Here is a 57493-nt window from a genome sequence, read left to right as displayed (position 1 = left end):
TGGCCCTCCGCAAACGATTATCGAGGTGATTTACAAGAAGAAAGGGATGTCGATTCCTTTTTTTATCCTAGTATGGTTCTTGCTATTTTTCGGTGCAGCGTTGACCATCATGAACTTCCATGAAGATGTCAGCATGCAGACAGTACATCAGCGGCTTTATTTTATCATGACGGGAAAAGAAGTCGCAAAGCCGCTGTTATTCCAGATTCCCTACTCAATCGGCATTGGCCTCGGCATGATCCTGTTTTTTAACCATGTATTTAAAAAGAGGCTGAATGAAGAGCCGAGCCCGCTTGAGGTAGAAATGTTCAACTACCAGCAATCTCTTGACCAATATGTCATCCTTCATGAAAACAAGGAAAGCGTGAAACATCTTAATGACGATTAATGTCCTGTTCATTGTACTCATTGGGCTGGCGAGCGGGCTTGCAGTAGGATCTGGATTTGTAGCTTTCTTAGCGGTACTCGGAGTGATACCCAGACTCACACAACTGACAAAAACGATGAAATTGATTTCCTGGTATGAGTGGGCAGTAGTATTAGGCGCTCTGCTTGGAACAGCCGGAAGCCTGAGAGACCCTGTGATGAGCTTCTCTCCTTACGTGACAATCCCACTTGGACTGGCGGGAGGCATATTTGTCGGTATGCTCGCTGCCGCGTTGACAGAGGTACTGAATGTATTGCCAATCCTTGCGAAAAGAGTCAGGGTCGATGATAAGCTCGAGACATTGCTGATGGCAATTGTACTGGGAAAAATATTCGGTTCATTATTCCATTGGATTTACTTTGTAGGACGATAGCATTTAAACCAGCCTTTTAAGCATGTGTCCTGCAAATTCCAGCAGCAATTTTCAAGATGGGCGAAAAATGAGTGGCAGAAAGGACGGCAGAGAATGGCCGAAAAAAGGAAGGTAATCTTAATTACAGATGGTGATGATTATGCCCGGCGTGCAATCGAGCATGTGGCTGCCGAAGTAGGCGGACGCTGTATCTCCCTTTCACATGGAAATCCTTCTGTCCTTTCAGGGCCGCACCTTGTTAAATTAATTAAAAAAGCTGCCAAGGACCCTGTATTGGTAATGTTCGATGACAGTGGCTTTCTTGGAGAAGGAGCCGGGGAGAAGGCTCTTAAATATGTGGCTGAGCACGAAGACATTGAGGTGCTTGGAGCGATTGCAGTCGCTTCGAAAACACATATGGCTGAATGGAGCCGGGTGGATTTTTGCATAGACCGGGATGGTGAACTCACGCCGTATGGAGTTGACAAGCATGGAGTTCCGGAACTGGAAATAGGAAGAATTAATGGAGATACGGTGTACTGTTTGGATACGCTTGATGTCCCGTTAATAATCGGGATCGGGGATATCGGTAAGATGGCACGCCATGACCACTATAAGATCGGTTCGCCAATAACGAAGAAAGCAGTGGAAATCATCCTTGAAAGGAGCGGATTCTATGCCAAAGAACAATGACAAGCTGCCCATCCCGCAATCATTGGATGAAGCTGAAAAGTATATGAAAGATAATGTTGGCCTGGAAGCTAGTTTTGACCTTGGAGTCAGGAAACTGAAGATCCTTAAAAAGAATGTCCATTTTTATTATGTGAACGGTTTGTGCGATACAAGCTTCATCGTACATATTGTTGAAGAACTGGTGGACATCAATGATAACGAAAGACTGTCAACACATCTGCAGGAGATTGTAGAGAATCGGATTACCCACCAGTCTGTACAGAAAATCAAGACGATGGACGAGCTTGTAGACCAGGTTCTTTCTGGACTCATTGTTATATTGGTGGAAGGGGAACAAATAGGATTAGTCGTAGATGTCAGAAGCTATCCCGGAAGACAGCCCCAGGAGCCTGATACAGAAAAGGTTGTCCGTGGATCCCGCGACGGGTTTGTTGAAAATATCATTGTCAATACAGCATTGACCAGAAGGCGTATCAGGGATGAGAATCTGCGCTTTGAGATGATGAAGGTAGGAGAGAGATCAAAATCAGATGTTGCCATTGCCTATATTAAAGATATCGCTAACCCTGACTTGATCAAAGTCATCAAAAAAGAGCTGCAGACAATTAAAATCGATGGAATCACGATGGCTGATAAAACGATTGAAGAATTTTTGGTGAAACAAGGCTATAATCCATACCCTCTCGTAAGGTACACGGAGAGAGCCGATGTGGCTGCAACACATCTGCTTGAAGGCCATGTTCTGATTTATGTCGATACATCACCGAGTGTCATCATTACACCGACGACTTATTTTCACCATCTTCAGCATGCTGAAGAGTACAGACAATCACCTGGTGTCGGAACGATGGTTCGCTGGATCCGATTCCTAGGCGTTCTTGCATCACTCATGCTTTTGCCGTTATGGTACTTATTTGTTCAAAATCCGGATTTGCTTCCTGATAAAATTTCCTTTATCGGGCCAAATGAAGATTCCAATATCCCGATCTTCTTGCAAATCATGCTTGCGGATGGCGGCATAGAGTTCCTGAGAATGGCTGCCATTCACACTCCGACCCCGTTATCGACAGCGATGGGTTTAATCGCTGCAGTCCTGATTGGGCAGATTGCCATCGATGTAGGAATGTTCGTCCCGGAGGTTATCCTATATGTGGCTGTGGCGGCAATTGGAACATATGCGACACCAAGTTATGAACTTAGTATAGCGAATAAAATAGGCAGGGTATTTCTGTTAATCTCGACGGCGATATTCCATGTCCCTGGATTTGTCGCAGGCACCACGGTTTGGCTGTTGCTGCTTGCCAGTATCAAATCCTTGAACACGCCTTATCTGTGGCCATTCATACCATTTCATCCTATTGCCTTCATGCAGATTTTGATCAGGAGGGCAGTGCCAGGATCGAAAATCAGGCCAAGTATCGTGCATGCGCGGAATCGCTATAAGCAGCCATCAAATTCCTGACCATGTTGCAATTGCACACTCCCTCAAATTATGGTAAAGTGTTTTTAATTTACTAAAGACTTAAAGCGAAAAATAAAATAGACAGTTCACCTGATGAACTGTCTATTTTATTATCTTTTTCTGATGGACTGCTTAAACAGCACGATAGGACAGTTTGGGCTGAATTGACTGGACAATGAAAAATCATGACTTTAAATGGCAAGGGATGAGGGGACAACATGGAATTTCATGGTACTGCAAAGGTTAATCGACTAGGACATTTGGAAATTGGCGGTGTTGATACAATCCAGCTGGCTGAAAAGTATGGAACCCCGCTGTATGTTTATGACGTTGCCTTGATCAGGGAACGGGCAAGAGCTTTCAAAAAAACATTTGAGAATGCAGGTATTACCGCTCAAGTAGCTTATGCAAGCAAGGCTTTTTCGACAGTGGCAATGGTGCAGTTGGCTGCTGAGGAAAATCTTTCGCTGGATGTTGTATCTGGCGGAGAGCTTTATACTGCCATTAAGGCTGGCTTCCCGACAGAAAGAATTCATTTCCATGGCAACAACAAAAGCCGAGATGAACTGCTCATGGCCATTGAACACAATATAGGCTGTATTGTTGTCGATAACTTTTATGAGCTTGAAATGCTCAAGGAAATTTGCAAAGACAAAAATACGAAAATCAAGGTTTTATTACGAGTTACACCTGGGATTGAAGCGCATACCCATGATTATATTTTAACGGGCCAGGAAGATTCCAAGTTCGGATTCGACCTTCAGAATGGACAAGCAGATAAAGCGATTGAACTTTGCCTGGAAGATCAACAAATTGAAGTTCTCGGACTGCATTGCCACATAGGCTCGCAAATCTTTGAAACTACGGGCTTCATCCTTGCTGCCCAGAAAATCTTTGAAAAACTTCATCAATGGAAACAGGCACTTACATTCGAATCCACAGTCCTTAATCTTGGCGGAGGTTTTGGGATTCGCTATACAGACGAAGATGATCCAATCCCAGCAGCTCAATATGTAGAGGAAATAATTGCTGAAGTGAAAAAGCAAGCTTCCCATTTTTCGATGGCAATGCCGGAAATCTGGATTGAGCCAGGGCGTTCTCTTGTAGGGGACGCAGGGACAACACTATATCGTGTTGGTTCGCGAAAGGATGTCCCGAATGTTCGGCAGTACGTAGCTGTCGATGGCGGGATGAGCGACAATATCCGACCAGCCTTGTACCAGGCAAAATATGAAGCAGTGCTTGCGAACAGAGTTATGGACAAACCTGAAGAAACAGTATCGATAGCCGGGAAGTGCTGTGAATCCGGTGATATGCTGATCTGGGATCTTCCGCTGCCAAAGGCTGGAGACCAGGATGTTCTGGCTGTTTTTTGCACCGGAGCCTACGGGTATTCTATGGCGAATAACTATAACCGCCTGCCTAGACCAGCGGTGGTTTTCCTGGAAGATTCAAAGGACACTCTCGTCGTCCGCCGCGAAACATTTGAAGATATGGTAAAATTAGATCTTCCTTTTAAAGAAAAGGTAAGATATTAAAGCTGCTTTTCTGCAGCTTTTTTTAAAGGAAAGAAAGTGGAATCTTCTCTTCGTTGGCGAAAAAACCGGTCTTGTTGTAGAATTACAGATTGGGAGGGATTCCGTTTGAGAAAGAACAATTGGCTTTTATTCCTGTTATTGCTTTTGATGTCTGTTGGCTGGGGAGCCTATTACTGGTTTTTCATCGTGCCGGGACAATAGGTCTCAGAAATAATTTGAAGTATCGTTTCAGATTATGTATGATATTATCAATTCAAGTAAAATAAAGAACCATCATTCGAGGAAGAACATATATTATCAAAATAGTGTTTTTACAATCGCTTCCACTATAAGGGGAGCCAGGGGTTTAAGTTAGATGGAAAATGGAAAAAATAGTCTTGTTATCATTCCATTATTATTGGCAAACCACAATGAGGGATATTTATGTTAATTCGATATAAAAAGGCATTTGAAAAGATCGCGATGGGATTATTATCTTTTATGCCAAATGAAAAGGATCTGAAAAAACTTCAGCAGACGATGAAGAATTATGAAAGTGATGATTCGTGGCAGCTGTTTTTATGGAAGGACGGGGAAGATATCATCGGGCTTTTGGGTGTTAACTTCGCTGAGGATAAACTGATGCAGCTTATGCACATCTCGGTGAATCCATCACACCGCCACCAGGGGATAGGACGGCGTATGGTCAATTCCCTGCAGGAGATGTTTCCTGAATGGACAGCAGTAGCAAACGCTGAAACAGCATCCTTTTTTGAGAAGTGCAATGAGCAAGGCAGTAGTGCAGAAGGCAGTGGATGTTAAATCCAGCTGCCTTTTATTTTTCTCTGTTTTTCCTGTCCTCCAGAGCCAGTTGCCGGTCTGAAATGACATCGGTTCGATCTCGTGTTGAGTGTCGATGGATTAAGTCAGGGTTTTCGAGATTGCTGCTTGTTCCCCAGGTGAATCCATTTTGTCTGCACTCCTCAAGGCAAAGCTTTTTTAAATCCGGATCACATAGGGGCAGATTAAAGCTGGTATATGGAATCTTATTAAGCAAGTTTTCCTTTCTTTTTCGCAATGTACCTGACAAAAGTCCAGGATCGATCCCCAAGCGGCTAATTGCTTCCGTATCTTCTGAAAAGATTTCCAAAGCTTTATCCAAAGTTCGAATGGCTCCCGGGAAATTATTGCGGCGATGATGATAATTAGATACCGCCAAAAGGATCAATGCAACCCAGATCGATTTTTTATTTCCTGCATCTGTCGCTTTCCAATACTCTTCCAGAATTTCATGGCATTCAAAATAATCTCTGTCTCCATGGAAATGAGCGAGATATTGTATATAGGATATTGGATATTTTGTCATGAAATAACCCCCAATCAAGTACTACTAGCTTAGCATATTTTCAAAAAAAAGATAAAAGGAAGAAGTACCAGAATGCCGAATATAAAAAAGCCCGGCTTGTGCCGGGCATCTTCTTCATTGGCTTTGCACAAGCTTATAACCAGGCAGCACCAACGATGATGAGCAAAATGAAAAGCACGACGATTAAAGCAAATCCTGAACCGTATCCACAACCATGACCATGACCTTTTTTATCTGACATTTAGCATTACCTCCTAATGGTGAAATAGCCTAGTATTCAATCTCAGCATATGCAGGATTATGGATAAAGGTATGGGCGCATCGCCTATTTTTGCAAAAACTTCAGTTTTAACGGTGTAAATTAGTAATGGATAACATGAAGTGAATCTACTATACTTATATAATGATGGTTCATAAAAGGAATTTTGGTGGGAAATGATGCAATATAATGTGAAAATCGAGGCCTTTGAAGGCCCATTGGATTTACTTCTGCACTTGATCAATCGTTTGGAGATTGATATTTACGATATACCAGTAGCGGAAATAACTGAACAATATTTGATGTACATCCATGCAATGAAGGAATTGCAGCTGGATGTCGCAAGTGAATATCTCGTGATGGCAGCGACGCTGTTAGCAATCAAAAGCAAGATGCTTCTCCCCAAGCACGAGGAAGAGCTGGAAGATGATTTTGAATTTGAGGATGATGGAGATCCGCGAAATGAACTTGTCGAGAGATTGATTGAGTATAAAAAGTTCAAAGAGGCAGCCAGTGACCTGAAATCACTCGAAGAGGAACGGGGACTTATGTATACCAAGCCTCCAAGTGACCTTACGGAATTTGCCCATGAAACCAAGGGTGAAAATACGGATTTGAATATCTCTTTGTATGATATGCTTGGTGCATTTCAAAAGCTTTTAAGAAGGAAAAAGCTGCAAAGGCCAATGTCAACTAAAATCGCCCGCCAGGAAATTTCCATTGAAAAAAGGATGGATGAGGTCCTAAGTTTCTTGAAAGAAAGCGGTGAAAGGAAAAAGTTCTACGACTTGTTTCCCGAATCTAACCGTGAGCATATTGTCGTTACATTCCTTGCGATTCTTGAGTTGATCAAACGGAAAGAAATCGATATAGAACAAGAGCAGAACTTTGCTGAGATATACATGACAGCCAGAAAGGAGTAAACGCGTGGGAATAGTAAAATGGAAAGGGATTTTGGAGAGCCTTCTGTTTGCAGCCGGTGATGAGGGATTGAGCCTGAAGCAAATTACAGCCGTACTCGAAGTGGATGAATTACAGGCAAATGAAATTGTTACCGAACTTCAGCAGGATTATGAAAAAGACAAAAACCGAGGAATTACAATCGTACAGCTCGCCGGAGTATTCCAGTTAGCCACGAAAAAAGAACATGCTGATTATTTAAAAAAGCTTGTTGAATCACCAGGAACCGCTCATTTGTCACAAGCTGCGCTTGAAACTTTGGCGATTGTAGCTTATAAGCAGCCAATTACAAGGGCTGAAATTGAAGAAATCCGTGGAGTGAAAACGGAGAGGCCGCTTCATACACTATCATCAAGGGCTCTGATTAAAGAAGTCGGCAGAGCAGAAGGTACTGGACGAGCGATTCTTTATGGAACAACAAAAGAATTTCTGGATTACTTCGGATTGAAAAATATTAGCGAGCTTCCTCCGCTTCCGGATCATGTCGAGGATGACGAATTGCAGGATGACGCAGATTTATTCTTTGAGAAATTCCAGGAAACAATGGAAGCAGATCAATAGCTTTTGTGCACAAAGTTTAGAATTTATGATAAAATCAAAATAATTATTTGAGAAATGCTTTGACGAGTGCCAGCCTGCTGGGATTCAAAAAGCATTTTTTCTACATAAAGATTTAAGTAAGAATGAATGTCCAACGGGAGGAATACCATGCTTATAAAGCACTGTATTGGTTATGAACTTGAAAAAGAAAAATCTAACACCTCGGAGGATTTTTTCAACCGAAGCGAAGTAACTTTTGTGGAAGATGGCAATGAGAAAACCCTGCATGTTCTTTATGTAAGGTATTTTGATGAGTTGGCTGGAAGTATCACTCCGTTTGAAAAGGATCCCATCTTCAAAGCAGGAAACAAGGATATATATATGAGGGATTTGGTGGCACTGGCTGCATTGCTGAAAAATCCGGGATATCGACACCGCAAAAGGGTATATATAAATGAACAGAGAGAGTTTGCGGATCTTTTCAAAGGCCTTGATTTCAATAAAATTCCTGGGATCTATGAAGGCATCGAGCAAAAAGGATCATTTGAAGTGCGTTCTCCTTTAGATTTTATTGTCCAGCCAGTATAGTTCCGTCAAACTTTGTAGCCTTTCTCACAGGATCTATACATTTATGGTTGCGGGTAAACAGCTAGAGACCCAATTCCAGTATGTAAATCTTTCATTAGAGCCAGTCGGACTGGCGGCAAGTCTCGCAATTAGAAATGGTTAAATTCCATTGGGGGTGTCAATTTGGGGAATACAATCGTAAAAACACAAATCGAAGAAGTTAGGGGTTTTCTGGCGGATACCGTGGTGAAGCTTGAAAACTACCTGAATGAAACAACCCTTGAAAAACTAAAACAAGGGCAGACGTCAGACGAAGAATACTTTAAAATCGTTCTTTCCAGCCTTCGAAAGCTGGCTGTATACTGTGAAGAAGGTCTGGACGCTTGCAAGGTCATCCTCCAGGCAGAAGTATTCTCGAAGCCGGCAGCTGAGAAAACTCTATACCGTATTTACTATCAATGCATTGAAGAGTTTTTCTCTCCTAAAAGTGATGCTTGGTATGAGGATAGCAGGGCCGCCTATACTGGTAAAAATGCAATCAAGTTCAGGCAAATCGTGCCTGCTCACCTCGACGAACTGATGGTCAGCCTCGAAAACGGGTTTCAAAGAATCCGTGAAGAGCTTGAATATTACGAGACAGATTATCGGACAAAGATGCTCCAATCCAGATAATGAATATCAGGGAACAGCTATTTTAAAAGCTGTTCCTTTTTTCATGGACTGAGTATAATTCAGGAAAAATAATCTGGCCACACTGTTCTCTCCCTCCGATTTATGTCATAACACACCTTGTCCTGCATAAACTTGTACAAACTGCCAAAGGAGACGAGGGTCTGTCAATGAAAAGGATTTGGATAAAATTATTGTTACTCGCCACTCTGTTAATCTGCAGCATTCCTCAAACAGCACAGGCTACTGTTTCAGTAAGTGCCCGAAGCGCTATTTTGATAGAACAGGAATCTGGCAGGGTGTTATATGAGAAAGAGGCACACAGAGTTAGCAGGATAGCCAGCATTACGAAAATCATGACGGCCATCCTTGCGATAGAATCTGGCAAATTGGATGAAAAGGTGAAAGTGAGCGAGAAGGCAGTCCGTGCCGAAGGATCTTCCATTTACTTGAAGCCGGGAGAAAAAATCAGGCTGGAGGATCTGGTATATGGTTTAATGCTGAGGTCTGGTAATGATGCTGCTGTCGCGATCGCGGAACATGTTGGTGGCAGTCTCGATGGATTTGTATACATGATGAACGAAAAAGCACAGCAAATTGGCATGGAAAATACGCATTTTGCCAACCCCCACGGATTGGACGATCATGAAGACCATGTTTCCACAGCCTATGACATGGCAATTTTGACTCGCTATGCTATGGAAAATGAAGTATACAAAGAGATTTCCGGGACGAAAATTCACAGGGCTCCCAATCCAACTGAAACATGGGACAGGGTATGGAAAAATAAAAACAGGCTTCTGACTGAAAAGTATAAATATAGTACAGGTGGAAAGACGGGCTATACAAAGCGTGCGAAAAGAACTTTAGTCTCAACGGCCCAAAAGGATGATTTTGGATTAATTGCTGTCACACTAAATGCACCTGATGATTGGAATGACCACATCCAGATGTTTGAAGCAGCCTTTTCGGAATATGATGTTGCTGAAATTCTTTCCAAAGGAAAAGTTAAAGGAATTAAGGATTCGCACTATAAGAATAAAGTTTATCTGGATCATTCATTTGTATACCCGTTGACTTCTGAAGAGGAAGATCAGGTCAGAGTGGAGTACAAGTTGAAAAAGTCAGCACTGAATCAGGAGGAAATGAGAGATTCCATCGCTGGCCGCGCGAATGTATACCTGGACGATCAGCAGATTGCGAGTTTACCTGTCTATTTCAAAGCAGAGAAAGAAGAAGAAAAGTCATTTTTTGATTTTTTTAAAAACATCTTTACCTCAATAGCAGGGGTCAATGAACATGGTTAATTATATCTGGGTGTTTATGATATTGATCAGCCTTGGCTTTGCGATGGTGAATGGCACAATGGCTGAGGTGAACGAAGCTGTTTTTACAGGAGCAAAGGAAGCCATCACACTTAGTATCGGATTGATCAGCATCCTGGTATTTTGGCTCGGCATGATGAGGATCGCTGAAGATTCTGGTCTTTTATCAAAGCTCTCTGCATTATTTAAGCCTTTAATTTCAAAGCTGTTCCCAGAAGTTCCCTCCAGCCATCCGGCGATGGGCTACATACTATCGAATATGATCGCGAATATGTTCGGGCTTGGGAATGCCGCAACACCTCTTGGGATTAAGGCAATGGAAGAACTAAAGGAATTGAATGATGGGAAAAATGAAGCAAGCCGGTCGATGATCACATTCCTTGCAATCAACACAGCAAGCATCACCTTCATTCCAACCACTGTGATTGCAATCAGAATGAATTATGATGCCTCCAACCCTACAGATATAGTTGGACCGACGCTTGTGGCAACTGCTGTCTCTGCCGTTGCAGCCATATTAATAGACCGTTTCTTTTACTATAGAAGAAGCAAGAAGGGGTGAATCAAATGGAAATTGTGTCTGCGATATCATTATGGTTCATCCCTGTTTTGATCGCTTTTATCCTGATTTATGGAACGTATAAAAAAGTCCCCACATATGAAAGTTTTGTAGAAGGCGGCAAGGAAGGGATTAAAATGGCAGTATCCATCATGCCATTCCTGGTAGGGATGATGGTCGCGATTGCGGTATTCAGGGCCTCGGGCGCACTTGATGTCATGGTGAACTGGATCCGCCCTGCACTTGAGCTGGTGGGAATTCCGGCAGAAATAGTCCCGCTCGCGTTAATCAGGCCAATCTCAGGCACAGCGGCACTCGGAATTACTAGTGACCTGATCGGGGTCCATGGACCAGACTCTTTTATAGGGACTCTGGCAGCGACCCTTCAGGGAAGCACGGATACGACCTTCTACGTCCTCACCGTTTATTTCGGGGCAGTAGGGATCAAGAAGATGGGAGATGCACTCAAAGTCGGTCTCCTTGCTGATGCAGTCGCCATCGTAACAGCAATCATCGTCGTCACATTCATGTTCTCAAAATAAAGAAGATACCTGCTCTGGGTATCTTCTTTATTTTGTTTTGGGCCTGTGATAACCGATTGTGTTTGAAAATAAACGGAAGAATTCCGCTTAAATTCAAAACGACCTGTATTTTTTGAAAAATAAGGGTTGTTTTTCCGCTTATTTAATCGAAATCGTTGGATTTTGTCTTAGTTATAGCAGATAACCGGAATATCTCCTGTTATTTCTGCTTCATAAGCACCCTTTATATACAATAGCCGGAAATCCTCCGCTTATGAACCCTCATACCTTCTCGATCTTCAACAATGAATGATAATAGAGCCTCTTCTGAAGATAGATAATCATCATTATATAAGGAAAATATCCGTTTAGCAGATGAGCGTAAAGAAACAATGTTAAAGAACAATTAACATCGCCTATTTATTTTTCGCTTTTTACGCCATTGCTTACTTTGAAAACAGCGAGAGTTATGTCATAATTCATAGGGATAGATTAGATATTAATATAAACTATAGGTAATTGATATTAAATAGGAGTGACCTTCATGGAAAGACTGCAAAAAGTGATTGCTCATGCAGGAATCGCATCGAGAAGAAAAGCCGAGGAAATGATCCTCGAAGGAAGAGTCAAGGTAAACGGCAGTGTTGTTAAAGAACTTGGCCGGAAGGTGACCCCATCTGACAGGGTCGAAGTGGATGGAGTTCAGATTGAAGGGGAGGAACCGGTTTATTTCTTGTTCTATAAACCCCGCGGTGTTATTTCGAGTGTACAGGATGACAAGGGACGCAAAGTGGTTACGGACTTTTTCCAGACAATCGAACAGCGCATCTATCCTGTGGGGCGGCTGGATTATGATACATCGGGACTGCTATTGTTGACGAACGATGGTGAATTTGCGAATTTGCTGATGCACCCAAGTAATGAGATAGATAAGGTGTATGTTGCGAAGGTGAAAGGGATCCCTTCAAAAGAGAAGCTGACAAGCCTGGCTCGCGGCGTCATGCTGGAGGATGGGAAAACGGCGCCAGCAAAGACGAAAATGCTGAGTGTCGATAAAAAGAAAGATACCGCAATCGTCGAAATTACCATCCATGAAGGCCGTAATAGACAGGTCAGGAGGATGTTTGAAGCAATTGGACACCCGGTATTAAAGCTGAAAAGAGAAAAATATGGATTCTTGACGCTGAACGGCTTAAGAACTGGGGAAATCAGGGAGCTTACACATCATGAGGTAAAGCAGCTCCGTGTCCAGGCAATGAAAAAATCCTAAACTTACCGATAAAGGTGCAGTTGTAATGTTATAATGAGGGAGAAATACGGTGGGAGGTTTAAGGGATGAAAAAGAAGCGGCTAATCACTCGAACTATTATTCTTGCGGTTATGGTTCTGGCAGTTGGCTACACTTTATACGCCAACATGAATAAGGATAAAAACCAGAAGATTGTGATTGGAAAACCTGCTCCTGATTTTGTCCTTGTTGATATGGAAGGCAATAAACACAGGCTTTCTGATTATAAAGGGCAAGGAGTTTTCCTTAATTTTTGGGCAACATGGTGCAAGCCATGCGAGAGAGAAATGCCTTATATCGAAAATCAGTACCAGCAGTTCAAGGACCAGGGAGTCCAGGTCCTGGCGATTGACTCGGGTGAATCAGAACTTGCTGTAAATAGGTTTATTGAACGAAAAGGCATGACTTTTCCTGTTCTGATCGACGAGGGACCAGTACAGGCAGCATATGGGATCAATCCTCTGCCAATTACCTTTTTGATAGATAAAGAAGGAAATGTCGTAAAAAGCCATACCGGGGAATTATCTGAAGAAACAGTCCGCGAATTTATGGAACAGATTAAACCTTAAAAGTAAGGGGAACAGGGAGTTTTTACTATGAACGAAGTAAAATGTGAGTGCGGCCATCTAAATCCGCAGGGAACGATCCTATGTGAATCTTGCGGGCGAGTGCTGGGAGAAAAAGAGAGAGAGAAGCAGCTAGTTGATATGCGCTATGAAGGCAGCGCGCGCCGATCACAAACTTATAACAAGACAATCATCGATAAAATCTGGAATTTCTTTTCATCAGTAAAGGTAGGGGTATGGCTGATCGTCATTCTCTTGATCGCATCCTCCTTAGGTACGATTTTTCCACAGGAAATGTATATTCCGCCTGTTATGCCGGCATGGGAATATTATGAAGACCAATATGGCTGGCTTGGAAAGCTTTACTATGACCTGGGATTCCATAATCTTTACAGTTCCTGGTGGTATCTGCTATTGATTGCAGCGCTAGGTATATCACTAGTAATCGCAAGCCTGGACAGGGTGGTTCCATTATATAGGTCCCTGAAAAACCAGCGAGTGTCACGACATGAAAGTTTTTTGAAGCGCCAGAGAATGTTCGGTATGTCAGATGCAGAGTTGTCAGAAGAAGCGGCAGCCAAGATTAAGGAAAATCTGACGAAAAAGCGCTATAAACTACGCGAGGAGAATGGAGATATCCTTGCGGAGAAGAATCGTTTTTCACGATGGGGTCCCTATGTAAACCACCTTGGCCTGATCATTTTTTTGATTGGTGGAATGCTCAGGTTCGTGCCTGGAATGTATGTGGATGAAATCCTCTGGTTAAGGGAAGGCGAAACAAAGGCAATCCCTGGAACGGAAGGCCAATACTATCTCAAGAACAATCAATTTATCTTTGAAGTGTACGACAAAGATAAGGATCAAGAAGTCTTCCAGGATGCCATCGACAAGGCAGGGACTGTTGTTAAGAACTATCAGACCAATGCTACTCTTTATCAAAGGCAGGGAGAAATCGTCCCGGGTGAAAAACCTGAGCTGGAAAAACTCCGCGATCAGGCAATACAGGTTAATAAACCTCTGAAGGTAGATGGCTTTGCTTTATACCAGGTTGACTATAAGCTTGATGAAATGAACAAAATGTCATTCATTCTTGAGAATAAAGAAACACAAGAACAATTCGGTAATGTAGAAGTAGATTTATATGATCCAGAAATGCATTACGATTTGGGCAATGGTTACAAAGTTGAAGTAATGAGCTATTTCCCGGATTTTGAGTTCAATGAAGATGGGGAGCCTGCGACAAAGTCACGCATCCCTAATAATCCTGCGTTCATCTTCAAGATGTTCAGCCCTGAAAAACCAGAAGGGGAAATCAGTTTCGTAGCTATCAGGCAGAATCTCGAACCTTTAGGTGAAAATGATTACAAGATGACGTTCGCAGGGATTGAAACGAAGAATGTGACAGCCCTGACTGTAAGAAAAGACCATACCCTTTGGATCATTGGGCTTGGTGGGTTAATATTCATGATCGGTGTCATCCAGGGGTCATACTGGAACCATCGACGTATATGGTTAAGACGTGTGAATGGCCGGGTTTGGACAGCCGCACATACAAATAAAAACTGGCATGGTTTGAAAAGAGAACTAGAAGATGTCTTTTCCGATTCAGGAATAGAGGCTCCAGAGGACCAGGTAGCCGAAGACAAGAAGGAGTAAGGAGGGAAAATTAATGGTTGAGTTGAGTTCTAACTTTCTGTTTACAGCGTTTATCCTCTATTTAGTTGGTATTTTATTTTTTGGGGGAGCCATCAAGGATAAAAGGCATGCAAATCAAAAAAATGCCCCAAATAAATGGGCGAAAATTGGGATCCTAGTCACGATTGCAGGTTTCCTTTCCCAATTGACATTCTTTGTTTTAAGGTGGATTGCTTCCGGACACGCACCGGTCAGCAACTTATTCGAATTTACGACATTCTTCGGGATGTCCTTGGTAGGGGCATTTATCGCTATTTATTTCATTTATAAGACGCCACTGCTCGGCTTGTTCACCTTGCCGGTAGCAGCTTTGATCATTGCCTACGGAAGTATGTTCCCTAGGGAAGTTACTCCATTGATTCCGGCATTGCAGAGTTACTGGCTCCATATCCACGTTACGACTACCGCGATTGGACAAGCAATCCTGGCAGTAAGCTTTGCTGCTGGTCTGATTTATCTTGTCAGAAGTGTTGACCAGTCGAAGAAAAGCAAAAGTACATTATGGCTTGAAGTTGTCTTATTTGGCTTGATCAGTACGCTGGGCTTCATTTTTGTATCAAGTTTCTTTGCAGCAACAGACTATTCAGCAAACTTCAACTATATCAACAAGGATGGACAGCCAGCAACAGAGGAATTCACAATTCCTGCTTTGGTTGGACCGCATCAATACGAGCTGACTGATAAAAACCGCTTCGAACCATTGTTCGAGACACCTGCCATCATCAGTGCGAAGAAGTTGAATACGGTTATTTGGTCGCTCGCAGCGGGTATAGTATTATATCTATTATTAAGAGTCATCGCACGTAAGCGCATTGCTGCTGTATTGCAGCCATGGACGAAAAACATCAATATGGATCTCGTTGATGAAATTGGTTATCGTTCAGTACTGATCGGCTTCCCGGTATTCACGCTTGGCGGCTTGATTTTTGCAATGATCTGGGCCCAGATTGCCTGGACACGCTTCTGGGGCTGGGATCCGAAGGAAGTATGGGCATTGATTACCTGGCTTTTCTATGCGGCATTCCTTCACTTACGCCTTTCAAAAGGTTGGCATGGTGAAAAATCCGCATGGCTTGCGGTCATCGGTTTCATCATTATCATGTTCAACCTGGTTGCAGTTAACCTTGTTATTGCAGGTCTTCATTCTTATGCAGGATCCTAATTTGTGTCAATTTTATGACTGCCTTCACTGTCTTTAGTGAAGGCCTTTTTTAAAAAAGCATGGAAAGAAGATTCTTATTTATGTAAAATAATCGCAGGGAGGGATATACCTTATGGAAAAAGACGTGAAGATTTTAGTAGTGGATGATGAAGAAAGAATCAGACGATTATTGAAGATGTATCTTGAAAGAGAGAACTATATAATTGATGAAGCAGAAGATGGCAATGAAGCACTGGCGAAGTCACTTGCCAATGATTATGATGTGATCCTGCTTGACTTGATGATGCCAGGTAAAGATGGCATCGAGGTCTGCCGTGACCTTCGTGAAAAGAAGTCGACTCCTGTGATCATGCTTACCGCGAAGGGTGAGGAAGTGAACAGAGTACAAGGATTCGAGGTTGGGACTGATGATTATATCGTCAAGCCGTTCAGCCCTCGCGAAGTTGTTTTGAGGGTCAAAGCTATGCTTCGCCGTTCGTCGAGCACAAGTTACTTGCAGACAGAAACGACGGCAAAAGACGTGATTGTTTTCCCTCATTTAACCATTGATAATGATGCCCATAGGGTTTTGGCAGATGGCAAAGAAGTCAGCCTTACGCCTAAGGAGTATGAATTGCTCTACTTCCTGGCGAAAGCCCCAGATAAAGTTTTTGACCGTGAGCAACTATTGAAGGAAGTTTGGCATTATGAATTTTTCGGTGATTTGCGAACGGTTGACACTCATGTTAAAAGATTGCGCGAGAAGCTGAATAAAGTATCAGAACAGGCTGCGAAGATGATTGTGACAGTCTGGGGTGTTGGCTACAAGTTCGAGGTAGTCAATGAATGATGTTTTGGCGCAGTGTAGTAGGTAAGCTTTGGATTACCATCCTTTTGCTCGTTTCATTTGTGTTATTCATCCTGACAGTCATGTTGATGGAATTCTTTGAAAATTATCACATTAATGAAACCAGGAGAGGAATGACCAATACTGCTGAAAAAATAGCCAGGGTGCTGGAAGACCACCCTGGTCAGGAGGAACAATTAGGCATAGAGATTGCATGGGAGATGGTCGATGATGACTCCAGGGTAACGATCATTAAAGATAAGAATACTTATTTTTATTCGCCTGGTGTAGAAGACACGACACATGTACCTATTTCTTTTTTTATGAATGATGACGATCTTGCTGCTGTTTTTGAGAACGACCAGACAGTGGATATGATTACTTCCATGCCGGGTGTTTCGAATGAGGTGGATGATACCCAATATTTAATGATTGGTGTTCCGCTTCATCAGTTTGAGAATGAAAATGGAGCAGTTTTCATATACCAGTCGCTTGAAGTGATGGAAGAGACGACAAGGCTGACAACCAAGTTCATCTTGCTTGCTGCTGGCGTTGCCATAGTCTTGACGACAATCTTTGCATTCTTCCTGTCTACAAGGATTACTGCCCCACTGCGAAAAATGAGGGAGGCAGCCTTCGAAGTTGCCAGAGGAAAGTTTGATACAAAGGTACCGATCCTCACCCATGACGAAATTGGGGAATTAGCAACCGCCTTCAACCAGATGGGCAGACAGCTGAAATTCAATATGAATGCATTGAGTCAGGAAAAAGAACAGCTGACAAGCATCCTTAGCAGTATGGCAGATGGAGTGATCACCTTCAATCGTGATGGAACCATCCTGATCACGAACCCGCCTGCCGAAGTATTCTTGAGATACTGGTATTATGAGCAGGGCCTTGCTTCCGAGAATACAGATGCCGTCCCATCCGAAGTCATGGAGTTATTCCAGCTTGCGGTCAATACGGAGAAAGAGCAGGTTGGGGAGATAACAGCACAGGGACGTACCTGGGTAATCATCGTCAGCCCGCTTTATAATAAAAGGTTCATCCGTGGAGCTGTAGCAGTTGTACGTGATATGACTGAGGAAAGAAAGCTCGACAAAATGAGGGAAGATTTCATCGCCAATGTTTCACATGAATTGCGTACACCGATTTCGATGATGCAAGGGTATAGTGAAGCGATCGTCGATGACATCGCCCAAACAGATGAAGAAAAGAAGGAAATGGCCAAAGTCATTTACGATGAATCGTTAAGGATGGGCCGCCTTGTTAATGAACTGCTCGATTTGGCCCGTATGGAAGCAGGCCATATTCTTCTCAACGTTGAAAGCGTTGAAATCAACCCTTATGTAAACCGGATTATCCGAAAATTTCATGGTCTGGCGAAAGAGAAGGGGATTGAGTTATCAGTCCGGTTTGATTCAGAAGAACATGATTTCCGTTTTGATCCGGACCGCATCGAACAGGTCCTTACCAATCTGATTGATAATGCAATCAGGCATGTCCCGGATTCGGCATCGATTGTACTCAGCGGCAAAACCGATGAACGTGGCTTATATTTTGAGGTTAGCGACCAGGGACCAGGGATCCCCGAGGAAGACTTGCCATTCCTGTTCGAGAGATTCTATAAAGGCGACAAGTCTAGAACTCGCGGTGTATCCGGAACCGGCCTTGGACTGGCTATCGCCAAGAATATTATCGACGCACATCGAGGGAATATCTCGGTAAAAAGCAAACTCGGACAAGGAACGACATTTTCCTTTTTCATCCCTCGAAATATTGAATAACTTGCCGACTAATCTTGATTCACAAGGAACAATTAACAAGTCCATCCCGTATTGGGGTGGGCTTGTTTGTGTTCTTGGGGAAAAAAATCTCCGTTAGACCGCCTCTATCGGACAAAAATGATGGAAATTAAGAGAAAATTGTCCGTTAGACCGCCTCTATCGTACAAACTGAAGTGCAATTAAGGGAAAAGTGTCCATTAGACCGCCTTTATCGGACAAACTGAAGTGCAATTAAGGGAAAAGTGTCCATTAGAGCACCTCTATCGGACAAACTGATGTGGCATTAAAGGAAAAGTGTCCGTTAGAGCACCTCTATCGGACAAACTGAAATGCAATTAAGGGAGAAGTGTCCGTTAGTGCACCTCTATCGGACAACCCTAAAGGAATTCAGGAGAAAAGTGTCCGTTAGAATCCCCCCCATGAGAATTAATTATTCCATGGCTTTCCTCATCTTATTAAACCTTTTAAATTTTAGTTAACTTCATCAAATTTTGTCCTCGAAAATTCCTTCCATTTCCATTCTAAAAATAATATAGTTAGAATGAAACTTTTATTAATCTTTTTCGACTAATCTAATGAATACGGAGGCGAAATGACCTATGAACTCCGTTTTTGATGAATTGTATCAAAAATATCATCATGACGTTTTTCAATTTTTATTTTATATGGTAAAAAGCAGGGAGTTAGCCGAAGACCTTGTACAGGAAGTGTACATCCGGGTATTGAAGGCATACGATCGGTTTGAGGGCAAGAGCAGTGAAAAGACATGGCTGTTTTCGATTGCGAAGAATGTCGCGATTGATCACTTCCGAAAACAGAAGGGCTGGAAGCAGCGATTGCTTGAATCCTTTGATATGTCGGCACGCCAGGTAAGGGATGATCAGCCATTGCCTGAAGAAATGGCGCTCCAAAGTGAAGAAATCCAAATGATGTACAAGTGCCTAGATCAATGCACGGTTGACCAGCGAATGGTCATCATCATGCGCTATATACATGAGCTATCCATAAGCGAAACAGCAGAAGCTTTATCCTGGACGGAAAGCAAAGTGAAGACAACGCAGCACCGCGGATTGAAGACGCTGAAAAAGCTTATGGAAGAAATGATTGAAAAGGAAGGGATGACTAGTGAAAAAGTCACAGCTAAGCGATAAGCAGCTAGAAGAAATCCTCGGCCAGATGCCAAAGATAAAAGACCATCGCGACTCTCGTGACATTTATTCGAATATCGCCCATCGTGTTGAAAAAAGAAAGAAAATGCCAGCATGGGTTGTACCAGGAGTTGCACTAGCTGCGGTACTCTTCCTCGCCTTCATCCTTTCTCCGGGATTGCTGGATGTCAACGACGCATCTCAGGAGAGTATGGATAGAAACTCCGCCTCTGAAGCCAAGTCGTCCATGGAAATGGATACAGCTGTCAGAGATGATTCGGCAAGTAATAGTGCTGCTGAAAAGGAGAACACTTTAATGGCGGATTCAGCAGATGGTGAAGAAAAGGCTAATGAATTTGCCGCCATGGATAAAGGAAATCCTTATGAGGGACTGATTTCGTTATATCCTGAGGAAATAGACACCGAGACTACGGAACTCCTCAGCTACGCCATTCCTGACCAGCAGGTTATGACGGTTGTTCCAGTTACTGTTACAACGCCAAAGCAAGAAGGAAAAAGTTGGATAGACAGCTATACAGAAATGATGCCTAAGCTTAAAGAAGAGGAATGGGGATTGACCGATTACTATCCAATGGATGCATCCTGGAACTACGATGAAGGCAGTAAGACACTGACAATGGATGTAAAGCCAAATCACCCATTTCAATATGGAAGTGCTACAAACATTATTTTTGTTGATTCCATGACACAGAATTTCTCACGAGCAGGAATCGATAAAATGGTGTTGACTACTGAGAGCAAACCCGGGATTGACCTGGGCAACTTTGGCTCCATGGAGGAGCTTCCAATCAACGCAGAGACAAAAAAGAGGCGTGCATACTTGTTTTTGACAGTTGAAGGTATACAGAATCCGTATCTTGTGCCGACCAAAGAACAGTATGAAACAGTTGGTGATGCCTTTGCGCAGATGCGGAAGGGTGATGAGGTAGGGTATCTTTCACCTTCCCTGCCGGATGGTTTTAAGTTTGCAAAAACTGAATTAAAAGATAAAGTGTTAGAAATCACTTTAACTGATGATACGACTTTGGACGAAAGTTTCCTGCCACATCTCGAGGCGATCTTAATGACGGTGAGTGAGTTTGAATACACAGGGGTCAGATTCACAAATGCGAACATTGACCAAATTGGACCTTTCAATATGAACGAAGTCCTCTCGCTGCCACTTGCTCCCAATAAGAAAAACATTGACTAAAAGAAAGGCCACCTGGTCTTTCTTTTTTTTACTTTGAGCTCTTTGCCATCACAGGCCCATAAACAAATTTTCCTTCTTTTGCATAAAAAAGCAGTTTCCCACCAATTATAACGAATGTGCTTTTTTTGCTGCTGCTTTTCCACGATTCAGTTCTATTTTTGTACAGGCTGTCATAGGGATGGAAAGGGAGTCAAAAGTTAAGGAGGAAGAAAATGCAGGATTACATAAAGCGTTTACTCATTGCCGGGATCATGGCACTCTGTATCAGCTTGCTATTTCTTGGCGGAAAGCACTCTCAGGCAGAAATGCTTGATATAACAAAATTAACATCAGATTGGGTATGGCCTGCTGATGGAGTCATAACCGACTTATATGGAACACGTCATGGCCATCATAAGGGAATTGACATTGCCGGTGAGTCCAGAACACCTATACATAGTGTTGATAAAGGGGTAGTAACAAAATCATATTTTTCGGGTTCATATGGACATGTTGTGTTCATCAAGCATGATAACAACCTGGAAACTGTATATGCACATTTGAATAAAAGGAACGTAATAGAAGGACAAGTTGTCAATCAGGGTGATGTAATCGGCCTGATGGGAAATACAGGAGATTCCTCCGGAGTTCATCTCCATTTCGAAGTCCATAAGGATAATTGGACTTATGAAAAGGAAAATGCGATCGATCCTGTATTGGCTTTTGGTGAAGCTGCAGTGGGGCAGCCTATCGTAGCTATGGAGAAAAAAGGAAATGAAGTGACGGTGGAGACAGTCGCCAAGCTTCGAATGATGGATAATATCGATATTAGGAAACAAGGTGAAAGCTTACATTCTGAACATGAAAATAAAGATGGAGAAAGTACAGATGCTGTGGAGCAGCAATCTATAGATAAGCATACCGTCCAAAAAGGTGAGACTCTTTGGTCAATCGCAGAGAAATATCATACTACAGTAGATAAAATTAAAAAAGAAAATAATATCAGCAATAACCATATCTCTGCTGGTGACATTTTAATAATCAAGAGTTCAGCTGGAAGGAGTTATGTCGTTTCATCCGGGGATACACTCATCTCCATCGCAAGAAAAACAAACACGTCTGTGGAAAAATTAAAAGCTCTGAACAATTTGGCATCTGACACCATACAGCCTCAGCAAATCTTAATTACCCGATAATCTCTCCTTGTACCAAGGTGATATCTGAAAGTATAATTGGTAAAAGAGTGCAAAAGGGGATGGATACTATGCTGACGGATTATCACAACCATCTTGAGAGAGGAACATTGACACTTGACTACATGAAGAAGTTCACTGATACAGCACGTGACAAAGGGATCCAGCATTTCGGGATATCTGAACATGCTTATCATTTCTATCAGACTGCAGACATTTTACGCAATAGCTGGGTGGATGAACGTAGATTTTATGATATGGCTGATTACGTTCATCTTTTTGAGGAAGCATGGAGAAATGAGATCGACGTAAAAATGTCAATCGAGATGGACTACACTCCTGGCAAGCATAAGGAGATGGAACAGTTCATTAAAAGCTATGACTTTGATTATGTTATTGGCTCGATCCACTGGATTGGTGATTTTGGGATCGACCTTGCAGAATATCGTAAAGAATGGGATAGAAGAGATGTTTATGAAGTCTATAGAAGTTATTTTGACCAGGTGGTAACGCTGGCTCAATCCAACATGTTTGATATCATCGGTCATATTGACCTTGTCAAAATTTTTAGGTATGTGCCTGAAGATGAAAGTTTCCTCATGGAACAGTATGACCGTGCGACCTCGGCTTTGGCACAGTCCAAGACCTGTGTGGAAATTAGCACAGCCGGACTGCGGAAGCCTACTCAGACTTTGTATCCGGACCAACGCCTATTGCAGATGTGCTTTGATAAGAAAATACCGATTGTCTTGTCCTCAGATGCCCATGTACCTGAGCATGTCGGTGCTGATTTCGATCAGGCTCTTGAACTTGCACAGGAAGTTGGCTATAAGGAAATCATGACGTTTTCCAAAGGTGAGCGAAAATCTTTTCCTCTGGGATAAAACAGGAAATTTTTTTTGATACAGGGAGCGGTTCGCAAAACAAAAAAACACAGGCCTCGCTAATTGGAGGCCTGTTTGTCGTGCTTATAGAACAATACTATTAATTGTAACGATGTCCTGCAGCGACTCAAGCTTACTTATCATTTCGATTGAAAGGGGCTTATCAAACGAGAGGACCATGATTGCTTCGCCGCCCGCTTCTTTTCTGCCAACCTGCATGGTAGCAATGTTCACGTCATGATCACCCAGGACTTTTCCTACATGCCCGATCACACCAGGTCGGTCCATATGCTGGATATACAGGAGGTTTCCTGATGGATGGAAATCGATGTTAAAGCCGTCGAGATTGACAATCCTTGGGCCGTAATGGTCAATGTAAGTTCCTCTCACGGTAAAAGATTCTCCATCCCCGCTTGCGGTTACTGTTATCGTATTTGCGTAACCATACGAATTTCCGGTCACTTTTTCACCAACCATGATTCCTCGTTCTTTTGCAATGTGGATTGCATTCACTTCGTTGACTTTCATATCGATGCGGTTTTCAAAAAATCCTGCAAGCAGGGCCTTTGTTAAAAAGGTGGTTTCCAGTTCCGCTGCAGTTCCTGAATACGTGGCTGTAAGCTCACTGATTCCTTTGTTATGGCATTCTGAAACAATTTTTCCCATTTCTTTTGCTAGCTGGTGATATGGTTGTATTTTTTCATAAATTTCTTTAGACATAGCCGGAAGATTGATTGAGTTGGCAACAGGGTTATTTTCAAAAAATGTTCTGATTTCACTTGCGACCTGGGTGGCCACATTCAGCTGTGCTTCTTTTGTAGAGGCTCCTAGGTGTGGAGTGGCAATAACGGAATCAAACTTCAGTAAAGGGTGATTCTCCGGGGGTTCAACTTCAAATACATCCAGTGCAGCACCAGCAACATGACCGTTCTCAATAAAATGGGCGAGAGCCATCTCGTCAATTATCCCTCCTCTCGCACAATTCAGGAGATAAACACCTTTTTTAGTCTGGCTCAAAGTCTTTTCGTTAAGGAGTCCTTTCGTTTCCTTTGTCAAAGGTGTGTGAACCGAAATGATATCTGTTTCGGCGAGAACCTCATCGAAAGAAGATAATTGAACGCCCAAAACTGCTGCACGCTCCTTCGTGAGAAACGGGTCATATACCTTTACTGACATCCCGAAAGCCTTGGCTCTTTTTGCAAGCTCGGAACCAATCCTCCCCAAACCGATAATGCCTAATATCTTTCCGTAAAGTTCATTTCCAATAAACTTATTTCTCTTCCATTCTCCATTTTTTACAGTAGAATGTGCCTGCGGAATGTTTCTCATTAATGCAGACATCATCGCAAAAGTATGTTCTGCCGTAGAAATGGTATTCCCATCCGGAGCATTGACGACGATAATGCCTCGTTTTGTCGCCTCGGCGATATCGATATTATCTACACCCACACCTGCACGGCCGATGATTTTTAGTGAGGGCATAAGGTCGAGCAGCTCCTGGGTGACTTTTGTGGCGCTTCTGACAAGAAGGGCGTCAATCTTTTGTAAATCGATAATACCTGAATCTACACTCCCGATATGTACCTGGACCCCATTTTGTTCTAATAAGGGCTGTAAGCCTTCTTCCTTAATTGAATCTGCCGCTAGAACGTGAAACATCCTTTACTCACTCCTTTTAGTAAAACAAAGTGTTAATTTTCTGATTATTTTACAAAACGAATATTCTTTTGTCAAACTGCGAGATTGTTCATAAATAAATGCAAGCGCTCTCAAAAATTACTGATTTAATCTAAATGTATTCCTTTATTCCGAATTTAGCAGAAGTTAATTATAAATTATGTGGACCATACAAGGCAGGGGGCATCTTTACATTCATCTGTCAAAAAATCTTCACAAGCATACATCTTCACAAATGATTTTTTTTTCAGTATAATAAACCTGTTAAATAAATATGGTCTATCTTCGGGGCAGGGTGAAATTCCCGATCGGCGGTAATGAGATTTATTCTCTAAGCCCGCGAGCCTGTAAGGGCAGGATTTGGTGCGATTCCAAAGCCGACAGTATAGTCTGGATGGGAGAAGATGGAGGTTCTGCAGACGTTCAAAAAATGCAGGTTTTGACCGTTTATTAAGCATGCCCTTCACAAGTCTCCCTCAAGTACAGAATACTTGAGGGTTTTATTTGTTATGGGTATGTGATTGCTGAATCTTTCTTCTTTATGTGAGATGGATCTCTATAAGGAGAGAGGAAAAATGAAAAAATTTAGTGTTAAAGCAATGGTTTCAATTGGTATGCTTAGCAGTATCTCTTATGTATTGATGCTGCTGAATTTTCCGCTGCCGCCGTTCCCTAAATTCTTAATGGTCGACTTCAGTGATATTCCTGCATTGATTGCTGCGTTGATTTTTGGTCCGGTAGCCGGTATTTTAGTAGAATTCTTGAAGAATACGCTTGATTATTTCATGACAGGCAGTGATACGGGTGTTCCTGTAGGCCATGTTGCCAACTTTGTAGCAGGGGTTTTATTCATCCTGCCAACCTACTACATTTATCAGCGTATGAAATCGCACAAAGGAATGACGTTTGCACTGGTGGCTGGGACAACAAGTATGGCCATCCTGATGAGTGTCCTTAACTACTACGTGTTCCTTCCTGCTTACACATTGTTCTTGAATATGCCAGCCATGTCTGGACCAGAAGCCAGGGCGATGATTGTTGCAGGGATTTTACCATTTAACTTCGTAAAAGGCATATTGATGTCTGTCATTTTCATGCTGATGTTCACAAGGATGAAAACATGGATCGAGAGACAGCAAACTTTTAAAAACGCATAAACTTATCTTATATAGATTGATACCAAAGCAACGGCCTGCACCGTTGCTTTTTAATTTTTAATAGGGAAAAATTTTTAAAAGGTCTCGTAAAAATCAATTGCTGGTTTTGGGAAAGCAACAAGGTTTTATGGAAAAAGCCCAATAAAAAAATTCCCGCCTGTAAGCGGGAATTATGTATTTTCTTATTCGAACTTAGTAGCATCTCCGTTGAATGGCTCATCTGCAACTTTGATTGAGTCTGTAGGGCAGCCTTCGAATGCATCCATCATGTCGTCAATTAATACATCAGGAATTTCAACGATACCTTCGTTTTCATCAAGTGTTACGAATGCGATGCCTTCATCGTCGTAATCGTAGATATCTGGAGCAGCTGCACCGCAAGCTCCGCATGCAATACAAGTTTCTTTGTCAACAATTGTGTACTTAGCCATGATATAATTCCTCCCAAGTGTTTAACAATAATATGCTGTTTCCACCGAATCAGTGAAAACGTATTCCTCATACCTATTGTAAAACTGTATCGCCAACATTTCAATAAAAAAAGTATTGAGAATGCTTATCACACAAGGCGTTGAGTGATTTTTTCGTTGAAAATAAAACATTTTACTAGATATTTTCATGTTAAAATAATGGTATATTATTTTTCTGCTATAGTGGGCGACGAATATTATCGTGCCCTTTGCTTAATTTTTCATTCAAGGGTGATTTTATGGAGATAACGTATCTGGAAACAGTTGTTTTGTCTATATTGAACAAAATCAATGGCGAAAGAACCATATATTCGTTATTTCACCTTCTTCAGGGCAAACGTTCCTCGCAAACGATTCAGGATGCTCATTTGTATAAAATCACCCCATATTTTCATACATATCCAACAGTTACCCGTACTGGCCTCGAAAAAATGATTGATAGGCTTCAGCAAAGGGGACTGGTGGAGGAAATTGCAGAAACAAAAGTGATTTTAACTGAAAAGGGAGTGCAAGCACTGGAACAAAAGGCAGCTGAATACAAGCTTCCTGATTATCTGAATGGCTGGAGATACCATCAGGTAACGGATACTTTCTGGGAAAGATTGACGCTGCTGATCCAGGTGAGTTCAAATCTGATCAATCATGAACGCTCCTTTATCCCTGTAAGGAATAAGCGAGAAATCCATATTTGGGTTAAACAATTCATTAAACAGCAAAATGAAGATCGCTACAAGCTTGCAGAAAGGCTTTATGGAGAGCTTATATCTGCTCTCGATAATGAAAAGGCGAGACCTGAATTGGTTGTTTTAAGGCTGACAGGTTTCAAAAAAATTGGATTGACGACCATACAGGCTTCTGAAAAGATTGGTCTGGAACCCGCGCATTATCATTTCGAATTCTTAAATTGCCTGCATGCGCTGTTCGATAAGGTGATAGGGAACGAACATACCTATCCATTACTTAGTGGATTGATAAAAAAAGTGGAGAGAAGCGTGCCTTTGACGCTTTCGACTGAAAAGACGTATAGATTGATGCAGAGGGGATACACCCTGGAGGAGGTCGCAGCTGTCCGGAACCTCAAACAAAGCACGATCGAAGATCATGTAGTGGAAATTGCCCTTTCGATTAGTGAATTCAATATAGACGATTATGTAGTTCATGAGAAAAGGCAAAGAATTCTTCAGGCAGCTCAGCAGAATAACGCGAGAAAATTAAAGCAAATCAAGGAACAAGTGGCTGATGCATCCTATTTTGAAATCAGGCTTGTTCTGGCTAAGTATGGTGATGTCGAATGGAATTAAAACGATATTTAAAAAAGTATTTTGGCTTCGAGGCATTCCGTTCAGGGCAGGAAGAAACGATACAATCCGTTTTAGAAAATAAACATACCATTTCCATGTTGCCTACTGGAACGGGGAAGTCCTTATGCTACCAGTTACCGGGTTATTTATTGGACGGGCCTGTTTTGGTCATATCTCCTCTGCTGTCACTCATGCAGGATCAGGTTGACCAAATGATGGCTATGGGTGAAAAGCGAGTAATTGCCTTGAACTCCTTTTTGTCACCGCAGCAGAAAGCTAAAGCATTGGAAGAACTCGAAAGATATCGGTTTATCTTCATTTCTCCAGAAATGCTGGGGATTGATTCAGTATTGAACCGGATTAAAAAATTGTCTGTCTCGCTGTTTGTTGTGGATGAAGCCCATTGTATTTCTCAATGGGGATATGATTTTAGGCCGGATTACCTGAAGCTTGGAGAGTTCCGCGAAAAGCTTGGCCGCCCTTTGACTCTTGCACTGACAGCCACTGCTTCAGCGGAGGTTCGAAAAGATATTGCCGAAAAGCTTCATTTAGGAGTTTGGAATGAAGTAGTCTATTCAGTCGACCGTCCTGCTATTTCACTTGCTTTGGAATTCGCATCTACCTTTCAGGAGAAGCTGGACCGGACAGTCGAGCTAGTGAAATACTTAAAAGGTCCAGGAATCATTTATTTTTCCAGCAAGAAAGTCGCTGAGCAAACTGCGGTGCATTTGAGGGAGAATGGGATCATGAAGGCGATGGCATATCATGGTGGCCTGGACCCGGAAAGCCGGATCCTCATCCAGCAGCAATTCATCAATGGACAACTGGATGTTGTCTGTGCCACAAGCGCTTTTGGAATGGGGATAAATAAAGAAGATGTCCGTTTTGTGATTCATTTCCATATGCCCTTGCAAATCGAATCCTATCTTCAGGAAATAGGGAGGGCAGCAAGGGATGGCCGTGATTCGATTGCTATCCTGATTTACACTCCGGGGGACGAACAGCTGGCATACCAGCTTGCAGAAGGGGAGATGCCCGATCAATACCAGATTGATAGGCTGTTTGCCTTTCTTATCGAAAACCAGATACATTATCAAGATCTTGCCGGGCGTGCAGAAGAACTGTCAATGATCTGCGGCTTCACCGAGATACAATGGAGGATTGTCGAAGATTATCTGTCTAATATAGAAAGTATGGATTATAAAAGGGATAAAGTAAGCCTCGTCCAATTAATCGAAAATCGCTTATTTGTAAAAAACATGAAAATCAAGAAGATGCTCGAATGGATCCACACGAAGGACTGCAAGAGAACTTTTATTTTGGATTTGTTCGGCGAAGAGATACAGGAAAAGCCCCGGAATTGCTGCAGCATTTGTGGGATAGAAATAAATCATTTTGAAGACACCGAACAATCAGCTAGTCAATGTGAAGCTGAGTTGGACTGGAAGCAGGAATTGGCTTCAATTCTATTGATAAGAGAGCGGATATAATGAAGGATCGATATAAGGAAACAGTGGCAGGACTTACTGAAAAAGAACTGCTTTTCCACTTGGTTGCTACGCAAATTTTACTATTAACGATATCGGCGATATTAGGTATGATATTGTTTGATAGCTTAAATGAATTCAAGGAAATATTTGTTTGGAGAGATTGGGGCATTCTGTCAATAGGTCTCACTGCGGGAGCCTCTGTCGTAGTTATGGATTACGTCCTCATGAAATATCTGCCGAAATCCTATTATGACGATGGCGGCTTGAACGAAAGGATCTTTAAAAATAGAAGTGTCGTTCAAATCATGCTTATTGCGGCTATGGTGGCAATCAGTGAGGAAATACTTTTTAGAGGAGTCATCCAGACGAATACTGGTTTGATCCTATCGAGCATCATTTTCGCAGTTGTTCATTATCGCTATCTGTTCAATTGGTTTTTGTTTACTAATATCATTTTACTGAGTTTCTTGATTGGCTATATTTATATGGTGACCAATAATCTTCTTGTTACAATCATGATGCACTTTTTCATTGATTTTATCTTAGGCTTGATTATTAAATTCAGGACTCATGCAACAATTGGGGGTACAGACAGTGAATAAGGAAAAACCTATCAGGGACCAGGCGGAGCGGCTGAGAAAAAGAGTAGAGCGCAAGTCCGAGAATAGTATTGAAAAAAAGGAATCACTTCCGCCGAGGAGTGAGATGCACAGGCAAAAACACAAAAAAACAAAAGTTAAGGTCAAATACCCAGTCATCAGACTGATGGCTCTATTCTTCATCTTGCTTCCTATATCATTTTTCAGCATCCTCTCTTACCTGGATGGCACTAAGATGCCTTTGAATAAGACCCTGGAACGTGCTGGGGTAGAAATGATCAACGTTGAAAGCAAGGATGATATAAATAGTAAGGAACAGCAAGCCGATCAGGAAGCACCATCCTATGAGGAAATTGCTGATCCTGATGGAATCGATGTAGTCGCAGCTGGACCTGCTCCTTCAAGCGGCGGGGACAAAAACACTGTAGAAGGGACAGTTGATGGTAAGGAAAAAGAAGGCGGAAAAACAGCTGTTCCAGCCTCTGCTGAAACCGCAACAGAACCAGCTAATACAGAAGACATCAAAACAGCAAAAGAAAATGCACCCGAAAGCAGCGAAAAGGTCATTTTCCATACAGTAAAACCAAGTGAAACATTATTTAGAGTAGCAATGACCTACTATAAATCCCAGGATGGAATCCCAATCATCAAAAAAGCTAATAACCTCCAGGGAAACGAGATTCAAGCAGGACAAGTACTGAAAATACCGATCAAAAATTAGCCGGAGTTAAACTCAGGCCACTGAAAATCTGCCGATTTTTTAGATTTTCATGATAACCAAACAAAAAAGCCGATCCAACTCCATATTTTTGGAATTGAATCGGCTTTTTTTCCAGTTTCTTGTCCCCTTTGGCCTCTATTGTTGCCCTTTCAGTTTTAAAATTCTTTTTAAATTGACCGTGAAAATGGCCATGGCGCCTTGCATTTCCATGCCAATTAGACCCGAGGATGTGGCTACATCATACCCGTGTCTGTGTTTCAACTCGCTATTCTTCGCTTCAATCTTATAGCGCTCCTTGGACTTCTGCTTAAAGTATTCACTTTCCTGAAACTCTGCCTGGTCTAGGTGTTCAGTTGACTTCAAGGAAACAGAATACGTCTTACTTTTCGCACCTTCTTTATAACAGCCTTCCCTTAAGGGGCAACGCTTGCACTTATCAATATCAAAATAATAGGTATCTACCTGGTTCGTTCCAGTGTTTTTCTTTCCGGTTCGAGCCTTTCTGATTGCGAGGTGTCCTGCTTTACAGACATACATCCCAGCGTCCTTATTAAATTCGAATTCGTCTTCCTTTGAGCGGAATCCCTGGGTAACACTTGGATTCAATTTTGCGACCAAGTTTATTTTGTTTGTTTTACTGTACTTAATATTGTCTTTTTCTGAATACGCCGCATCGCCGATCACAGTCTCAACCTGTATACCTGCGTCTTCGCTTTTCTCAATAAGAGTTTGAAGTTGCTTGCCATCGTTTTTCTCGCCTGTCGTAATGACAGCTGCCGTTATGATTCGTTCCTCGCTCATTGCCAGGTGGGTCTTGTATCCAAAGAAAGAGGAATCTGCCGTCTTGTGTCCCACTTTCGCATCATGATCCTTTGAGCATTTGATCTGTTCAAGGTCATCTGCGACCGTCTCTTTCAATAAGTTAAGCTGTTCTTTTACTACCGGGTATTGAATCAGGGTCTCTTCCTTTTCAATCACTTCAATGAGTTTCTGTGAATAGGCAATTTCATCCTCCAACACATCAGTCTTTGTCTTGGAAGGAAATTTGGATTTCATGGATTCATCGATTTGGTAAATTGCCTTCCTTAGCTTCTTGGAACGCTCCATCAGAACTTCTTTCGGTTTCATCTGATTATAACGGGCTTTTGTATGAGTGGCATCGACAATAATGGATTTGCTTTTGATGATCTCTTTTTCTAAAGCAATCTCCACCGTTTTATTAATAAGCAGATCCAGGAGGTTAATATCCTTTAACCTCAATTTACGGAATTTGGTCAGGGAGCTCGGGTCTATAACTTCCTCTTCTGGAGTCATATCCAGAAAATATTTGAACGACATATCATACTTCGAACGATCAACAATATCCACGTCCGAAAGGTCATGGATGGTTTTTAATAATAGATATTTGAACATGCGAATGGGATCGATTGCGTTCCTGCCGTTATCAAGGCAATACTTATCCTTGAGCTCTTCATAAACAAAGGTAAAGTCAACCAGATCATTAATCTGACGCAACATATTATCCTTTGGCACGATAAGGTCATAGAGACCCATATAAGGACTTAGTTTGATTGATTGTTGCATTGACATCATTGGAACCACCCATTTCAGCTAAATTAATTCTATTATAAAATAAAAACCGCCCAAATCCCTTAAAAAAGTCAGGATTTGAACGGTTTATAGTTTGTCTAAATAAGGTTTAGTAGCACTAGGTTGATTGGAACGGAAGGTGCGTAGACTCCTGCGGGATCAGCGGGACAGGTGAGACCCCGCAGGCGCTTTAGCGCTGAGGAGGCTCACCGCACGCCCCGCGGAAAGCGAAGCAACCTGGAGTGGAAATCAACCGGTCCTATTTAACAAGCTATCCAGTGGGGACTTTTTCAGTGGCCTCGTTAAACTCCAGGCTTTTTTTTGACTCAATAAATGGAAAGCATCTCTTTTCTTTTTTGCATTGGCATAATCATATCTCCCTGGACAAGTTCATAAAAATTATATAAAGGGGAGGGCTTGCCATGGAACAAGAAATCATCAATCTGGATGACCGTACAGATCCAGCAACGAAAAGGATGCTGCAGAATTTAATCGACCGCAAGAAAAAGTTCGACCGTTTTAAATCAAGGCATCTATTATCTGTATGGGCAACGATAAGCTTGATTACAATTTACTTTTACTATCTTTATATAACCGTTTTGAAGCCGTACTCCTATTCATTCGCCGAGATATTTTCGGTGTACGTCCAGAATTCCGCGAATCTATATTTCCTCATTATAACGGTAGGGACCTACGGGTTCATGATCCTATTGAAAGAGAAGCGAGAAAAGGCAGAGAAGGAATATCAGGCACTCCGCTGTGAAATAGTAGACCGGAGCAAGGATTTGTGGAAAAAAGAAGAGGAATGGAAAAATCGCCATATTGTATTTGATATGATGAAAAAGAAATTTGATATCAATCTATTCCATGAAAATAAATAAGAGGGTGTCCCAAAAGTATAAACTTTTGGGCACCCTCTTTATTTTTGAGACTACTTGTAAAAATGGTCCGTTGATTTCCGTTCCAGGCGCTTCGCTTTCCGCGGGGCTGGCGCTGAGCCTCCTCATCGCTTCGCTCTTGCGGGGTCTCACCTGACCAGCTGCGCCCGCAGGAGTCTACGCGCCTTCCACTCCAATCAACTCAGGTTTCTAAATTCATTTTTTGTGCAAAAAAATACAAGAAAAACCTCTTTTGTTATAATTAAGTCACCACAACCAACTATACAAAAGGAGAGATTTTCTTGTATAAAAATTATAACACAAACCAATTGACCCTTCCAATGGACATTCAAGTTTTGATTCCTCAACAGCACCTTGTTCGATTGATTGATTTTGCCGTCGACCAGATGAACCCCAATATCTTTCTCTCTCTTTATCCTGGTGGAGGACGGCCGCCTTACCATCCTCAAATGATGTTAAAAGTCATTCTTTATGCATATGCCAACCGTATTTATTCCTCTCGACAAATCGCGAAACAGCTAACAGAGAATATTATGTTCATGTGGCTCTCCGGCGAACAGAAGCCTGATTTTCGTACCATCAACCGTTTCCGTTCCGAACGCATGAAAGATGTCATCTATGAGACGTTCTTTTCCATAGTCGACCTCCTTCGGGAGGAAGGACTTGTGAAGCTAGAAGACTATTTCCTGGATGGGACCAAATTGGAGGCAAACGCCAACAAGTATACTTTTGTTTGGAAGAAGTCCACTGAAAAATACGATAAAAAGTTGGACGAGAAATTCCGCCAGATTGTCTTTGGGATTGAACAAATCACCAAAGAAGATGAAGAAGCAGAAAGGGAACAAGATTTTCAGGAAAAGCTCGAAGAGACACCCATCTCTTCTGCAAAAATTGAAGAAACCATTAAAAAGCTGGAAGAGAGACTGGAACAGGATCCAAAAAACAAACCTTTAAAGAAGGCAAAGCGCCAACTGGAAAAAGACCTTCTACCTCGAAAGCAGAAGTATGAACTTCAGAAACAGACTTTTGGAGAGAGAAACAGCTTTTCTAAGACGGATACCGATGCCACTTTTATGCGAATGAAAGAGGACCACATGATGAACGGGCAGTTAAAGCCTGGATATAATGTTCAGATTGGAACAGAAAATCAGTTCATCACCAACTTCAGCCTCCATCAACGGGCTGGAGATCCTGGATGCATGATTCCCCATCTTGAACTTTTGGAAAAACATAACCGCCCGAAGCCAAAGGCCGTTATTGCCGACTCTGGTTATGGAAGCGAAGAGAACTATGCACATTGTGAAGAACAGGAAATAGAAGCGTACATTAAATACAATACTTTTGACAAGGAACAGACAAAGGCATGGAAGGAACAAATTGGCCGAGTTGAAAATATGGAGTATGACGAAGAGCTAGATGAATGGATTTGTGCAAACGGAAAACGCCTGGTTTTCCAGTATGAGAGTCAAAGAAAGTCCGACAACGGTTACGATTCCGTGAAGCGCACGTACCGCTGTACCGATTGTATGAACTGTCCATTCCAAACAACCTGTGCCAAAGACAAAGATACAAAGACCGTACAGGTCTCAGTGAAAAACCAACAACAACGAAAAGAAGTTCGGGAACGATTGGCTGCGGAAGAAGGAAGCCAAAGATACAGGCAGAGAAAAATAGATGTCGAGCCAGTATTTGGGCAGATTAAACACAATCGAGGGTTTAAAAGATTTGGGTTAAGAGGCCTCTCCAAAAATACCACGGATTGGGGTCTTATTTGCGCTGCACACAATCTTTTGAAGTGGGCAGCCAACAAGGAAAGCGAACAAAAATTAGGGTAACTAAGGGGAGGAATATCCCTCTTTCCCTTATAAATCCATCAAATCCAAACCCATAAATTGGATAAAAAGTAAAAGAGGCGACTCTCAGGTCGAATTTATTCAACCTTTTGAGTCAGCCTCTGTTTATTTTAGAAAATTCTCTTTTTCCCTTGTTCATCCTTTAGGATTTCCACTGCTTCACGGAAACGCTGGGAATGGATGATTTCGCGTTCTCTAAGGTATCGTAAGCCATCATTCAGGTCAGGGTCATCGCTCATATTGATGATCCATTGATAAGTTGCTCTTGCTTTTTCTTCGGCAGCGATATCTTCATATAGATCAGCTATCGGGTCGCCTTTTGCCTGAATATAGGATGCGGTCCACGGAACACCTGCAGCATTATGGTAGAAAAGGGCACTATCATGATTCGCATAATGGGCATCAAGTCCAGCTTGTTTCATCTGTTCAGGTGTGGCATCCTTGGTCAGTTTGTAAATCATCGTAGCGATCATTTCCAAGTGAGCAAATTCTTCAGTACCAATATCAGTAAGCAGTCCAATTACCTTATCGGGAATCGTGTAGCGCTGGTTTAAGTAACGAAGTGCGGCTGCTAGTTCTCCGTCAGCCCCGCCATATTGCTCCACCAGGAATTTAGCGAGCATGGGGTTACATGTGCTAACTTTTACGGGATATTGCAATTTTTTTTCATAAAGCCACATTTTCCTTACCCCCTCCTAATTTGAATTTAGATCTGCCAAGGCCAAGGACCGTCATCCCAGTTCCATGGATAACCAGAGTAGCTGTTGCCGAATTGTTGGAGAGGTCCATACATGCTTTCAACAACCTTCTTTAATCTGCGTCTTTCTTTAGCGAACTGATTGAACTGGTTAATGGCATTATAGTCCTCTGGGTGGGTGTCTAAGTATAGAGTAAGGTCCACGAGAACAAAATCGACTGCCTGGAGTTCTTCCATGGCGGCATAAAATTCTTTAGGTAATTGTTTCATGAATGGTCATCCTCCCTTGGTGCCTCATAAGGTGAATACCACGGGTCATAGAAGACCTTCCAAAGTGTTCCGGTTCTTAATGCCTGCATGGGCGTGAATTGTTCTAGATTGGGCGGCTGGAAGCCCAGGAATAGATTCGGTGGTGTGGAATACGTTTTCGCCTTGATTGGCGGACAAGGATCGAAGGGACTGGCGTACGGATACCAAACTCTTCTGTATGTTGACAAGCTAAGCCCTCCTCTATATAAACTTCATTTCATTTTATGAGCAAAATTTTATTTCATGTTAAATTTATCTGTGAAAGAAGGGATTTTTGCAGAAATGCAGAAGTATATAAGGAAGGGCAGGACTTTAAAATTCGAGGTGAGTGGAATGTTTGTAAAAAGTATCATGATACCGAAGTATAAATGTATTACAGCGCAACTAGATGAATCATTGCAAAATATTCTTGAAAAGCTTGATGGAAATGAAATTGATGGTGTACCTGTACTTGATGGAGATCAATATGCAGGTGTGGTCACAAGATACGGCATCTATGAGGAATACTTCAAGGCAGGGGGAGAGAAGGATGATTTCCTCCAGAACAAGGTTGCTGCTGACGTGCTTTGCCTTCAGGAACAAATTCTGCATGGCATTGAGATCTTCGAAAGCACATTGGTTAAATTAAAGGATATCCCGCTTATGGCGGTTGTCGATGAAAAAGGGAAATTCCAGGGAGCTGTAACTCGCTCTGATGCTCTGGACCAATTCCAGAGTGCTTTTGGAGTACATAGAGAGGGTGTCAGGATTGCGTTTACTTCTGTCGAAACAGAAGGACGTATCGCAAGACTGGCTGATATCGCACACCAGTTCCATGAACATATCATCTCTTTGGTCACTTTTGATGAAACAGACAAGCTTGTCCGCAGGATTGTCATGAAAATTGAAAAGAAAGACAATATTGATAAGTTCGTCAAGAAACTGGAAGAGTCTGGATTCCGCATTCTGGATATCCACGAAGTTTGATGTCTTCTATACGGAAATAAAGACAAGAGCCTTTCATACATTGTGTATGGGAGGTTTTTGTATGCTTTGGAAAGTTTTCAGACTGGTCATTGGATTGTTATGTGGTTACCTGTTCATCATGTCGCTGACTGCTGTCAATCCCTCCGAAGAGTTCCTGGGAGAGTTTATTTTACATCCTATTGAGTTCCTTGCCGTAGCAGTGGCTCTTGTCTTCGGGATGTATGCAATCGGAGGGCTGATCCGGGACGGGGGAGTTGGAATCGTAAGGGCTATTAAAGGTGAAAAGGGGTTAGGGTCAGATATTGTTTTAGCCCTCATCAGTCTAGGTTTCTTTTTTTTGCTATTGCCCCTGGGTGTCTGGGAGACAGCAATATTTTTCGTTTTCTGTTTGCTTTATGGTATGATGTCATTTAGCTCACCAGAGGACGGAAATGAAAGCTAGATAAAGAATGGCGGGAGGAAAAAATGGAGATAATTTTTTTCATACTTGGAATGCTGCTGGTTGGCAGCTTCCTTTTATTATATATGTATCGTCAGGCCTTTGCTGACAGAGTGCTTGAGCAGGAAATCCGATTGATGGATTTTCCGGAAAGCTTTGGATCAGTCAAAATCTTTTTCATTTCAGATGTCCATAAGCGGATTATTCAAGATTCAATCATTACAGCTGTGAAGGGTAAGGCAGACCTAGTGATCATTGGGGGCGACCTGGCTGAAAAAGGAGTGCCCTTGGAGAGGATATCTGCCAATATTGAGAAACTGAAAACGATAGCCCCTGTTTTTTTCGTATGGGGAAACAATGATTATGAATTCAATTCTCATGAACTTGACTCTCTTTTGTACCACCTGGGTGTGAAAGTATTGGACAATACTGCAGTTAAATTCGAGTCAAGAACCGGCGATGTCATGCACATCCTGGGCATAGATGATTTGAGCCTTGGTAAAAGCAGGCTGGATCTGGCGGTACGGGATGCGGAGGAAGAAGGGTTCAGAATCCTTATTAGCCACAACCCTGCCATCGCTCACAGTATCAAGCCAGAATACGGTATACGCCTTGTTTTGAGCGGCCATACTCACGGGGGACAAATCAGGATTTTCGGGTTCGGCCCTTATGAATTAGGCGGAATCAAAGAGAAAAACGGCGTTACGGTGCTGACCAGCAATGGCTATGGAACCACAGGTGTCCCTCTTCGACTCGGAGCCAGGGCAGAGACGCATTTGATTACATTGGTTACGGATTCCAGGCGAGCAGATTGAAGTTTTACAGCTAAGCCAAAACACGGATATAATCGGTAATACAGGTAATAACGGAGGTTTTAGCATGGGGAATGAGTCAGTAAAATACAATATTAAGGCAGTATCCAGGATGCTTGATATCCAGCCAGGAACACTAAGGGCCTGGGAAAGAAGATACCAGATGATTGCCCCAGTGAGAAATGATTCCGGTCATCGATTATATACCGAGGAACATGTAGAAACATTAAGGTGGCTGATTTCAAAAATCAATCAGGGTTTCACAATCAGCCAGGCCGTTTCTTTGCTTGAAAATTCTTCTTTATCAATGGATGAAGCTGAAGCGCCAAAAAGGGACCAGGTTGATGAAATAGGGGACAAGCTGCTGGCCGCACTCCTGGAGTTCGACAGCACCAAATCGCATGAATTGATCAACCAAGCTTTCAGTCTTTATACAATAGATAAAACTGTTATTGATTTATTGGGTCCCATTTTGATTAAGGTGGGCGATTTATGGGAAGAGGGAAGTATAACGACTGCACATGAGCATTTTGCTTCGTCATTCATACGTTCGCGAATAGAAGGGCTATCTAATTCTTTTCCGCACAGCTCATTCCTTCCAAAGTCTATTGCAGTTTGCGGGCCCGGCGAGAAACATGAACTAGGCTTGTTAATCTATACGCTTTATCTAAGGCGGAAAGGCTTTGAAGTTATCTTCCTTGGCACAAGTCTTGCGGAGAATGACCTAAAGGTAGTTGTGGAAAAAATCAAACCAAAATTCCTTTTCTTCTCCTGCACTCTCGAGGAAAATAGAAAGGCAACATTGGAGCTTGCTGAAGAGATGAATAAGATTTATCCCGAGCTTATCATAGGGCTCGGCGGAATCGCGATGGACTCCATGCCTATAGAGCTGCAAGAACAATATCGGGAGTATCTTGTGGGAATGACCAGAGCCGAATGGGAAAAATGGTTGAAAAAGCGCATCGATCAATTGAAATAACTCACCAACCTGCGATATTTTCATAAACTACAATAAGAGCTTTGCGATGGCAGGGGGCATGAATATGCGCTTGGAACGATTAACTAACAATAAGATTAAGATATTCCTAACGATAGATGACTTATCCGATCGGGGATTGACCAAAGAAGATATATGGAAGGATTCGTTGAAGTGGCACCAGCTTTTTCATGATATGCTCGAAGAAGCCAGCGATGAATTCGATTTGGAGATCATCGGTTCAGTTGCAGTGGAGATCTTTTCATTGCATGCCCAGGGGATGGTCATGATCGTCACTATGATTGAACAGGATGAAGATGAGGAGCAGTTTGATGATGGAATCATAGAAATGCAGGTAACAGTCGATGGAAGCGAAGACATACTGTTTGAATTCGAAGATATCGAGGACGTGATCCCGCTGGCGAAAAGGCTCTTGGACGCCGGTATTAATGGAGGAAGCCTGCATTCCATGAATGACCATTATTATTTGCTTATGAATGGAATATTGCCTGATGAGGTCAATATGACGGTGTCTTTAATGGCAGAATACGGAGTTCCATCAATATTGAGCATCCATAGACTGCTCGAGTATGGGAACGAGATTATGGAAGAACGTGCAGTCGAAAGCCTTGTCCATTATTTTATTAAATAATGGATAGGTTTCGGCTTTTTTTAATGGGGAATTGTGTTTAAGTGGTGATGTTTAAGTCAAGTTGCTTAAGCTGAATTATCTGATAGCCTAAGAAGGGAATGTTGGAATTTCATTGATGTATTTATCACTGAAGATGACTATCTAAATACAGCATTTTCATCATGGAATGTCTTATTATTCAGTCAATTTATTATTAAGCCAATAATAATAAGGGCTTGAATGGCAGCGTTTTCATTTAATAATCAAAAAATGCGGAAAACTGTTTTTTTCTTCTTGCATAAAATAACCAAAGGTGTATACTAATCCATGAAAGCAGACAACATCCGCAAAAGTGATTTAGGAGGTTTATCAATGGTAGCCGCAAACGGTAATGAAAATCCAAATAAAGAAGACAAACATGACGTCTTACGATCTACACAAACTGTTATTCACAAGGCTTTGGAAAAACTCGGATACCCAGATGAGGTCTTTGAGCTTTTAAAGGAGCCGCTCAGGATGATGACAGTGAAAATTCCAGTCAGAATGGATGACGGATCTGTTAAAGTCTTTACTGGCTACCGGGCGCAGCACAATGATGCAGTGGGTCCAACAAAGGGAGGAATACGTTTCCATCCAAACGTATCAGAGAAAGAAGTTAAAGCCTTATCAATCTGGATGAGCTTGAAATGTGGTATTGTCGATCTGCCGTACGGCGGCGGAAAAGGCGGGATCGTTTGTGATCCTCGCGACATGTCATTCAGGGAACTGGAAAGATTGAGCCGTGGATATGTCCGTGCGATCAGCCAAATCGTAGGGCCAACAAAAGACATCCCGGCACCTGATGTTTTCACGAACTCGCAGATTATGGCTTGGATGATGGATGAATACAGCCGTATAGATGAATTTAACTCTCCAGGATTCATTACAGGCAAGCCGCTGGTACTCGGTGGTTCACATGGTCGTGAATCAGCAACAGCAAAAGGGGTTACGATTTGTATCCGCGAAGCTGCAAAGAAAAAGGGAATTGAACTTGAAGGCGCAAGAGTTGTCGTCCAGGGATTCGGTAATGCCGGAAGCTACTTAGCAAAGTTCATGCACGATGCTGGAGCGAAAATCATCGGTATATCTGATGCTTATGGTGGGCTCCATGATCCTGAAGGACTTGATATCGATTACTTGCTTGACCGTAGAGACAGTTTCGGTACAGTAACCAAATTATTCAATAATACAATTACAAATAAAGAATTGTTGGAACTTGATTGTGACATCCTTGTTCCAGCTGCGATAGAAAATCAGATTACCGAAGAAAATGCCCACAATATCAGGGCCAGTATCGTCGTTGAGGCTGCAAACGGCCCAACAACGCTTGAAGCAACAGAAATCCTTACAGAACGCGGCATCCTGCTGGTTCCGGATGTACTCGCTTCTGCAGGCGGCGTAACTGTTTCTTACTTTGAATGGGTCCAAAATAACCAGGGTTATTATTGGACAGAAGAAGAAGTGGAAGAGAAGCTTGAAAAGGTTATGGTGAAATCCTTCGACAGCATTTATGATACTGCTCAGACTCGCAGGGTAGACATGCGTCTTGCTGCCTATATGGTGGGTGTACGCAAAATGGCTGAAGCTAGCCGCTTCAGAGGATGGATCTAACATTAAAAAGGGTTCTTCATTGAATCTGAAGTTGAAATCTCCTATCATTTAATGATGGGAGATTTTTTATATGTTTTTTAGACATAACGATAAGGAGTGTTTACAATATATGACAAACGAAGATGTCATCATCATCGGGGGCGGCCCCTGCGGACTTGCAGCGGCTATAGCTTTGAAGAAAAAGGGAATGAATCCCCTCATCATTGAAAAAGGCAATATCGTGAACGCGATCTATAATTATCCCACTCACCAGACCTTCTTCAGCAGCAGTGAAAAGCTTTCGATTGGCGATGTGCCCTTCATAACCGAAAACCTTAAACCAAAACGGAATCAGGCATTGGTATATTACCGTGAAGTGGTCAAGCGGGAAAAGCTTAGGATCAATAAATATGAAAAGGTGACGGAAGTTAAAAAAGAGAGCGATGCTGTTTTTAGGGTTTCCACGGATAAACAGCAATACACTGCAAAAAACATCATCATAGCGACTGGTTACTATGATCATCCGAATCTCATGGGTATACCGGGTGAAGAGTTATCCAAGGTTTCCCACTATTTCAAAGAAGCCCATCCTTACTTCGATATGGACGTAGTGGTCATTGGCGGGAAAAACTCCAGTGTGGACGCAGCCATTGAGCTGGAGAAGGCAGGGGCACGAGTGACGGTATTGTACAGGGGTGCTGAATATTCGCCCAGCATCAAACCGTGGGTACTGCCAGAATTCGAAGCGCTTGTAAGGGCCGGTTCTGTAAAAATGGTATTCAATGCAGAAGTAAAAGAGATTGAAGAAGAATATGTGGTCTACGAGCGTGAAGGGGAACAGGTGAAATTAAAGAATGATCATGTTTTTGCGATGACAGGATACCGGCCCGACCATGCCTTCCTTAAAAAGATGGGTGTTAAAATCGAGGCAGAAACAGGAAGGCCCCACTTTGATCCCGAAACAATGGAAACTAATGTGCCAGGCATTTTTATTGCAGGAGTAATTGCTGCCGGGAACAATGCAAATGAAATTTTCATCGAGAACGGCCGGTTCCATGGCGGCCAGATTGCAGAAGCCATCTCAAGCAGATTTTAGCGTGGAAGTTATACTCAATGAATGAAAGAGAGCGGTGCCTGAATCGCACCGCTTTGTTTACGGAGAAGAATTCAATTAGGAGAATCGTGCCCTTATAGAGAGCTTTCGCATGTTATAAGGATACATTTAGGAGTTAAATGTGCCCTTTTTCAGAGTTCTCGCTTAGTATAAGGATACATTTAGGAGCTAAACGTGCCCTTATATAGCGTTTTCGCATGTTATAAGGATACATTTAGGAGCTAAACGTGCCCTTATGTAGCGTTTTCGCATGTTATAAGGATACATTTAGGAGCTAATCGTACCCTTATTGAGCTTATCTGATGTCCATAAGGGAACATTTCCTTTTCGATCACTGATAAAAAACCAAAGCGGTGCCTTCACACATACAGGCACCGCTTTTTTCATATATTATCCTGATTGTTCCATTTTATTAGAACATGAACATCTCATTGATTTCATCAATATTTTCTGTCTTGGCAAGGGCAACTAGCAATTTGATCCTTGCTTTCTGGCCGTTGAGTCCATTTGAAAAGATGACGCCCAATTCCTTCAGGTGCTTGCCGCCGCCTTCATAGCCGTAAACATCCTGGACAATGCCGGCAAAGCTTCTGGAAACGATGACGACCGGGATATTGTGCTCTAGAAAATCTGTTACACCCTCAAGTGCTGAAGGCGGCAGATTGCCTTGTCCAAGTGCTTCAATGACTACTCCATCCACATTAAGAGCTAGTATTGCTTTAAGCAGCGAAGAGTCCATTCCTGCATGTGCTTTGATCAGGGAGACCTTTTTGCTGATGTCTTCCACTGGATAGTTTTCGTGTTTCGTAGGAGTGTGATGAAAAAGAACTCCTCTTTTCGTTACGATGCCAATAGGGCCATATTGAGGGCTTTGAAAGGTTGAAATATTGCTTGTATGTGTTTTGGTCACGTTCACAGCTGTGTGAATTTCGTCATTAAGGACGACAAGGACACCCTTTCCTTTTGCTTCCGGGCTGGAAGCGACCCTTATGGATGAGATTAAATTATAGAGACCGTCAGAACCGATTTCATTGCTGGATCTCATGGCACCAGTAACAACAACCGGAAAGCTTGCCTGGCATGTAAGGTCAAGGAAATAAGCTGTTTCTTCCAGTGTGTCTGTACCATGGGTAATGACTGCGCCATCGATGGTTCCTTTTTTATCATAATCCTCAAGGATGTATTTCAAATCCATCATCTCTTTTGGTGTAATGTGTGGAGATGGCAGATTGAATGGTTCTTCAACTACCAGTTCAGCAAGACTGGATAATAGGTCGGTTCCCTGTGTCAAAGGGTTATTAGTTCCGGGCTTAACCGCTCCGCTTGTATCCTCGCTCATGGAAATGGTACCGCCAGTATGGATCAATAAAATATTTTTCTTCATAAAAATTACCTCCGAAAGACCGTTGAGAAAGAAATAATAATTCATTTTCTTTCTACTAATTACATGATACGATTAAAAAAACAAATTGAAAAGAGGACAGCATATGCTGGGAATAGTTACTGCCGGTGTAGCTCCGGGTCTGGCGCTGTTAAGTTATTTTTACTTAAAGGACCAGTATGAGTCAGAGCCGCTATCTCTGGTGTTTAAAATGTTCATATTCGGTGCATTGCTTGTATTTCCGCTTATGTTCATTCAATATGTGCTTTCTGTCGAGGGATTGTTCCAGGGTGACTTTACAAAAGCATTCGGGACGGTTGGTCTTCTAGAAGAATTCTTTAAATGGTTTATCCTTTATTATACGATTTTTCAGCATATTTCCTTTGATGAACATTATGATGGCATTATCTACGGCGTGTCTGTATCACTTGGTTTTGCATCAGCTGAAAATATATTTTATCTGCTAGCCAATGGCCTCCAGGACGCAATTGGAAGGGCGCTTCTGCCAGTATCCAGCCATGCGCTGTTTGGGGTCATAATGGGTTACTATATAGGTAAGGCAAAATTTTCACCCGGGGTTCAAAGGAAGTGGATCCTGCTATCTCTGACGGTTCCAATCCTTCTGCATGGTGTTTATGATTTCATCCTCATGACCAGGGAAGATTGGCTGGTTCTGATGGTTCCATTCATGATTTTCCTTTGGTGGCTTGGGTTGAGAAAAGTGAAAAAAGCCCGGGTACTGACTCTTCAGCAGGTCGAAAAGCAATATACAATCTGAAAAACTCTTCATTTCTAAAAAATGAAGGGTTTTTTTGTTTTGTGGAATAAAAGTCAACTCTTAACAAAAAATAGGAGTAATCTTTTAAGTACACATCTTTGGGGGTTGCATTCAATGAAGAATTTTCGGTCTATCTTGAAGGTGATGGCCGCGACGGCTTTGATCTTGTCTTTTGTACAATTCAGCCAAGTCGATCAGAGGGCTGAGGCCTTTACCAGTCAAGTGCTGCAAAAGGGTGCAGTAGGAGACGATGTTATCGAACTTCAATCGCGTCTCAAGCATATTGGTTTTTATAATGGCAAAATCGACGGAGTATTCGGTTGGGGCACCTATTGGGCTCTGCGAAACTTCCAATATGAATTTGGTTTGGAGATCGATGGAGTTGCAGGATGGGAGACGAAACTCAAGCTTGCAAAAGCGACGCCGAATGCAAAAATCGCCTGGGGCGGCGAAACGGGCGGAGGCACAACAGGCGGTGGCGGAGGTGCCCAAAGCCAACCAGCACCAAAACCAGCTGCTGCGACAAATACTCCAAATGGGTTCTCTCAAAATGATATCCAGCTCATGGCCAATGCGGTCTATGGAGAAGCCAGGGGTGAACCTTATACCGGACAGGTAGCAGTGGCGGCAGTCATTTTAAACAGAGTGGACAGTGCTACTTTCCCGAATACAGTATCAGGGGTTATTTTCGAGCCGAGAGCGTTCACAGCAGTTGCTGATGGCCAAATCTGGCTAACGCCGAACGAGACGGCAAAAAAGGCGGTCCTTGATGCAATCAATGGCTGGGATCCAACCGGAAATGCTATGTACTATTTTAATCCCGATACAGCCACCAGTGCATGGATTTGGTCACGACCACAAATCAAAAAAATCGGGAAACATATTTTTTGTAAATAGGGGTGAGTTGAATTGCTAAGAGGAATAGCCATTGCAGTCCTCGTCATAGGTATTGCCGGAACTGCCTATTGGGGTTATCAGGAGCACAGGGAAAAAACAGCCGTATTGATCAATGCTGAAAACAATTATCAACGGGCTTTTCATGATTTGACATATCAAATGGACTTGCTGAACGATAAAATTGGAACCACGCTTGCGATGAATTCAAGGAGCTCATTATCACCTCAGCTGGCGGAAGTCTGGAAAATCACTTCACAGGCCCATAGTGATGTCGGCCAGCTCCCATTGACACTATTACCCTTCAATAAAACAGAAGAGTTCTTGGCGAATGTCGGGAATTTCAGTTATAAAGCAGCGATACGGGATCTTGATAAAGAACCATTAACAGAAAAAGAATATTCGACGCTGAAAACTTTGTATGAGCAATCAGGTGAAATTCAACAGGATTTAAGAAAAGTCCAGCATATGGTACTGGAAAATAATCTCCGATGGATGGATGTAGAGCTTGCTTTGGCGACAGAAAAGGGTCAAAACGACAACACCATCATTGACGGTTTCAAGACTGTCGAGAAGACAGTTGAAAGCTATTCGGAAACTGATTTCGGACCAGCACAGATCAATCTTCAGAAAGAGGATGAAAATTTTCAAAAGCTGCCTGGCAAAAAAATATCTAAGGAAAAAGCGATCCAGATCACCAGGAAGTATACTCCGCTCAGTAAGGGCGGGAAGGTGAAGGTAACCGAAAATGGCAAAGGCTCGGATTATGGATTCTATAGTGTTTCTATCCAAAATCCCGAAACCAAGCTTGAGGCAAATATGGATATAACCAAAAAAGGGGGCTATCCAATCTGGTTTTTGCTTGATAGGGATGTGAAGAATCAAAAACTCAGTCTCAATGACGCTTCTAATAAAGCAATCGCCTTTTTAAAGGAACATAACTTTGAAAACCTGGATCTTTTCGAGAGTGCTCAGTATGACAACATCGGTGTTTTTACATTTGTCGCTACACAAGACGATGTCAGGATTTATCCTGACGCAATCAATATGAAAGTTGCGCTGGACAATGGAGATGTCATCGGCTTCTCTGCTGAGAATTATTTGAAATCCCATAAAGCAAGGGAAATTCCGCAGGCAGGAATTGAGATAGGCGAAGCAAAAAAGAAAGTCAATCCAAATCTTAAAGTGATGGATGAGAAAAAGGCCATTATCATGAACGATATTAATGAAGAGGTGTTATGCTACGAATTCACAGGAGTTCTTGGCAATGACACATTCAGGATTTATATCAATGCAGAAGACGGAACGGAAGAAAAAGTCGAAAAGCTCCATAACGCTGAACCAGTATATGAGGATGTGGTCTAAGGGAAAGCCAAGCGCTTTCCTTTTTTTATTTGGCTCTGTTAAAGCCCAATGTTGATTAAAAGCCCTGTTGATTAAGTGGAAGGGGCGTAGACTCCTCGAAAATGCTACCGCATTTCCTTCGTGCGTGGGCTGATTCGAGAAGCCAATCAATGTCCTGCGGGATGAGCAAGTCATGGGGAGACCCCGCAGGCGCATAAGCGCCGAGGAGGCTTCCCGACTGCAAGGAAGAATTGGTTTATGAAAAATCCGGCCTTTGGGATTTTTCATTATTCTTCCCCGCGGAAAGCGAAGCGCCTGGAACGAAAATCAACAGCCGAGTTTAACAGAGCCTTTCCAATGTAAGTAAATTGTAAAAATAATCCATTAAAGGACTATTGCACCAGATTAGTCCTGCATGTCATAATAAATAGTAGATAAAAACAGAGAATGGCTTACATACAATCAAAATCAAAAAACAGCATAGACAGAAGTGGGGAAGTGGATAAGCTATGATAAAAATCGGTGATAACATCATCCTTGAGCATAAGTATTCCGACAGCTTTGAACAATATAAGTGTAAACTTGTTGAGCGAAAAGGCGATGATTTGTACATTGACTATCCGGTAAATATGAATACCAACCGAACGGTGTTCTTGCTTGAGAGTACACCGTTGAAGGCTAATTTTGTTACAGATTCAGGTTCTCATTATTATTTTGATACCGAAGTCAAAGGCAGGATCAAGCTTAATATCCCAATGGTTATTCTCTCGTATCCAGGCAATGATCGCCTCATTAAGGTCCAGCGCAGGCAATTTGTCCGGGTGGAAACCTCCGTGGATGTGGCTGTTTATTCTAGCAAAGGTGAATTTACTCCATTCACCACTGTTACTGACGATATCAGTGCTGGAGGAACTGCATTGCTGATTGATAAAAAAAGCAGTTTGAAGCAGGGGATGGAGATTGAATGCTGGTTTGCCCTCCCGATGCAAAATGGAGGATTTGAATACAGGAAGTTCCGTGGCAAAGTGGTGCGGATCATCGATGGACCAGGCCATATGAATAAGGCCTCTGTACAATTCTTCGATTCTTCAGGGATCGACAGGCAGATGCTTCTCAGATTCTGCTTCGAAAGACAGCTTGAAATGAAGAAAAAGGGACTTCCTGTTTAAAAGGAATAAATACCCGGTAATGCTCCAATAATAGAATAAAAGTTTATTTTACAGGAGCATTAGACATGAAAACATTTGAAAGAATCTTAATCAAGATTGCCATTATCCAATTTGTTTTTTTAGTGTTCGCTCAAGTATTTTTTCATGAAATCAATGCTTTTCCCGAGCTTAAGCAAATTACTCAATACGAGGGTGTAACGGATAATAACCATTCTGAAGTCTTGAAGTCAATCAGAAGCAAAGAGTAAGCAGGCAGGAAGCCTGCTTACTTTTTATATTTAGGATAATAAAATCTATTGGCATAGCTCTGAGAGTTATGAAAAGGAAAATCCTTTTGTAAGCTGGGTAGAGGCAAAGTTTAGAAAAGTGCCTTAAAAAAAGTGTTGATTAGCGAGGATTAAAAGATTTTTGTGTTAAAATATAAGAGTATATCAAGTAACAACTAGAAGGGTACCAGGAGGAAATATGAGTAGACGAATTTCAATTGCCATAGACGGACCTGCAGCTGCAGGAAAAAGTACGGTTGCCAAAATTGTAGCCGAAAAACTGACATATATATACATCGATACAGGTGCGATGTACAGAGCACTTACATACAAGGCTTTAAACAAAGGAGCCAGCCTGGATAACGAATCACAATTGATTGAAATCTTAAACGATACTGTAATCGAACTGATGCCTGGAGAAGCAGGCCAAAAGGTTCTGTTGGATGGAATCGAGGTCACCAATGAGATTAGAAGTGCGGAGGTGACAAATCAAGTATCATATGTAGCGGTACATGAACTTGTCAGGAAAGAGATGGTCAATCGCCAGCAGCAGTTTGCAGTTGATGGCGGTGTCGTAATGGACGGAAGGGATATCGGTACGCATGTTTTGCCGAACGCCGAGGTAAAGGTATTTTTACTTGCGAGTGTGGAGGAAAGGGCACAGCGCCGTCATTCTGAGAATATTCAAAAAGGTTTCCCATCTGATCTGGAAAAGTTAAAAGAAGAGATTGCCGCACGTGACAAAATTGATTCTGAGCGGGAAGTAGCCCCTCTGAAAAAAGCGCATGATGCAGTCGAAATCGATACAACTTCTTTATCAATCCAGGATGTAGTAGGGAAAATTATGGATTTAGCACTTGAAAGGATCGGATGAAATTGACGTTTTATTCGTTTGCAAGGTCATTAGTTAATTCTGTTTTAAGTCCAATATATCGGATTGAAGTGATTGGCAAAGAAAATATGCCAGCCGATGGCGGTGTGCTGTTATGTGCCAATCATATTGATAACCTGGATCCCCCTGTAGTTGGGATTACTGCGCCTCGTCCTGTCCATTTCATGGCGAAGGAGGAGCTTTTCTCTGTACCGCTACTTGGGAAAATTGTTCCTCACCTAAATGCTTTCCCGGTTAAAAGGGGAATGAGCGACAGAGAGGCTTTAAGAAAGGGCCTGGGAATTTTAAAGGATGGAAAGGTTTTAGGTTTGTTTCCAGAGGGAACAAGAAGCAAGACAGGTGAAATGGGCAAGGGACTTGCAGGGGCGGGCTTCTTTGCTCTTCGATCTGAGGCTCATGTTGTTCCGTGTGCGATCATCGGTCCATACAAAGCATTCAAGAAATTGAAGGTGGTATATGGGAAGCCAATTGATATGGAGTCTATTAAAGAAAAAAAGTTAAATGCAGAACAGACGACAGACCTAATTATGAGTGAAATACAGGCACTGATTAACAAATATAAGTAATGTTTCTTGCTTGACAAAAATGTCTGTTTGTAAGAAGTTATTAAGAAGAGATATTTTTAGAATTTTCACTTAGTGGCTAATTAATGTGTTTTTTAAGTGGCTTTATGCCACAAAGCATATATTTGCAGCAGTCATGGATTAAGGAGGAGTACATATGTCAGAAGATATGAACCAAATCGAGGTAAAGAACTTTGAGGCCGGAGACCGTGTTAAAGGCCAAGTAACGAAAGTCGAAGAAAAGCAAGTTTTAGTAAATATCGAAGGAAGCAAGCTGGACGGCATCATTCCGATCAGTGAGCTGTCAAGCCTTCATGTTGAAAAGGCAGACGATGCAGTTTCGGTCGGCGATGAGCTGGATTTGGAAGTACAAAAGGTTGAAGAAGAAGCTTTAATTCTTTCAAAGAGAAAAGTAGATGCTGAAAAAGCTTGGGAAGAATTAAAAGGTAAGTTTGAGAGTGGAGAAGTATTTGAGGCAGAAGTGAAAGATGTGGTAAAAGGCGGTCTGGTAGTGGATCTTGGTGTCCGCGGTTTCGTTCCGGCATCACTTGTAGAATCATACTTTGTTGAGGATTTCTCCGATTACAAGGGAAAAACGCTGAGCTTTAAAATCGTAGAGCTTGATCAGGAGAAGAACCGCTTGATTCTTTCTCACCGTGCAGTGGTGGAAGAAGAGCAAGGCAAGAAGAAGCAGGACTTGCTTGCGGCTATCCAATCTGGACAGGTTATTGAAGGCACAGTTCAAAGAATCACTGATTTTGGAGCGTTCGTGGATATCGGCGGAGTGGATGGACTTGTCCATATTTCTCAGCTTTCCCACGAGCATGTAGAAAAGCCATCCGATGTTGTTTCGGAAGGGCAGCAGGTTCAAGTTAAAGTGTTGAGCGTAGATCGTGACAATGAGCGTATATCACTATCTATCAAAGAAACACTGCCTGGACCATGGTCCGATATTGATGAGAAAGCTCCGAAGGGAAGCACTCTGGAAGGAAAAGTGAAGCGTTTGGTTTCTTACGGTGCATTTGTAGAAGTATTCCCTGGTGTTGAGGGCCTTGTCCACATTTCACAAATTTCTCATAAGCATATTGGCACTCCGCATGAAGTCCTTCAAGAGGGGCAGACTGTAAAAGTGAAGGTGCTTGACGTAAACAAGGCAGACCAAAGACTATCACTCAGCATGAAGGAGTTCGAAGAAAGAGAAAGCAATGAGGCTTTCGATTATGAACTTCCTGAGGAAACAAAGGGCTTCAGCCTGGGTGATATGATCGGAGACAAGCTAAAGAATCTAAAACAGTAATGGTGATATAATGTGTCAAGATCAAAACGTAAATGGGACCATATACAATATGCCCTTCAAACAGGCCAGAAACGCCTAACCGGTTTTGATGATCTTAAGTTTGTAAACCAAAGCTTACCTGGATCAAAGCTTGATTCAGTAAAATTGGAGACTGAAATTGGCGAACTTTCTTTAAGTTCGCCAATTTTTATAAATGCAATGACAGGCGGCGGCGGAGAGAGAACTTACCGAATCAATCGTGAATTGGCTATAGCGGCAAGGGAAACTCGATCGGCCATTGCTGTAGGCTCGCAAATGGCTGCGTTGAAGGATCCGGACGAACGGAGAAGTTATGAAGTTGTAAGGGAAATGCACCCCCACGGCATTATCCTTGCCAATTTGGGCAGTGAAGCAACAGTGGTGCAGGCTCGAGCTGCAATCGATATGATCCAGGCGGATGCACTGCAAATTCATCTAAATGTAGTGCAGGAGTTGACAATGCCTGAAGGCGACAGGGATTTTGAAGGTGCGTTAGCGAGAATCGTGGAAATCCAACAAAGCGTCGGTATCCCAGTAGTTGTGAAAGAAGTGGGGTTTGGCATAGGTGCAGAGGCCGCTGCTTTACTTTACTCGTCAGGAATAAGATATGTTGATGTTGGGGGATATGGCGGAACCAATTTTGCAGAAATAGAAAATAAGCGGCGGAACCGTTTATTGACGTTTTTTGAAGATTGGGGAATCCCCACTGCTGCCTCGATTATTGAAACAAAGTCTGCTTCACAAGAGCTTTCTGTTATAGCTTCAGGCGGAATACAGACCAGCCTGGATATAGTAAAAGCCCTAGCCGCTGGTGCTGACGCAGCCGCAATGGCAGGGTACTTGCTTAAGACTTTGATGGAGAATGGGACAGAAGAGTTGATCAAGGAAATCAACCTGGTAAAAAAAGAACTTGCTATTATCATGACAGCACTGGGTGTACATACAATCGGTGAGCTAAAAAGTGTTCCTTTGGTCATAGCTGGAGAAACTTATCACTGGCTTGAGCAAAGAGGGATTGATACGAGTACATTTGCTAGAAGGCAAAAAAAATGAACTGAATAGTCCGGTTTAGCCCCCTGCAGAGTCTGCAGGGGGCTTTTTCTGCTGATTGAATTTCACTGAACGATTTTCAACCCAGCTCCACAGTATGTTGCATTTTTACAAATCCATGGTTTCGCGCGCTTAACTATACTTGCCATCATTTAACGAACGTGCTTCTTCAGGGCTTTGCATTTTTGTGGCACCTGGATAGTGCAAAGCTTGGTCGCGGTCAGACTCCACTCGTCCGCTGTTTTTTAGTTTCTTTTCCTGTCTGTCTTTGCCCATATTTCACACCTCCTGAATTTTTTACAGTCCTAACAGGAAATAGTCAAGCCTTGGGCTATTTCCTGTCATAGTTTTCCCTATCTTTTCTGTTTTACAGCTGTAATAAAGTTACTCCTTTATTCAACCTGGTACAGCTAAAAAACTTTCTGCAAAAAAGATTAAATTACATAACGATTTACCATAATGGAAATGATAGGAGGGGTTGAATGGAAGGGTTGTACTTTTATTGGCTGGCTTGGATGGGATGGGTTTGGACTACTTTCTTCATGAATAAAAATAATCCGCTGAGGCTGAAATGGTCTGTTCTTTTGCTGGCTGTCATTCTTGCTGCGCCATACACAGCTGATGTCGTGAATATTGAAATTCATCTATCCGCTTTGGCAATTGGCTTGTTTATTTTTTTAGAAACAAGGCAAAAAAAGACTGGCTCATTACTGTATTTATTTTTATCTTCGTTCATTATCATGCTTGCCTATACAAGTTTTTTGCTGTTCGAATTATTTGATCCGGTATGGGTGTTGTTCGATCGGAACATCATGCTTGGGGCAGCAGGTTTTTATCTGGCAGTCCTGTTACATAAAGAAAGGCGAGACCGTATATTGGCATTGATTTCAGGTTTTTTGCAGGGAGATATCTTATTTTCTGCGATTCTGTGGAAATTCAATTTTCCATATCCTGCTGCTTCCATGGCGTTTATGGACATCCTGTTCATTTCTCTCGGCCTTCTCCTCGCCTGGGCAGCAATTGAATCAATGATTTCGGTGATGTCCGGCAGTACAATCAATCAAGTTGAAGGGGAGGAACAAAAGACTTCATGAATGAATATACGTTACCAATCGTATTCGGAATTGCTATAGGAACCCTATCGAGACTTTTTATGCTGAGGACCGATTATCGTCAGTATCCAACATATTTACATGGGAAAATCATTCATGTAGCCCTTGGATTCATTGCGGCGGGACTTGGCACTGTTGCAGGGCCTGCAATCATGGAGGAAGAGTTCACGGCGATCACATTCCTGACCCTTGCTGCATCACAGTTCAGGGAAGTCAGGAATATGGAGAGAAATACTCTCACCGAACTTGATAGCTATGAACTGGTTTCCCGTGGAAAGACGTATATTGAGGGGATTGCGATTGCTTTTGAAAGCCGTAACTACCTTGTTATTTTCACCTCCCTTGTCAGTACCCTTGCCTATTTGATTTTTAACATTTGGGCAGGAATCATTGCGGCAATCATCGCGATGTTCATATCACATAAGCTGATGTCAGGCGGAAAGCTGAAGGACATTGTTGAAATCGAGTATATGGAACCAAGGTTTGATGGTGCAGGGCTGTATGTGGACAACATCTATATCATGAACATTGGTCTTCCTGAAAGGCAGAAAGAGGTTCTTCGTTATGGCATGGGATTTATTTTAAAACCGAAGAACATGAATGCCCGATCTACAATAGCCAACCTTGGGCAGAGGCAGGCTGTGCTGCATGATTTGTCAACAGCACTTGGTGTATATCGTGATTCTGGCACACCGGCGCTTGTTCCCCTGGCAAAAAGAGACCTTGACGATGGCAGAGTAGGAGTTTTCGTGCTGCCGCAGGAACGGGATATCGAGCGGGCATTAACAGTGATTGGGGATGTGCCAACACTGGAGAATGCGATCAGGATGCCTTCTGAAAAAAAGAGCAATGAAGGGAGCGGGGCTCAATGATGCTAGAGAAATTCGTCCTTGCCGCCATCACAACTAACCCTAAAAAAATACCATCCGGAACAGCCGTTTTTCATTGCGATTCAAAGGAAGAAATGGAGAAGGTTGCAGCGAACCTTGAAGCCATCCTGGATGGAATTGCCCATGCGCTGACTGAGGACCTTTACATTATCGTAAAACACTGACAAGAAATGTTTTCATTGCCTGATTAAGGCATCTTTTGATAAACTGATTAAGCCAGACCCTTCTGTATACCAAGAAGGGTTTATTTTATAAGTGTCATCCGTTTCTTGTATGGATGGTATTAAATTAATAATGAGAACTATAAAATTCTGAGTTTGACATTGTTATGGCCCAGGTCCTTGACCTGCACAAATAGAATTTTTGAAAGGGTGATGTTCATGACGAAACCAGTGGTAGCTATCGTTGGACGTCCGAATGTCGGCAAGTCTACGATTTTTAACCGAATCGTTGGTGAACGTATTTCGATCGTTGAAGATATTCCTGGAGTAACGAGGGATCGTATATACAGTTCAGCTGAATGGCTGACACATGATTTTAATATTATTGATACTGGTGGCATTGATTTGGGGGACGAGCCTTTTCTAGATCAAATCCGCCAGCAGGCTGAAATTGCGATTGATGAGGCAGATGTCATCATTTTCCTTGTCAACGGCAGAGAGGGAGTAACGGCTGCTGACGAAGAAGTCGCAAAAATCCTTTATCGTTCAAACAAGCCTGTCGTCCTTGCGGTCAATAAAATTGACAATCCGGAAATGAGAGACATGATTTACGACTTTTATGCTCTTGGATTCGGAGAGCCTTTCCCAATCTCTGGTTCACACGGATTAGGTCTGGGTGATTTGCTGGATGAGGCGGCTAAGCATTTTCCAAAGGAAAAGGAAGACGAGTATGATAAAGATGCGATTAAGTTTTCCTTGATTGGCCGCCCGAATGTCGGAAAGTCTTCATTAGTGAATGCGATTCTTGGGGAAGACCGCGTCATTGTAAGTGATATAGCGGGAACGACAAGAGACGCAATTGACTCGCAGGTAACTTACGATGGACAAAAATATGTGATCATTGATACCGCGGGTATGCGCAAAAAAGGCAAAGTGTATGAAACCACTGAAAAATACAGTGTTTTAAGAGCCTTAAGGGCAATCGAGCGCTCGGATGTCGTCCTTGTTGTCATCAATGCAGAAGAAGGCATCATCGAGCAGGATAAGCACATTGCCGGGTATGCCGAGGAAGCAGGCCGTGCAGTCATCATCGTTGTCAACAAATGGGATGCCATTGAAAAAGACGAAAAGACCATGAAGGAATATGAGGAAAAAATCCGTGCCCATTTCCAATTCCTGAGCTATGCTCCTATTGTCTTCTTATCGGCCAAGACAAAGAAAAGAATCCACACTTTGATGCCGATGATTGATATGGCGAGTGAAAACCATGCAATGAGAGTCCAGACAAATATCCTGAATGAAGTCGTCATGGACGCTGTTGCAATGAATCCAACTCCTACAGACAAAGGGAAAAGGCTGAAGATTTATTATGCGACACAGGTATCAGTAAAGCCGCCTACATTTGTTGTCTTTGTCAATGAACCGGAATTAATGCATTTTTCTTATGAGCGATTCCTTGAAAACAGGATCAGGGATGCCTTTGATTTTACAGGCACACCAATCAAGATATTTGCGAGACAAAGAAAATAAGATAAAGGTTGTGGTTTAAATGGAAAGGAAGAGTGAGAAAGTAGCTGTTCTTGGGGCCGGGAGCTGGGGAACGGCTTTGGCAATGGTACTTGCCGACAATGGGCATGAAGTTCGTCTTTGGGGACACAACCCAGTGCAAATTGATGAAATCAATCTCCACCATACCAACAAGAAATACCTTCCTGAAATTACTCTGCCTGCAACCATCATTGGGCATTCTTCGCTTCAGGAGTCATTGGCCGGCATAAGTACCGTGATTTTAGCGGTTCCTACAAAAGCGATCCGTGAAGTGATCAGGAAGATGATTGAAGTAACTTCAGAACCTTTGGTCATTGTCCACGTCAGCAAAGGTATCGAACCCGATTCTTTGCTGCGTATTTCTGAAATGATTGAAGAGGAAATGCCTGAGGACTTGTTAGAAAGCGTTGTAGTCTTATCCGGCCCAAGTCATGCCGAGGAGGTAAGCCTGCGTCACCCTACAACGGTTACTGTATCTTCAAAGAACATGGGAGCAGCTGAAAAAATCCAGGACTTGTTCATCAATAATAATTTTAGAGTTTACACGAATCCAGATTTGATCGGTGTGGAAATTGGCGGGGCGCTTAAGAATATTATTGCACTTGCTGCCGGTATTTCAGATGGATTAGGTTACGGTGATAATGCCAAGGCCGCTTTAATTACCAGAGGTCTCGCCGAAATTGCCCGCCTTGGTGTCAAAATGGGGGCAAGTCCATTGACTTTTTCTGGTTTGACAGGAATTGGGGACCTGATTGTTACATGTACCAGTGTCCATTCCAGGAACTGGCGGGCAGGAAACCTGCTTGGTAAAGGCCAGAACCTTGAGGAAGTACTGGAGAATATGGGAATGGTCGTAGAAGGAGTCCGCACAACGAAGGCGGCTTTTCAGCTCGCAGAAAAGTATGGAGTCAATATGCCAATTACGAATGCGCTATATAGCATTCTTTTCAACGGCGTCAACCCAAAGGACGCTGTTGATGGGCTGATGTCCCGAGAGAAAACTCACGAGATGGAAGATCTGGCAGACATTCTTGGCGGGAAAATCTGACTGAAAAAAATTTTTTATGAATAATGTTGCCAATATGGGCATTCGAGGATGCGATTTCTCACATGCTCGCATAAGATGCAACGAAGCAAACTGGTGGTTTGAACTGGGTGTTAGGGTATTTAGTCATGTAGGCTGAGGTAAAGTTGTCCGCCCCTTCTTTACCTCAGCTTTTTTTGCATTAATTTAGGTTAATTTGCACCCATGATTGCACCTTGTGTTATAATACTTCTCGGAAAAGGGAGGGGTTTTACAGTGTCACCCGCTTTATTGAAAATGTATATTTCTTTTGTTGGTATGGGCAGTATGATATTATCATTGTTCGCCATTTATTTAAGCCGCTATAAGTTAAAAGGCTTTTTCAAGATAGCCACGGCAATCATTGCCTACATATTGATGATCATCGCAGGGCTGATAATTTTCTTTGTCGTTTTCAGCGGCCCGACGAGCGAATAAAATACATAGGTTTAAAGGGTTGGGATCAATGAAGAAAATCCGATTTTATTTGTCAGTCATCATGGTCTTGCTTACATTGACTGGCTGTATGTACCCGGAAGAAAAGCTTGTACAGAATCAGGTACCATATAAGGACCAATTAGACAGTGTCCAGTCTGCAGTTGATCAGTACAAGGAAGCAAATGGCGGCTTGCTGCCAATCAAGACAAAGGATGCAGAAACACCAATTTATCAAAAGTATCCAGTAGATTTTAAGAAAATCGTTCCGAGATTTATCGCTGAGGCCCCTGGCAATGCTTATGAAAATGGCGGCCTGTTTCAATATGTCCTTGTTGACGCGG

General features: G+C 42.4%; 63 protein-coding genes and 1 riboswitch (2 of these 64 cut by a window edge). Of the genes, 53 read left to right on the top strand and 10 right to left on the bottom strand.

Translation table 11 applies throughout. The features are described 5' to 3' along the window. The 6 genes from RH061_RS15445 to RH061_RS15420 all read left to right on the top strand — a co-directional run. On the top strand, positions 1 to 388 hold the 3' portion of the coding sequence (locus RH061_RS15445; RefSeq protein ID WP_311071450.1) for a stage V sporulation protein AA. The gene continues 230 nt to the left of window position 1, outside the view; only the last 388 of its 618 coding nucleotides appear in the window; its start codon lies beyond the left edge, outside the window; its stop codon occupies positions 386 to 388. Beyond that, entirely contained in the window at positions 378 to 800 is a 423-nt protein-coding gene (locus tag RH061_RS15440) for a stage V sporulation protein AB (protein ID WP_311071449.1), read from the top strand. The genes RH061_RS15445 and RH061_RS15440 overlap by 11 nt, the downstream gene beginning before the upstream one ends. A gap of 93 nt (positions 801 to 893) precedes the next feature. Beyond that, positions 894 to 1472: a stage V sporulation protein SpoVABEA gene (gene spoVAEA, locus RH061_RS15435; RefSeq protein WP_311071448.1), complete on the top strand. Its 579-nt coding sequence runs from the start codon at positions 894 to 896 to the stop codon at positions 1470 to 1472. Further along, positions 1456 to 2934, top strand: a complete 1479-nt coding sequence (locus tag RH061_RS15430; protein ID WP_311071447.1) for a spore germination protein — start codon at positions 1456 to 1458, stop codon at positions 2932 to 2934. The genes spoVAEA and RH061_RS15430 overlap by 17 nt, the downstream gene beginning before the upstream one ends. 218 nt (positions 2935 to 3152) lie before the next feature. After that, positions 3153 to 4472: a diaminopimelate decarboxylase gene (gene lysA / locus RH061_RS15425; RefSeq protein ID WP_311071446.1), complete on the top strand. Its 1320-nt coding sequence runs from the start codon at positions 3153 to 3155 to the stop codon at positions 4470 to 4472. Between the two features lie 423 nt (positions 4473 to 4895). Beyond that, positions 4896 to 5273: a GNAT family N-acetyltransferase gene (locus RH061_RS15420; protein ID WP_311071445.1), complete on the top strand. Its 378-nt coding sequence runs from the start codon at positions 4896 to 4898 to the stop codon at positions 5271 to 5273. A 13-nt stretch (positions 5274 to 5286) separates the two neighbouring features. Here the strand turns inward: RH061_RS15420 and RH061_RS15415 are convergent, their stop codons facing one another. Both RH061_RS15415 and RH061_RS15410 read right to left on the bottom strand, forming a co-directional pair. Next, on the bottom strand, positions 5287 to 5817 hold the full coding sequence (locus RH061_RS15415; RefSeq protein ID WP_311071444.1) for a DUF309 domain-containing protein: 531 nt from the start codon (positions 5815 to 5817) through the stop codon (positions 5287 to 5289). A gap of 133 nt (positions 5818 to 5950) precedes the next feature. Then, positions 5951 to 6058: a YjcZ family sporulation protein gene (locus RH061_RS15410; RefSeq protein WP_311071442.1), complete on the bottom strand. Its 108-nt coding sequence runs from the start codon at positions 6056 to 6058 to the stop codon at positions 5951 to 5953. Between the two features lie 197 nt (positions 6059 to 6255). Here RH061_RS15410 and RH061_RS15405 point away from each other — a divergent pair, with 197 nt between their 5' ends. The 17 genes from RH061_RS15405 to RH061_RS15325 all read left to right on the top strand — a co-directional run bounded on the left by RH061_RS15405 (position 6256) and on the right by RH061_RS15325 (position 22958). Beyond that, a complete protein-coding gene (locus RH061_RS15405; RefSeq protein WP_311076422.1) occupies positions 6256 to 6999 on the top strand; it encodes a segregation/condensation protein A in 744 nt (247 codons plus the stop codon). A 4-nt stretch (positions 7000 to 7003) separates the two neighbouring features. After that, on the top strand, positions 7004 to 7597 hold the full coding sequence (gene scpB / locus RH061_RS15400; protein ID WP_311071441.1) for an SMC-Scp complex subunit ScpB: 594 nt from the start codon (positions 7004 to 7006) through the stop codon (positions 7595 to 7597). 147 nt (positions 7598 to 7744) lie between these two features. After that, on the top strand, positions 7745 to 8164 hold the full coding sequence (locus RH061_RS15395) for a hypothetical protein (protein ID WP_311071439.1): 420 nt from the start codon (positions 7745 to 7747) through the stop codon (positions 8162 to 8164). Positions 8165 to 8326: 162 nt separating this feature from the next. Beyond that, positions 8327 to 8815 (top strand): YpuI family protein, encoded by a 489-nt coding sequence (locus tag RH061_RS15390; protein WP_311071438.1) that lies wholly within the window; start codon positions 8327 to 8329, stop codon positions 8813 to 8815. A gap of 167 nt (positions 8816 to 8982) precedes the next feature. Then, positions 8983 to 10119, top strand: coding sequence for a D-alanyl-D-alanine carboxypeptidase family protein (locus RH061_RS15385; RefSeq protein ID WP_311071436.1), 1137 nt, complete (start codon positions 8983 to 8985; stop codon positions 10117 to 10119). Continuing rightward, on the top strand, positions 10112 to 10699 hold the full coding sequence (locus RH061_RS15380) for a nucleoside recognition domain-containing protein (RefSeq protein ID WP_311071434.1): 588 nt from the start codon (positions 10112 to 10114) through the stop codon (positions 10697 to 10699). Before RH061_RS15385 ends, RH061_RS15380 begins: the two co-directional genes overlap by 8 nt. Positions 10700 to 10704: 5 nt before the next feature. Next, complete coding sequence (locus tag RH061_RS15375) at positions 10705 to 11238, top strand: spore maturation protein (RefSeq protein WP_311071433.1); 534 nt, start codon at positions 10705 to 10707, stop codon at positions 11236 to 11238. 523 nt (positions 11239 to 11761) lie between these two features. Then, on the top strand, positions 11762 to 12487 hold the full coding sequence (gene rluB, locus RH061_RS15370; protein ID WP_311071432.1) for a 23S rRNA pseudouridine(2605) synthase RluB: 726 nt from the start codon (positions 11762 to 11764) through the stop codon (positions 12485 to 12487). A 65-nt stretch (positions 12488 to 12552) separates the two neighbouring features. Continuing rightward, a complete protein-coding gene (gene resA, locus RH061_RS15365; RefSeq protein WP_311071431.1) occupies positions 12553 to 13074 on the top strand; it encodes a thiol-disulfide oxidoreductase ResA in 522 nt (173 codons plus the stop codon). Between the two features lie 27 nt (positions 13075 to 13101). Beyond that, complete coding sequence (resB, locus tag RH061_RS15360; protein WP_311071430.1) at positions 13102 to 14727, top strand: cytochrome c biogenesis protein ResB; 1626 nt, start codon at positions 13102 to 13104, stop codon at positions 14725 to 14727. A 13-nt stretch (positions 14728 to 14740) separates the two neighbouring features. Further along, entirely contained in the window at positions 14741 to 15928 is a 1188-nt protein-coding gene (ccsB, locus tag RH061_RS15355; protein ID WP_311071428.1) for a c-type cytochrome biogenesis protein CcsB, read from the top strand. A 112-nt stretch (positions 15929 to 16040) separates the two neighbouring features. Beyond that, positions 16041 to 16757 carry a response regulator transcription factor gene (locus tag RH061_RS15350; protein ID WP_041965633.1) on the top strand — a complete coding sequence of 239 codons (717 nt, stop codon included), beginning with the start codon at positions 16041 to 16043 and terminating at the stop codon, positions 16755 to 16757. Then, positions 16754 to 18541, top strand: a complete 1788-nt coding sequence (locus tag RH061_RS15345; RefSeq protein ID WP_311071425.1) for an ATP-binding protein — start codon at positions 16754 to 16756, stop codon at positions 18539 to 18541. Before RH061_RS15350 ends, RH061_RS15345 begins: the two co-directional genes overlap by 4 nt. 599 nt (positions 18542 to 19140) lie before the next feature. Beyond that, a complete protein-coding gene (sigX, locus tag RH061_RS15340; protein ID WP_311071424.1) occupies positions 19141 to 19692 on the top strand; it encodes an RNA polymerase sigma factor SigX in 552 nt (183 codons plus the stop codon). Further along, positions 19667 to 20902: a hypothetical protein gene (locus RH061_RS15335; protein WP_311071422.1), complete on the top strand. Its 1236-nt coding sequence runs from the start codon at positions 19667 to 19669 to the stop codon at positions 20900 to 20902. Before sigX ends, RH061_RS15335 begins: the two co-directional genes overlap by 26 nt. Positions 20903 to 21114: 212 nt before the next feature. Continuing rightward, entirely contained in the window at positions 21115 to 22077 is a 963-nt protein-coding gene (locus tag RH061_RS15330; RefSeq protein ID WP_311071421.1) for a LysM peptidoglycan-binding domain-containing protein, read from the top strand. A 68-nt stretch (positions 22078 to 22145) separates the two neighbouring features. Beyond that, positions 22146 to 22958 (top strand): histidinol-phosphatase, encoded by an 813-nt coding sequence (locus RH061_RS15325; RefSeq protein ID WP_311071420.1) that lies wholly within the window; start codon positions 22146 to 22148, stop codon positions 22956 to 22958. An 84-nt stretch (positions 22959 to 23042) separates the two neighbouring features. On the opposite strand, the gene serA is transcribed toward RH061_RS15325, so the two are convergent. Continuing rightward, entirely contained in the window at positions 23043 to 24617 is a 1575-nt protein-coding gene (gene serA / locus RH061_RS15320) for a phosphoglycerate dehydrogenase (RefSeq protein ID WP_311071418.1), read from the bottom strand. A gap of 295 nt (positions 24618 to 24912) precedes the next feature. Further along, positions 24913 to 25045, top strand: a riboswitch (FMN riboswitch). A 165-nt stretch (positions 25046 to 25210) separates the two neighbouring features. On the opposite strand from serA, the gene RH061_RS15315 reads away from it, so the two are divergent. Then, complete coding sequence (locus RH061_RS15315) at positions 25211 to 25792, top strand: ECF transporter S component (protein ID WP_311071416.1); 582 nt, start codon at positions 25211 to 25213, stop codon at positions 25790 to 25792. A gap of 182 nt (positions 25793 to 25974) precedes the next feature. Here RH061_RS15315 and RH061_RS15310 read toward each other — a convergent pair whose 3' ends face one another. Beyond that, positions 25975 to 26223: a ferredoxin gene (locus tag RH061_RS15310; protein WP_023627496.1), complete on the bottom strand. Its 249-nt coding sequence runs from the start codon at positions 26221 to 26223 to the stop codon at positions 25975 to 25977. A 278-nt stretch (positions 26224 to 26501) separates the two neighbouring features. On the opposite strand from RH061_RS15310, the gene RH061_RS15305 reads away from it, so the two are divergent. Genes RH061_RS15305 through RH061_RS15290 form a run of 4 tightly spaced genes read left to right on the top strand, consistent with a single transcriptional unit; the run spans position 26502 to position 30373 of the window. Next, positions 26502 to 27563, top strand: a complete 1062-nt coding sequence (locus RH061_RS15305; protein ID WP_311071414.1) for a YpbB family protein — start codon at positions 26502 to 26504, stop codon at positions 27561 to 27563. Further along, positions 27554 to 29053 carry a RecQ family ATP-dependent DNA helicase gene (locus RH061_RS15300; RefSeq protein WP_311071412.1) on the top strand — a complete coding sequence of 500 codons (1500 nt, stop codon included), beginning with the start codon at positions 27554 to 27556 and terminating at the stop codon, positions 29051 to 29053. The genes RH061_RS15305 and RH061_RS15300 overlap by 10 nt, the downstream gene beginning before the upstream one ends. After that, positions 29053 to 29655: a CPBP family intramembrane glutamic endopeptidase gene (locus tag RH061_RS15295; protein WP_311071411.1), complete on the top strand. Its 603-nt coding sequence runs from the start codon at positions 29053 to 29055 to the stop codon at positions 29653 to 29655. Before RH061_RS15300 ends, RH061_RS15295 begins: the two co-directional genes overlap by 1 nt. Continuing rightward, a complete protein-coding gene (locus tag RH061_RS15290) occupies positions 29648 to 30373 on the top strand; it encodes a LysM peptidoglycan-binding domain-containing protein (RefSeq protein WP_311071409.1) in 726 nt (241 codons plus the stop codon). The genes RH061_RS15295 and RH061_RS15290 overlap by 8 nt, the downstream gene beginning before the upstream one ends. Before the next feature lie 135 nt (positions 30374 to 30508). On the opposite strand, the gene RH061_RS15285 is transcribed toward RH061_RS15290, so the two are convergent. Next, complete coding sequence (locus RH061_RS15285) at positions 30509 to 31966, bottom strand: IS1182 family transposase (protein WP_311070855.1); 1458 nt, start codon at positions 31964 to 31966, stop codon at positions 30509 to 30511. 419 nt (positions 31967 to 32385) lie between these two features. On the opposite strand from RH061_RS15285, the gene RH061_RS15280 reads away from it, so the two are divergent. Further along, positions 32386 to 32844: a YpbF family protein gene (locus RH061_RS15280; RefSeq protein WP_311071407.1), complete on the top strand. Its 459-nt coding sequence runs from the start codon at positions 32386 to 32388 to the stop codon at positions 32842 to 32844. 299 nt (positions 32845 to 33143) lie between these two features. After that, entirely contained in the window at positions 33144 to 34697 is a 1554-nt protein-coding gene (locus tag RH061_RS15275; protein ID WP_311071405.1) for an IS1182 family transposase, read from the top strand. 128 nt (positions 34698 to 34825) lie between these two features. Here the strand turns inward: RH061_RS15275 and RH061_RS15270 are convergent, their stop codons facing one another. From RH061_RS15270 to RH061_RS15260, 3 genes are read right to left on the bottom strand one after another with little or no spacing between them, the layout of a single operon-like run. Then, a complete protein-coding gene (locus tag RH061_RS15270) occupies positions 34826 to 35395 on the bottom strand; it encodes a manganese catalase family protein (protein ID WP_311071404.1) in 570 nt (189 codons plus the stop codon). Positions 35396 to 35421: 26 nt separating this feature from the next. Beyond that, positions 35422 to 35682, bottom strand: coding sequence for a spore coat protein CotJB (locus RH061_RS15265; RefSeq protein ID WP_311071402.1), 261 nt, complete (start codon positions 35680 to 35682; stop codon positions 35422 to 35424). Then, positions 35679 to 35909 (bottom strand): spore coat associated protein CotJA, encoded by a 231-nt coding sequence (locus tag RH061_RS15260; protein ID WP_213368303.1) that lies wholly within the window; start codon positions 35907 to 35909, stop codon positions 35679 to 35681. Before RH061_RS15260 ends, RH061_RS15265 begins: the two co-directional genes overlap by 4 nt. Before the next feature lie 145 nt (positions 35910 to 36054). Here RH061_RS15260 and RH061_RS15255 point away from each other — a divergent pair, with 145 nt between their 5' ends. From RH061_RS15255 to RH061_RS15225, 7 genes are all read left to right on the top strand, one after another. Beyond that, a complete protein-coding gene (locus tag RH061_RS15255) occupies positions 36055 to 36687 on the top strand; it encodes a CBS domain-containing protein (RefSeq protein WP_311071399.1) in 633 nt (210 codons plus the stop codon). 61 nt (positions 36688 to 36748) lie between these two features. Next, positions 36749 to 37129: a hypothetical protein gene (locus tag RH061_RS15250; RefSeq protein WP_311071397.1), complete on the top strand. Its 381-nt coding sequence runs from the start codon at positions 36749 to 36751 to the stop codon at positions 37127 to 37129. 23 nt (positions 37130 to 37152) lie between these two features. Beyond that, positions 37153 to 37941, top strand: a complete 789-nt coding sequence (locus RH061_RS15245) for a metallophosphoesterase (RefSeq protein WP_311071396.1) — start codon at positions 37153 to 37155, stop codon at positions 37939 to 37941. A gap of 64 nt (positions 37942 to 38005) precedes the next feature. Beyond that, positions 38006 to 38917: a MerR family transcriptional regulator gene (locus tag RH061_RS15240; protein WP_311071395.1), complete on the top strand. Its 912-nt coding sequence runs from the start codon at positions 38006 to 38008 to the stop codon at positions 38915 to 38917. 64 nt (positions 38918 to 38981) lie between these two features. Beyond that, a complete protein-coding gene (locus tag RH061_RS15235; protein WP_311071394.1) occupies positions 38982 to 39566 on the top strand; it encodes a genetic competence negative regulator in 585 nt (194 codons plus the stop codon). 351 nt (positions 39567 to 39917) lie between these two features. Further along, positions 39918 to 41195, top strand: coding sequence for a Glu/Leu/Phe/Val family dehydrogenase (locus RH061_RS15230; protein ID WP_167831393.1), 1278 nt, complete (start codon positions 39918 to 39920; stop codon positions 41193 to 41195). Positions 41196 to 41304: 109 nt separating this feature from the next. Further along, the gene (locus tag RH061_RS15225; protein ID WP_311071391.1) at positions 41305 to 42270 is read left to right on the top strand and encodes a YpdA family putative bacillithiol disulfide reductase; all 966 of its coding nucleotides are present in this window, start codon (positions 41305 to 41307) and stop codon (positions 42268 to 42270) included. 430 nt (positions 42271 to 42700) lie between these two features. Here the strand turns inward: RH061_RS15225 and RH061_RS15220 are convergent, their stop codons facing one another. Next, positions 42701 to 43672, bottom strand: coding sequence for an asparaginase (locus RH061_RS15220; RefSeq protein WP_311071390.1), 972 nt, complete (start codon positions 43670 to 43672; stop codon positions 42701 to 42703). Positions 43673 to 43775: 103 nt separating this feature from the next. On the opposite strand from RH061_RS15220, the gene prsW reads away from it, so the two are divergent. From prsW to fni, 9 genes are all read left to right on the top strand, one after another. After that, positions 43776 to 44447: a glutamic-type intramembrane protease PrsW gene (gene prsW, locus RH061_RS15215; RefSeq protein WP_311071388.1), complete on the top strand. Its 672-nt coding sequence runs from the start codon at positions 43776 to 43778 to the stop codon at positions 44445 to 44447. 144 nt (positions 44448 to 44591) lie between these two features. Continuing rightward, positions 44592 to 45344, top strand: a complete 753-nt coding sequence (gene sleB, locus RH061_RS15210) for a spore cortex-lytic enzyme (RefSeq protein WP_396654896.1) — start codon at positions 44592 to 44594, stop codon at positions 45342 to 45344. 12 nt (positions 45345 to 45356) lie between these two features. Further along, on the top strand, positions 45357 to 46706 hold the full coding sequence (gene ypeB, locus RH061_RS15205; protein ID WP_311071384.1) for a germination protein YpeB: 1350 nt from the start codon (positions 45357 to 45359) through the stop codon (positions 46704 to 46706). A 488-nt stretch (positions 46707 to 47194) separates the two neighbouring features. Next, positions 47195 to 47854, top strand: coding sequence for a flagellar brake protein (locus tag RH061_RS15200; RefSeq protein WP_311071382.1), 660 nt, complete (start codon positions 47195 to 47197; stop codon positions 47852 to 47854). A gap of 65 nt (positions 47855 to 47919) precedes the next feature. Next, positions 47920 to 48102, top strand: a complete 183-nt coding sequence (locus RH061_RS15195; RefSeq protein ID WP_311071380.1) for a YpfB family protein — start codon at positions 47920 to 47922, stop codon at positions 48100 to 48102. A gap of 217 nt (positions 48103 to 48319) precedes the next feature. Beyond that, positions 48320 to 48994 (top strand): (d)CMP kinase, encoded by a 675-nt coding sequence (cmk, locus tag RH061_RS15190; RefSeq protein WP_311071378.1) that lies wholly within the window; start codon positions 48320 to 48322, stop codon positions 48992 to 48994. Between the two features lie 2 nt (positions 48995 to 48996). Continuing rightward, positions 48997 to 49578, top strand: coding sequence for a lysophospholipid acyltransferase family protein (locus tag RH061_RS15185; RefSeq protein ID WP_311071376.1), 582 nt, complete (start codon positions 48997 to 48999; stop codon positions 49576 to 49578). 154 nt (positions 49579 to 49732) lie between these two features. Then, positions 49733 to 50872 carry a 30S ribosomal protein S1 gene (gene rpsA, locus RH061_RS15180; protein WP_311071374.1) on the top strand — a complete coding sequence of 380 codons (1140 nt, stop codon included), beginning with the start codon at positions 49733 to 49735 and terminating at the stop codon, positions 50870 to 50872. A 12-nt stretch (positions 50873 to 50884) separates the two neighbouring features. After that, on the top strand, positions 50885 to 51943 hold the full coding sequence (gene fni / locus RH061_RS15175; protein WP_311071373.1) for a type 2 isopentenyl-diphosphate Delta-isomerase: 1059 nt from the start codon (positions 50885 to 50887) through the stop codon (positions 51941 to 51943). Positions 51944 to 52072: 129 nt separating this feature from the next. Here the strand turns inward: fni and RH061_RS15170 are convergent, their stop codons facing one another. Continuing rightward, a complete protein-coding gene (locus RH061_RS15170; RefSeq protein ID WP_311071372.1) occupies positions 52073 to 52216 on the bottom strand; it encodes a YpzI family protein in 144 nt (47 codons plus the stop codon). Between the two features lie 206 nt (positions 52217 to 52422). Between RH061_RS15170 and RH061_RS15165 the strand changes: the two genes are divergently transcribed. The 7 genes from RH061_RS15165 to RH061_RS15135 all read left to right on the top strand — a co-directional run. Next, complete coding sequence (locus RH061_RS15165; RefSeq protein ID WP_311071370.1) at positions 52423 to 53034, top strand: YphA family membrane protein; 612 nt, start codon at positions 52423 to 52425, stop codon at positions 53032 to 53034. Continuing rightward, complete coding sequence (locus RH061_RS15160; protein WP_311071369.1) at positions 53031 to 53924, top strand: YIEGIA family protein; 894 nt, start codon at positions 53031 to 53033, stop codon at positions 53922 to 53924. The genes RH061_RS15165 and RH061_RS15160 overlap by 4 nt, the downstream gene beginning before the upstream one ends. Further along, on the top strand, positions 53921 to 54106 hold the full coding sequence (locus RH061_RS15155) for a capping complex subunit for YIEGIA (protein ID WP_214906745.1): 186 nt from the start codon (positions 53921 to 53923) through the stop codon (positions 54104 to 54106). The genes RH061_RS15160 and RH061_RS15155 overlap by 4 nt, the downstream gene beginning before the upstream one ends. A 216-nt stretch (positions 54107 to 54322) precedes the next feature. After that, positions 54323 to 55633: a ribosome biogenesis GTPase Der gene (gene der / locus RH061_RS15150; protein ID WP_167831378.1), complete on the top strand. Its 1311-nt coding sequence runs from the start codon at positions 54323 to 54325 to the stop codon at positions 55631 to 55633. Between the two features lie 19 nt (positions 55634 to 55652). Further along, a complete protein-coding gene (locus RH061_RS15145; protein ID WP_311071365.1) occupies positions 55653 to 56699 on the top strand; it encodes an NAD(P)H-dependent glycerol-3-phosphate dehydrogenase in 1047 nt (348 codons plus the stop codon). A 252-nt stretch (positions 56700 to 56951) separates the two neighbouring features. After that, positions 56952 to 57152, top strand: coding sequence for a DUF2768 domain-containing protein (locus tag RH061_RS15140; RefSeq protein ID WP_167831376.1), 201 nt, complete (start codon positions 56952 to 56954; stop codon positions 57150 to 57152). A gap of 28 nt (positions 57153 to 57180) precedes the next feature. Further along, positions 57181 to 57493 carry the 5' portion of a hypothetical protein gene (locus RH061_RS15135; RefSeq protein WP_311071363.1) on the top strand. The gene runs 401 nt beyond the window's last position, so 313 of the gene's 714 nt are visible here — the first part of the coding sequence; it begins with the start codon at positions 57181 to 57183; its stop codon lies beyond the right edge, outside the window.

The sequence above is a fragment of the Mesobacillus jeotgali genome, from assembly GCF_031759225.1.
GTDB classification, from domain to species: Bacteria; Bacillota; Bacilli; order Bacillales; family Cytobacillaceae; genus Mesobacillus; species Mesobacillus jeotgali_B.
The sequence above is the reverse complement of the archived record's forward strand: the minus strand, read 5'-3'. Positions and strand labels throughout refer to the sequence as shown.

Bases quoted from the DNA above. Each gene is read 5' to 3' on its own strand.
- prsW (WP_311071388.1), top strand. From the start codon at position 43,776: ATGCTGGGAATAGTTACTGCCGGTGTAGCTCCGGGTCTGGCGCTGTTA.
- RH061_RS15220 (WP_311071390.1), bottom strand. From the start codon at position 43,672: ATGAAGAAAAATATTTTATTGATCCATACTGGCGGTACCATTTCCATG.
- RH061_RS15165 (WP_311071370.1), top strand. From the start codon at position 52,423: ATGGAAGGGTTGTACTTTTATTGGCTGGCTTGGATGGGATGGGTTTGG.
- RH061_RS15160 (WP_311071369.1), top strand. From the start codon at position 53,031: ATGAATGAATATACGTTACCAATCGTATTCGGAATTGCTATAGGAACC.
- der (WP_167831378.1), top strand. From the start codon at position 54,323: ATGACGAAACCAGTGGTAGCTATCGTTGGACGTCCGAATGTCGGCAAG.
- RH061_RS15145 (WP_311071365.1), top strand. From the start codon at position 55,653: ATGGAAAGGAAGAGTGAGAAAGTAGCTGTTCTTGGGGCCGGGAGCTGG.
- RH061_RS15155 (WP_214906745.1), top strand. From the start codon at position 53,921: ATGATGCTAGAGAAATTCGTCCTTGCCGCCATCACAACTAACCCTAAA.
- RH061_RS15295 (WP_311071411.1), top strand. From the start codon at position 29,053: ATGAAGGATCGATATAAGGAAACAGTGGCAGGACTTACTGAAAAAGAA.
- RH061_RS15420 (WP_311071445.1), top strand. From the start codon at position 4,896: ATGTTAATTCGATATAAAAAGGCATTTGAAAAGATCGCGATGGGATTA.
- RH061_RS15245 (WP_311071396.1), top strand. From the start codon at position 37,153: ATGGAGATAATTTTTTTCATACTTGGAATGCTGCTGGTTGGCAGCTTC.
- sigX (WP_311071424.1), top strand. From the start codon at position 19,141: ATGAACTCCGTTTTTGATGAATTGTATCAAAAATATCATCATGACGTT.
- RH061_RS15330 (WP_311071421.1), top strand. From the start codon at position 21,115: ATGCAGGATTACATAAAGCGTTTACTCATTGCCGGGATCATGGCACTC.
- RH061_RS15195 (WP_311071380.1), top strand. From the start codon at position 47,920: ATGAAAACATTTGAAAGAATCTTAATCAAGATTGCCATTATCCAATTT.
- RH061_RS15240 (WP_311071395.1), top strand. From the start codon at position 38,006: ATGGGGAATGAGTCAGTAAAATACAATATTAAGGCAGTATCCAGGATG.
- serA (WP_311071418.1), bottom strand. From the start codon at position 24,617: ATGTTTCACGTTCTAGCGGCAGATTCAATTAAGGAAGAAGGCTTACAG.
- RH061_RS15250 (WP_311071397.1), top strand. From the start codon at position 36,749: ATGCTTTGGAAAGTTTTCAGACTGGTCATTGGATTGTTATGTGGTTAC.
- RH061_RS15225 (WP_311071391.1), top strand. From the start codon at position 41,305: ATGACAAACGAAGATGTCATCATCATCGGGGGCGGCCCCTGCGGACTT.
- rluB (WP_311071432.1), top strand. From the start codon at position 11,762: ATGGAAAGACTGCAAAAAGTGATTGCTCATGCAGGAATCGCATCGAGA.
- RH061_RS15280 (WP_311071407.1), top strand. From the start codon at position 32,386: ATGGAACAAGAAATCATCAATCTGGATGACCGTACAGATCCAGCAACG.
- RH061_RS15410 (WP_311071442.1), bottom strand. From the start codon at position 6,058: ATGTCAGATAAAAAAGGTCATGGTCATGGTTGTGGATACGGTTCAGGA.
- RH061_RS15200 (WP_311071382.1), top strand. From the start codon at position 47,195: ATGATAAAAATCGGTGATAACATCATCCTTGAGCATAAGTATTCCGAC.
- RH061_RS15385 (WP_311071436.1), top strand. From the start codon at position 8,983: ATGAAAAGGATTTGGATAAAATTATTGTTACTCGCCACTCTGTTAATC.
- RH061_RS15285 (WP_311070855.1), bottom strand. From the start codon at position 31,966: ATGATGTCAATGCAACAATCAATCAAACTAAGTCCTTATATGGGTCTC.
- RH061_RS15310 (WP_023627496.1), bottom strand. From the start codon at position 26,223: ATGGCTAAGTACACAATTGTTGACAAAGAAACTTGTATTGCATGCGGA.
- RH061_RS15375 (WP_311071433.1), top strand. From the start codon at position 10,705: ATGGAAATTGTGTCTGCGATATCATTATGGTTCATCCCTGTTTTGATC.
- RH061_RS15255 (WP_311071399.1), top strand. From the start codon at position 36,055: ATGTTTGTAAAAAGTATCATGATACCGAAGTATAAATGTATTACAGCG.
- RH061_RS15325 (WP_311071420.1), top strand. From the start codon at position 22,146: ATGCTGACGGATTATCACAACCATCTTGAGAGAGGAACATTGACACTT.
- spoVAEA (WP_311071448.1), top strand. From the start codon at position 894: ATGGCCGAAAAAAGGAAGGTAATCTTAATTACAGATGGTGATGATTAT.
- rpsA (WP_311071374.1), top strand. From the start codon at position 49,733: ATGTCAGAAGATATGAACCAAATCGAGGTAAAGAACTTTGAGGCCGGA.
- RH061_RS15405 (WP_311076422.1), top strand. From the start codon at position 6,256: ATGCAATATAATGTGAAAATCGAGGCCTTTGAAGGCCCATTGGATTTA.
- RH061_RS15270 (WP_311071404.1), bottom strand. From the start codon at position 35,395: ATGTGGCTTTATGAAAAAAAATTGCAATATCCCGTAAAAGTTAGCACA.
- RH061_RS15415 (WP_311071444.1), bottom strand. From the start codon at position 5,817: ATGACAAAATATCCAATATCCTATATACAATATCTCGCTCATTTCCAT.
- RH061_RS15440 (WP_311071449.1), top strand. From the start codon at position 378: ATGACGATTAATGTCCTGTTCATTGTACTCATTGGGCTGGCGAGCGGG.
- RH061_RS15300 (WP_311071412.1), top strand. From the start codon at position 27,554: ATGGAATTAAAACGATATTTAAAAAAGTATTTTGGCTTCGAGGCATTC.
- RH061_RS15345 (WP_311071425.1), top strand. From the start codon at position 16,754: ATGATGTTTTGGCGCAGTGTAGTAGGTAAGCTTTGGATTACCATCCTT.
- resB (WP_311071430.1), top strand. From the start codon at position 13,102: ATGAACGAAGTAAAATGTGAGTGCGGCCATCTAAATCCGCAGGGAACG.
- RH061_RS15380 (WP_311071434.1), top strand. From the start codon at position 10,112: ATGGTTAATTATATCTGGGTGTTTATGATATTGATCAGCCTTGGCTTT.
- resA (WP_311071431.1), top strand. From the start codon at position 12,553: ATGAAAAAGAAGCGGCTAATCACTCGAACTATTATTCTTGCGGTTATG.
- RH061_RS15305 (WP_311071414.1), top strand. From the start codon at position 26,502: ATGGAGATAACGTATCTGGAAACAGTTGTTTTGTCTATATTGAACAAA.
- RH061_RS15170 (WP_311071372.1), bottom strand. From the start codon at position 52,216: ATGGGCAAAGACAGACAGGAAAAGAAACTAAAAAACAGCGGACGAGTG.
- RH061_RS15350 (WP_041965633.1), top strand. From the start codon at position 16,041: ATGGAAAAAGACGTGAAGATTTTAGTAGTGGATGATGAAGAAAGAATC.
- sleB (WP_396654896.1), top strand. From the start codon at position 44,592: ATGGCCGCGACGGCTTTGATCTTGTCTTTTGTACAATTCAGCCAAGTC.
- RH061_RS15395 (WP_311071439.1), top strand. From the start codon at position 7,745: ATGCTTATAAAGCACTGTATTGGTTATGAACTTGAAAAAGAAAAATCT.
- lysA (WP_311071446.1), top strand. From the start codon at position 3,153: ATGGAATTTCATGGTACTGCAAAGGTTAATCGACTAGGACATTTGGAA.
- cmk (WP_311071378.1), top strand. From the start codon at position 48,320: ATGAGTAGACGAATTTCAATTGCCATAGACGGACCTGCAGCTGCAGGA.
- RH061_RS15235 (WP_311071394.1), top strand. From the start codon at position 38,982: ATGCGCTTGGAACGATTAACTAACAATAAGATTAAGATATTCCTAACG.
- RH061_RS15265 (WP_311071402.1), bottom strand. From the start codon at position 35,682: ATGAAACAATTACCTAAAGAATTTTATGCCGCCATGGAAGAACTCCAG.
- ccsB (WP_311071428.1), top strand. From the start codon at position 14,741: ATGGTTGAGTTGAGTTCTAACTTTCTGTTTACAGCGTTTATCCTCTAT.
- RH061_RS15230 (WP_167831393.1), top strand. From the start codon at position 39,918: ATGGTAGCCGCAAACGGTAATGAAAATCCAAATAAAGAAGACAAACAT.
- RH061_RS15430 (WP_311071447.1), top strand. From the start codon at position 1,456: ATGCCAAAGAACAATGACAAGCTGCCCATCCCGCAATCATTGGATGAA.
- RH061_RS15315 (WP_311071416.1), top strand. From the start codon at position 25,211: ATGAAAAAATTTAGTGTTAAAGCAATGGTTTCAATTGGTATGCTTAGC.